We start from the raw sequence: 56,498 nt of genomic DNA on the forward strand, positions 1-56,498 counted from the left end.
CGCTCCCACAGTTGATTCCTGGTGTTCACAAAATAGTGGATTCACAGCACAACCCATGTGGGAGCGAGCCTGCTCGCGATGAGGCCGTCACATTCAACATCAACGTTGACTGTCACACCGCCATCGCGAGCAGGCTCGCTCCCACAGGTTTTGCACACTGTCCGAGTAAGCGGTGGGTTCAGTAGCCGCGGTTGAAGTCGACTTCCCCGCGCAACGCCTCGCCCGCCTGATACGCCCGCAAGTTTTCGACAAACAGCTTGACCATCATTGATGGCGAGGTCGGTGCCGAGCTGTGGCCGGTCAGCAGCAGGCCCCAGGCGGTCCAGAATGGATGACGCTGCGGCAGCGGCTCCTGACGGCAAACGTCGATGACCGCGCCCGCCAGATGCCCTTCTTTCAAGGCTTCCACCAGATCCGCGTCGACCACGGCCACGCCGCGCCCGACATTGATGAACAACCCGGTCGGCTTGAACTGCTTGAACAGCGCCGCGTCGTACAAGTCGTGGGTATTGGGGGTGTTGGGCAGCAGATTGATGACGAAATCCACTTCACCGACCAGCCGTGGCAAGTCCGCCAGCACGCCGACTTCAACAAACGGCGCCTGCTCGCGGGCTTCGCTGGCGATACCGTACAGCTCAACACCAAATGGCACGAGGAACTTTGCCACGGTCTGACCGATGTCACCGGTGCCGACGATCAACACCTTGCGTCCCGCCAGGCTCTGGCCCTGACGACTGTCCCACTTGCGCTCGACCTGGCTGACCAACCGCGCCAGCACTTCGCGCTCGTGGCCAAGCATGTAGGTCAGGACGTATTCGGCCATGACCTGACCAAAAATCCCCACCGCACGCGTCAGCCGGTAATCGCGGCGCAAACCGTCGGCCAGCAGCGGCGTGATGCCGGCCCAGGTCGATTGCAGCCATTGTGGCTGGTGGCCCTGGCGCAACAGGTTCGCCAACAGGTCAGGCTGACCCAGCCAGATCGGGCAGTCGGCCGCCTGGCTGGCCAGTTCGGCGGAGTCGCCGCTGGTCAGCACTTCCAGATCAGGCGCAGCCTGGCGCAACAGTTGGGCGTACACGGGGTGGTCGTGTTCAGCAATCAGAACGCGCATGGTTCAAACCTTTCGAAAACAGAGCAAACGGCCGCCGACGGAGTTTCGCTCCGTCGCCCTGGCCATCGCCAAAATCATTCCAGTGTTTCACACAGACTCTGAACAGAGCCTGTCTGCCGATCACATCGGGTCGTTGCGTCGCAGCAATTCTTCCGGCAAGTGTTCGATGTATTCGTCTTCGGCCGGTGGCATTTGCAGGTGGTAGCCCTGCTTCTCAAGGTTTTCCAGGACCAAGGTGATGTCCTCGCGCGACAGTTTGCGATCGGGGGTCAGCACCAGATCGAAAGCGTGATGAGGTTTGCCGAAGGCGGCCATCAGACTTTCCGGGACGCGCTCCAGTGCATCGCTTTTGAGCACATAGAGGTACATCTCGTTTTTCTTCAGGCTTCGATAGATGGAGCAAATACGTTTCAAGGCTGTTCTCCGGCGGTGGCCAGGCTGTCGAGCAGCGCCTGGCCCATCAATTCGCGGCGCCAGCCACGCAGCGAATCAGGCAATTGGTAAGGACCGTTGGGGTAGCCACTCTTGAGCAGCGCTTCCAGGGTTTTCTTGCGCAGCATCAGTTCCGGCGCAATGTTCAGGCGCTCGGCTTCGGCCTGGCCGATCGCACGCAGCTGTTTGACCAGATTGGCGGCGTCCACCGGCAATGGCTCCGGCACGGCGGGCGGCCATTGATCTGGCGACACACTGCCAGAGCGCTTGATCAGATCAAGCAGAAATTCGCCGTCCTGACGCACGGTACGCGGGTGCATGTCTTCGATTTTCGCCAACGCGCCGAGGTTGTCCGGTTGCGTGCGTGCCAACGGCCACAGCGAGTGCTCACGGACGATGCGATTGCGCGGCAGGTCGCGGGCGCGGGCTTCACGCTCACGCCAGGCGCAGAGTTCACGCAACACGGCGAGTTGGGCGCGGGAGAGCTTCCAGGCCAGCTTGGCTTCGCGATAGACCTCGTAGGGATCGATCTCGCGGCGCAGGTTGGCCACCAGCTCGGCGCCGTCTTCCAGGACCCAGGCGTACTTGTCGTCGGACAGCTTCGGACGCAGCTGTATGAAAACTTCCGCCAGGTGCAAGGCATCTTCGGCGGCGTAGCTGATCTGGGTGTCGGACAGCGGACGTTGCAGCCAGTCGGAACGGGTTTCGCCCTTGGGCAGGTCAATGCCGAGCACTTCCTGCACCAACCGCGAATAACCCATCGAGAAGCCGAGGTTCAGGTAAGCGGCGGCCAGTTGCGTATCGAACAGCGGCGCCGGCAGGCTGCCGGTCAGACGCAGCAATACTTCGAGGTCTTCGCTGCACGCATGGACGACTTTGACCACGGCCGGGTTTTCCAGCAACGCGGCCAGAGGCTGCCAGTTGTCGATGGTCAGTGGGTCAATCAGGTAAGCGCGTACGCCATCACCGATCTGCAGCAAGCCTGCGATCGGGTAAAAGGTGTCGACCCGCATGAATTCGGTGTCGAGGGCAACGAATGGCAGCTGCTGCCACTCGGCGCAAAACTGACCGAGGCTATCGTTGTCGCGAATCCAGTGAATATCGATGGCCACACGGCTCTCCCTTGAAGAATGGCGCGCAGTATATATCGCCCCCGGCGATTTCCGCGCATCCACTGAACAAGAGCTTTAGCGAAAATGCCTGCCAGACGGCAAGAAATGTCTGACAAGCGGAGGTTAACCGACCTTACGCAGCACATAGACCCGCATCCGAGCACAACCGGGCAAGAAGTCCTGATGACTGAGCAAACTGAAACCCGCCTGCCTGAATTCGGCTTCGACTTCGGCCTTGCCGGCCAGCTGCCGGGGGGGAGCGCCCGTTGTGCCTGGGCGGCGCAGCTTGAAATGTGCATCGACTCGTACCGCCACAATCACCGTATCGCGACTCACACGATGGAACTCCGCCAGCAGGGCCAACCGATGCTCCGGGCTGTCGATATGCTGAAACAGTTGCATGCAAAAAATGCTGTCGACCGCGTTCGCCGACAAGCCGAGGGTGAAGGCTGAACTCTGGAACGTTTTGATTCGCTTGAGCAGACTCTGCGAATGATGTGTCTGGGCGTGGTTGAGCATGTCCTGCGACGGGTCGGACGCGAGGATCACCCGGTTCGCGTGCTCGGCCAACACCGGCCAGTAACGCCCGGCACCGCACGCCACATCCAGCATCAGGCCCGGTTCGCCGGCGACCTTGAGCGCGTTGCGCACCAGTTGCTCGTCGCGCCAGAACGCCATGCGCCCCGCCAGGCCACGCGGTCGCGGCTGAAGGCAGACGCGGGCGTGTTCCTGATCGTAGCGCCGGGCGAACTCAAGCTCGATGGCGGAAGGGGGCTGCGCGGACATGTGCAATGACTCTTGTAAGGAAATAGACCGGCCACAGATTAACGACCGGTCCGTGAAAAAAAGGTCGACACACTTACTCTTTGGCCAACACTCCGTCGATCACGGCGCCACGGCAACCCGCGAACATATCCAGGCCCTGGTCGTAGACTTTGCTGTTGACCTCCAGCAGACCGAGCATCGAATGGAACAAGTTGTCCTGGCTCAGCGGCTTGTCGCGGCTCAGTTGCAGGCAATGGGTGTCCACGGAGAACGACTTTTGGTAACTGTCGGAGAACCACGCCAGCATGGCCACGCGTTTCTGCTGTTCCGGCGCCAGCATGTAAGGCGTGCCATGGAGGAACAAGTTGTACTCGCCCAGCGACTCGCCGTGGTCCGACAGGTAAACCATCGCGGTATCGACTTTGTCCTGGTTGCTGCGCAACGTATCAATCAACGTCGACAGCACGTGGTCGGTGTACACCAGCGTGTTGTCGTAGCCATTGACGATACTTTCGCGGCTGCAATTGTTCAGTGCGTTGCTTTCACAGACGGGAGTGAAGCGTTCGTACTCTTTCGGGTAACGCTTGAAGTATTCCGGGCCATGGCTGCCCATCTGGTGCAGGACCAGCACGGTGTCCTTGTCCAGCGTGTCGATGAAGTGCTGCAGACCTTGCAGGAGAATTTCGTCGCGGCATTCACTGTTGGCGCACAACACCGGGTCCTTGAGGTTGCTGACGTCATCGAGGGTGACCCGATCGCACGTGCCTTTACAGCCCGATTGATTGTCACGCCAGATCACGTCGAGACCGGCGCGCTTGAGCACGTCCAGCAAGCCCTCTTCATTCTTCGCGGTGCTGGCGTTGTAATTCTTGCGGCCCATGTTCGAGAACATGCACGGCACGGACACGGCTGTTTCCGTGCCGCAGGAATGCACGTCGGTGAAAGCGATCAGGCCGGGTTCCTTGTCCAGTTTGGGGGTGGTGTCGCGGTCGTAACCGAGGATGCCGAAGTTCTCGGCCCGGGCACTTTCGCCGACGACCAGCACTGTCAGGGATTTACGGCCGTGGGTTTGCCAGGCGGGATTTCGCTGGGCATCTTCACCGACCTTGACGAAGGGTTGCCGGGCAGAGACTACTTGCTCGCGCAGAAAGCCGAACGAAGCACCGATGTAGTTACTCGGCACCACCATCAGGCGCAATTCATGGTGATTGCGAAACAACGAAGACAACCCTTGATAGTTCACCAGCGCGACACCACCGATCACCGTAACTGAAGCAACACTCACCAGCGCCTTACTTACCAACTCACGGTGCCAGCGGCGGTAATCAACCGGAACTTTCCACAACAACCATGAAGGAAAAACACCGAGCAGAAGAATATAGATCAGCAACTTCAGTGAGAGTAAGTCACGCACTTCCGTCGCGTTGGTTTGCGCGAAGTTGCGCAACATGCCGGTGTCAATCAGCACACCGTATTGACTCATGAAGTACGCCACGCCCGCGCTGACCATAAACATCAGCATCAGGACCGGCTTCATTACGTAGCGGAACGCCAGAAAGGTCAGCACAATATTGAAGGCCGCCAGAATCATCACGCCAAAGGCGACAAGCATGACGATGCCTTTACCGTCCGCGGCGGTGATGTCAAACAAGCGCTGCCAGAGCACTGGATTAAAGCCAATCAGCAGAAAGGCGCTGGCAATCAGTGTCACCCACTCCGGGCGCACGGGTTTGAACTTCAACATAGTGATGGGCTATTCCTGAAAAGAAGTGTTCATGGCAAATGTGAAAATTTCATTTACCGTGACAGCACTAACTTTAGGCAGCCAACCATCAATTTTTTGTGAAAAAGAAGCCAACGATTAGTTGGCTCCTGTTATCCACTCGGTACTTTTACTTATTTGAGAATGGTTCAGCTTTTGTTCAGGCCTGATGCAAATACCAACGCCAGTCCTGCTCGCCAACTTCGCCCATGAATTGCCGATACTCGGCGCGCTTCACCGCCAGGTACACGCCGAGGAATTCCGCGCCGAACGCTTCACGCGCCCAGGTCGAACCTTCCAGCGCCCGCAAGGTGGTCAGCCAATCGGTTGGCAACAACTCCGTGGCCTGGGCGTAACCATTGCCTTCCACGGGCGCGCCTGGGTCGAGCTGCTCACGAATGCCGCGATGGATGCCGGCCAGAATTGCTGCGGCGGCCAGATACGGGTTGGCGTCGGCGCCGCAGATGCGGTGCTCGATGTGCCGCGAGAACGCCGGGCCACCGGGTACGCGCAAACTCACGGTGCGGTTGTCCACTCCCCAAGTCGCTGCCAGCGGCGCATAGCTGTTGGTCTGGAATCGACGGTAGGAGTTGGCGTTCGGGCAGAACAGCAGCAGTGAATCGAGCAAGGTGCTAAGCATGCCGCCGACCGCCTGTTTGAGCAGCGGCGTGCCGTCCGCGGACTCGCTGGCGAACAGGTTGTTGCCGTCCTTGTCCGCCAGGCTGACGTGCATGTGCATGCCGGTGCCCGCCAGGTCATCGAACGGTTTGGCCATAAAGCAGGCGGCCATCCCGTGTTTATGCGCGACACCCTTGACCAGCCGCTTGTAACGCACCGCTTCGTCCATCGCCTGTAGGGCATCGGTGCGGTGTTCGAGGGTGATTTCCACTTGCCCCGGCGCGTATTCGGAAATCGCCGTGCGCGCCGGAATGCCCTGCAGTTTGCAGGCACTGTAGAGATCCGCCAGAAACGGCTCGATCTGCTCCAGCTCACGCAAGCCGTAGACCTGCGTCGAGCGCGGGCGCCCGCCATCGACGTCCCGCGCCGGTTGCGGCCGACCGTTGCTGTCGCGTTGTTGATCGAGCAAATAGAACTCCAGCTCCGCCGCCATCACCGGGTAATAACCGTCGGCCTGCAAGCCTTCGATCACCTTCGCCAGCAGATGCCGCGGATCAGCAATCGTCGCCGGCATCCCCTCCTTAGGGTGCATGCTGACCTGTACCGCCGCCGTCGGAATCAACCGCCACGGCATGCGCGTCAAACTGCCGCTGATCGGGTACGCCCGGCAATCGATGTCGCCGACGTCCCAGACCAGGCCTGAGTTTTCCACGTCATCGCCGTTGATGGTCAGGCCGAGAATGGTACTCGGCAACGGCCGTCCGCTTTCGTACACCGCCAGCAGTTCATCACGATGCAGCAACTTGCCCCGTGGCACGCCGTTGTTGTCGAGGATGAACAGTTCGAACATCTCGATATCCGGGTTCTGTTCGAGAAAGGTCAAAGCTTCTTGCTTCGTGGCGAAGGAGGTCGTGGCACAACTCATGGGGAATTCTCTTGTTTCCGCGTCAGGCAAACGCGCAGGCGCTGCCGGTTTGATCCCGGCGCACAGCGCGGGACCTGTCAGAAGGGTCAACGGGAAAGGCAGGCATCCGGCGGGCGTGCGTGACGGCAGTGCCATAACGCCCAGAAGGCTAATTCAGAGGGAAGTGCGACGGGACAACCGTCCATAGAGATAACCGCAGAAAACAGATGAGCAGCAGCGTCACACGGGCGCTCAGGTCGTTAAATCGGGATTTGAAGAACTTTGGGTGTGGGCTGGCTAAACAATCATTCTCCCAAACACCGCCGATCCCTGTGGGAGCGAGCCTGCTCGCGATAGCGGTGTGTCAGTCAGCACATGCATCGACTGAAACACCGCTATCACGAGCAGGCTCGCTCCAACAGGGGATCCACGGTGTGGCACCGGTATTTAATTTTTAAATACCGCTGCGCACAATCTGATTTGCGGCCTCCCGCCCTCGCGCGCCTAATCGGCTCCTGATTTTTCAAGGCCCGATTGATGGAAAACGTTCGCGCAACTACCCGCCCTGCCCTCTGGCTGATGGTCAGCATCCTCCTCGTCGCCCTGAACCTGCGTCCGTCGATGGCGGCCGTCGGGCCTTTGCTGTCGGCCATTCGCGAGGACATCCCGTTGAGTTTCAGCCTGGCCTCGCTGCTGACCATGCTGCCGGTCATGGCCATGGGGCTGGCGATGTTCTTCGGCTTGAGCGTCAGCCAACGCCTTGGCGAACAACGCACGGTGGTGATTTCACTGTCGATCATTGGTCTGGCCACGGTCTCGCGGCTGTTCGTGGACTCGGCCGCCGAACTGATCCTCAGCGCCATGCTGGCCGGCATCGGTATTGCGCTGATCCAGGCATTGATGCCGGCGCTGATCAAATCCAGGTTCAGCGACAACGTTGCCGTGTGCATGGGGCTCTACGTGACGTCGATCATGGGCGGTGCGGCGATAGCGGCCTCGTTTGCGCCCCTGGTGATGGCCCGTACCGGCAGTTGGCGCGCGGGCCTGGCAATCTGGGCCGCGCTGGCCCTGGTGGCATTGCTGTTCTGGGGCCTGGGGCGTGCGGGGACATCGGCGCCAACGGTACTCGCACCACGCAACACATCGTTCCTCACTCATTCCCGCGCCTGGTTACTCGCCGTCTTCTTCGGTTTGGGCACTGCGTCCTACACCTGTGTGCTGGCCTGGCTGGCGCCGTACTACGTGGAAAAGGGCTGGAACGAACAAAACGCCGGTTTGCTGCTGGGCTTCTTGACGGCCATGGAAGTGCTGTCCGGGCTGGTGACCCCCGCCATCGCCAACCGCAGCCGTGACCGACGCCTGGTGCTGGTGGTGTTGCTGGCGCTGATCATGGCCGGTTTCTGTGGGCTGATCCTCAGCCCGCAACACTTCAGCCTGCTGTGGCCGTGCCTGTTGGGGCTGGGCATCGGCGGTCTGTTCCCGATGAGCCTGATTGTGTCGCTGGATCATCTCGACAACCCGCAACGCGCCGGCGGGCTGACGGCCTTCGTACAAGGCATCGGCTACCTGATCGCCGGTCTTTCGCCGCTGATGGCCGGGATGGTCAGAGATCGGTCGGGCAGCTTCGAATCGGCCTGGTGGTGCCTGACCGGTGTCATGGCGCTGATGATCCTGATCGCCCTGCGTTTCAATCCGCGGCATTACGCCCGGCAATTTCCTGGCGCTACCTGAGCACGTTGTCCAACACCTTGTCGCACGGTGCCTGCCACCGCTCATGGGTAAAGGCCTTCGGCCATGTTTTGTGGGATTAAATTCATAAGTCGTGTTCGTTACATTTTCTGTCCCACAAGTGACTGTGAAACGTCCTACAGGGCATTCTCCTGGCACCATCGTTCCGTTAGGATCGTTCGCACACGTTTGCGCACAGTCAGCGCAAGGAGCACAGCGAGACAGAACGGATGCTGAACAGTAACTTGCTTAGAAAGCTCGATATGCAAGACCTCATGGTGTTTGTCGCCGTGTATGAGCAAAGCAGCGTCACCGGTGTGTCGGAGGCGCTGTGCGTCAGCCAGTCCACCGTGAGTTACTGCCTGAAGAAACTGCGCACCAGTTTTGAAGACGAGTTATTCATTAATACCCGCACGGGTATGCGCCCCACTTACAAAGCCAGCACCATGTACACCCACGTGCTGAAGATCCTCGAAAGCATCAACCTCTGCCATGCCGGCGCCCAGGCGTTCGACCCGACCTTGCAACCGGTCACGTTCAACATCTGCGCACCGGAATACTTCGAGCAGTTGATCCTGCCGCGCCTGTTGAAAAGCTTTGATTTCGCCGACCTGCCGGTGATGGTCAACATGCACAAGTTCGAAACCGACATCCCCGCCGAAGACCTGCGCGATGGCAGCCTCGACCTGGTGATTTGTTTTGGCCCCCATCTTCATCGCAGCCACAGCGACCTCAAATCCCGGTTGTTGCTCGAAGATGATCTGGTCTGCGTCTTCGACAAACGCGCCACGCCACTGGAACCCCGTTTAAGCCTGAAGGCGTTTGTCGAACGCCGGCATGTGTTTCCGACACCGTGGACCTCCACCACCAACATGGTCGATGGCTGGCTGGCGCGACAGGCGCACAAACGGCAGATTATCGCGCGCTCCAACAGCTACAGCGCGGCGCTGAAAATGATCACCGGCACTGACTTCATTCTGACGTTGCCCCGCCGTATCCAGCAATTGCTGGCCAACGAGGCGATCTTCAATCACTGCGAAGCGCCCAATGGCTTGCCGGGTTTCACCCTGGACATGCAGTGGAGTCAAAGTGTCGATCAGGACAGCGCCAACACGTGGCTGCGCGAGCAGGTGATCAAAGCCTGCGCCGAGCAGGAAATGGCCTGAAACTCAGTGGCCGATGGCCGTTTTGGTGTAGGACTCCCGGTCGATGTCGAGGATCTCCACGCACAACTGGACTTCAACCCCCGACGGCCATTCACACAGCTCCTGCACCACGGTCAGCAGGCTCTCGGATAACTGTTTTTTGATCTGCGGCGAGCGACCGCTCAGCAGCGCCAGCTTCACATGCACAAACGCCCGTTCCCCCATCGCCGTGCCGATCTTGAACGTCTCGACCTTCACCGCACGGCTCTTGATATCGAACTCCGCAGCAAACTGACCGGAAGCCACCAAGGCATTATTGAGCCGAATCAACGCCATGTCGGCGTTAAGCTCAGGCAGGTTGGCGGTGTATTCCATGTGCAGGTGGGGCATGGTCTGGCTCCTGGTAGTGTGCAGAAAGGACCTACATATAACACAGCGTCGTCCGACTCATTTGGACAGCGGCGATTCAAGGCGCTCACTCATGAACGCCTCCAGCCGCGCGCGCAACCAGCGTTCGGCCGGATCGGTATCGACATGGCTGAGCCAGACCATGGACAAGTCCAGTGTCGGGGTCTTGAACGGAAAGGCTTCCTTGAATAACTGACCCGAGGCGGCCATCGCCTCGGCGGCGTAATCCGGCAGGCTGGCGATCAGGTCGGTCCCGGCGAGCAAGGCCGGCAACGAACTGTACTGCGGCACCGACAGCACGACTTGGCGCGTGCGGCCGATCTCCGCCAGCCATTCATCAGCGTAGCCACTGACATTGGCGGTGTGCGACACCAGCACGTGCGGTCGTGCGCAATATTCATCGAGGGTCAGCGGGGTGTCCGAGGCATCGGCGCGCAAAATGCTCGGCTGGATGTGCCGCAACAACTTGCGTTTGGCATTGGCTGGCAGGCCGCGGGTCTGGCTGATGCCGACCGTGATATCACCGGAGGCCAGCAAGTCGGGAATGCGCCAGTAATCGACATGCTGAACCACGAACACCACCTTCGGCGCTTCCTGGCGCAAGGTGCGCAGCAGCGGCGGCAACAGGCCGAACTCGACGTCATCCGACAGCCCGATGCGAAAGGTCATGGTGCTGCTGGCCGGATCAAAATCGTGGGTCAGGCTAAGGGCCACTGACAATGAGTCCAGCGCTGGCGACAGGTGAAGGATGATTTCCTCGGCCCGCGCGGTCGGCTCCATGCGATGGCCGACGCGAATGAACAGTGGATCGTTGAACATCGTCCGCAAGCGGTTAAGCGCGGCACTGATGGTCGGCTGGCCGAGAAACAGCTTCTCCGCCACACGCGTGACGTTGCGCTCAAGCATCAACGTTTCGAACACCACCATCAGGTTGATGTCAGCCTTGCGCAGTTCGTTGCGATTCATTCCTTGCCCCCGTTCCCCAACACTGCGGGCAGTTTAGAAAGGCGCGACGGGGGCGTCTACGTGCGTTGGCTTTCAATTGACCGTCAAGGTCTTCAATCCGAGCGCGAGTTTTCGCTCGTCCTGTCCTATCCCGAATTGTTTCGGGCTGACGGCGTCGGCAAACTGCAATTGCAGACTCAACACGCCCTGACTCGATACCCGTTGTTGCATCTCGGCGGTGAGGCGCACATCGATAATGTTGCCATCGGCCTGCTCAAGTTGGGCATTCAATGCCGGCAGGCCGTTGATATTGATGACAACCCCCTGTCTCGCATGACCTGGAGGTAAAAACGCCGTGGTCTCCAGATGCAAGGAATGCACGGGCGCCGGAGCCCGGAACATGACTTCAGCGCTGGCACCTTCGGACCAGGTACCCCAAAGTTCGGAATCGGACCACCCCTTGGCCAGCAGCGCCCTGCCCTTGCTGCCGTAGCTGAATGGCGTTTTTTGTCCGGGTTCAACGGACGGAACCAGCTCCACCGGGTTAATTTGCGGGGCCGCCTGCAGGCACTCACTGCACTGTTTCCAGCCCGGAGCCAACACAGTGAAGCCATCAATCCGGGTGAACAGATCCTTTGAGGTATCGACGTTCATTACGGCCTGGAGCAGCGCACGCTCATCCAGCAAATACAAAGTGTCGGCATCATACTTCCCGGAGGCCATTACATCAGCCGTCTCCCGGTCGGCGCGTTTCCAATTGGCAGTGTCCATTCGCCCAAGGTAAACCGCATTCGTTGCCATGCCATGGGCGCCGGCAAAATCAGCCACCGCCATCCAGTGCGGGGAGAGATTCTGCGGAACAATCCAGCGAATGTTCCGGTAATGGGCCGCGGCACTTTCCCAGAATGGATCGACCATGGGCGATGCCCACTTCGTAGCGGGTTCAATCATCAATTGCTTGCGAACCACCATCCAGCCGGCGTGAGTGTCCAGCACCTGAATCAGTAGCGCCAGTGACAGCAAGCTCACAGCGGTGCGGGGTGTATTGGCGCGAATCACGAGGAAAAGGATGGCGAAGATAATCGCGTAGTACACCGGCCAAAACATCCGGCCCGAGGCGCGGAAGATGTTGACGATGGAAATCACCACCGGCGGCAGCGGATAGGTGAACTCCAGCAAGCCCATGGCCACATGGTTTGATATCGCGAAAACAGTCAGCCCCACCAGCGCCAACAGTATAAAGGGGCGCCGCCCCAGTTGTTGCCTGAAGCCGGTATGACCTTGAAGTAAACCGACCACGGCACAGATGCCCAGCGTGATCAGCCCAAGTCCGAGAAAGACAAACCCTTCGCCGTCACCGAACCCTTGAACACCGGGCAGATCCTTCAGTAAATAGGACCAGTTCCCTGAGTCGAACAGTGACAGCAGGTTCATGGCGTACATGCCAAAACCATCGGATATCGCGCTGTCGCCGCCCACCGAAAAATACCCCGCCTGCCAACAGCAAAAACTGACCAACGAAAACAGCGTAATGAATTCGATTAACGCCGACCGTAGCGTCAGTTCTTTCCTGGACCAACCGGTAGCGAGATTGGCCATCCAGATCACTGCAACCATCGCCAAAAAGTAAGCATGAACCAACGCGGCCGCCGCCAGCAACGCCCCCCAGCACAGACGTCGACGCTGCAGTTGCGGATGCAGCCCCAGGTACAACGAGGCCAAAACAAGAAAATGACCACCCAGGGACAAATGAAAGGGCATGCGCATGAGCATCGGCGGAACGAAAAGGAATAACGCCGTACTCACGGCCCGTACACCGACGTGCGAAGAAATTAGCCCGACCAGTTTCCAGGCGAACCACGCCTGCAGGACGAAGCAGGTCAGGAGCCAGAGACCAAAATACTGAAAAGGCATCGGCAACAGCGAGGCGAACGGTTTGAACAGGAAGGCCAGCAGCGGATTGGAATCAGAGAAAATGATGCCATTGCTCAACTCCAGCCCATAGGACGGATTGAGCCCGAGGGGAAACGTCCACGGCGACTGCCGAAAAAACACCGATCCCAGATAGTGCGTTGCCGGGTCCCCGTTGCCCAGCCACGCGATGTTCTGCGGGTTTAGCGCTCTTGGCCCAACGACGATGAAAAAGGCCAGAACACCGATCAACAGGGGCACCAGGTCGAGCGGCAGGCGTTTAGCGAAATCCTTCATCGATACGTCCAGAAGTTATGCAATACAAAGGTGAAGGCCGGAAGAGTCAGCGCCACTGCGCCAATCCCCAGCAAATAATGCAGCCCGGCCATTTGCGCAGCCCAGGCCACCAGCATCGCCAGCAGGAATCCGGCAGCGGAAACCATCATGAAGCGCAGCAGCGTTTTGCCGTGCAAACGGGCGGAAAAGCTCCACGTGGTATTGATCAGGTAAGACACCACGGTCGCCACGGCAAACGCCGCGCCGTTGGCCAAGGGCGGCAACGGCAGCACGTAATGGATGAACAACACGGCCACCAGCGCATGCAGGGCCGTGACGAACAGCCCGGTCACGGCAAAACGCAGGCCTCGCTGGATCAGGGCGGATTTTTCGGCTGACGTCACGGCTTCTGCGCCAGGACAAACACGGTCAATCCGGCCAGACGATTCGCGCCCATGAAGGGCAGTTCGACGCGGCACAGCGTCTTCAAAACCGTATTCACCAGTGGATGGTGCTGCTTGAGTTGCGAGCGTGGTGGCGACGGTTGTGCGCCCTTGGGCAACAAGCGCAGGGTCGCAGCAATCGGGAACACCAGGCCGAAGTAGTAAGCCCCCTGTTTCACGTTCAAACCGGCGTCCCGGGCCACCGTTTCCAGCTGCGCCAAGGTGTAGCGGCGCTTGTGCTCCAGGAAGTCATCGTGCCCGCTCCAGAGAAACTGGAACGCTGGCACCGTCATCAGGAAACGGCTGCCGGAGGGGACTTTATCGACGTAAGCCTTGAGCAACCCGACGTCGTCATCGACATGTTCCAGCACATCCATCAGCAGCACCAGATCGGCATCCACCGAGTCGATGCCGCGACGGTAATGCACCGGTTTACCGGCGGTGGTGGCGTCCGAATCCTGGTCGTAACTGATGTCGACGCACCAGGCTTCACGGGCCGCCGAATGCCTCAGCAAATGGTGGGAAAAGAATCCGGAGCCCGCGCCTACGTCGAGAATCCTTGTGACCGGCGTGTTACCCAGCATTCGCGTGGTGGCCGCCGCTTTGGAGGCGTAATACCAGTGCTGGTCGATGCTCGAACCGAGGATGTCGGTTTCCTTGAGATCCATGGTTCAGTCCTTGGGGTCGTAGACACGCCGCACCAGATACACCGGGCGGCGTTTTGACTCGATATACGTGCGGCCCAGGTATTCACCCAGCACGCCGATGCCGATCAATTGCAGGCCGCCCAGAAACGTGACGGCGACCATCAGCGACGCATAACCCGGCAAATCGACACCGGAAATCAAGGTTCGCAAGATGATGAAAATGGCAAACGAGAACGAGATCAGCGAGACGAACAGCCCCAGATACGTCCAGATGCGCAGCGGTTCGGTGCTGAAACTGGTGATGCCTTCCAGCGCGAAGTTCCACAACCGCCAGCCGTTGAACTTGCTCGCCCCCGCCACCCGTTCAAGGCGCTCGTAGTTCACATGCGTCGTGCGAAACCCGACCCAGGCAAACAGGCCTTTCATGAAGCGCCGGGACTCGGGCAGGGTTTGCAGGGCGTCCACCACACAACGGTCCATCAGCCGAAAATCGCCGACGTTTTCCGGCAGATGTTGCTCAGCGATTTTGTTGTGCAGGCGATAAAACCAGTTGGCCGAGGTTTGCTTGGCCCAGGAGTCGGTCTTACGACTCACACGATGACCCAGCACCACTTCATAGCCTTCACGCCAAAGGGCGATCATCTCGAGGATCACTTCAGGCGGGTCCTGCAAATCGACGTCGATTGGCACCACCACCTGGCCGGTGGCGGTCTGCAAGCCGGCGGTCAGGGCCGCTTCCTTGCCGAAATTGCGGCTCAGATCGACGATGCGCAGGCGCGAATCGGTCTGTTGGCGCTCCAGCAGCAGGTCGAGCGTGGTGTCGGTGCTGCCGTCGTTGACGAACACCATTTCCAGACCGATCAGCGTTTCATCCTTGAAGACGTCAGTGATCCGCGCGATGAACAAATCAATGGTCGCCGCCTCATTGAAAACCGGGATCACGAGCGAAAGCTGCACATGCCCGGTCAGTTGCGTTCCGTGCTGATGAGTCAATTGATTGCTCTTTTTTTATAGTGATTTTTCTACAATCCGAGGTCGTCGACAGCTGCTCGACGCCATGAGCCGTGTCGTATTAAGCAGGACCGAGGGAGGTGATGCAAGGGCGAAACTGCGGGGGTTTTGGCCATCCACACCGACCCGGCAGCGCGGGCTGAAATATTTTCAAATGCCTGGAAACAAATGCCTGATGGCCAAAAAACCCAGCTCCGCTAGGCTTGCCCCCGATGCGACACACAGGTTGTCGCGATGACCCATCGCATGGAGCGAGCAGAATGTATTTCGAGATTTACAGGCAATCCAAAGGCACGCCGAGCACCGGCAAAGGACAATGGCGCTGGCGCTTGAGGGCGGGGAACCACGAGACGATCGCCAGTGGCGAGTCGTATGTGAACAAGGCGGATTGCCTGCATGCCATCGGGTTGATCAAAGGGGTTGAGGGTGAAACGCCGGTGAAGGAAATTTAAACCCGATCACCTCTGCCGAACCTGTTCAGTGATCGGGAACAGCTTCGGCATATTTCGTTTTTCGGGGTTGAACTCGCTGGCCCCTTCGCGAGCAGGCTCGCTCCCACAGGAGATCTGTGGCGTACACAAACCCTCTGTAAGAGCGAGCCTGCTCGCGATGGGGCCGGAAAACACATCCTCAAGCCCCCGCCAAAAGCCCCTTTCAACCAGGCAACGGATACAACGCCTCATCAAACTGCGACAAGCGCGGAAACTGCATCGGCCGGTCATCACTCAGATGCTCCAGACGCTGCTGATAACCCTGCAGGAAATCTTTGCGTGCTTCGTCACTGATGTACGGCACATGCCAGGCCACGAACGGCTCCAGCACGTCAAACCCGACATAGGCCAGCGTGCCACGCAGGATCGGCCGCAACATATCCTCCAGCGGACCATGAATCGCGCCATCACCGAACATATGCTCACGGCCGCCCAGGGTGACGGTAACCAGCGCCTTCTTGCCGCTCAATCCGCCCTGGTCGTAAAAACGTTTGCCGCCGTAGCAAATACCCGACACCAACACCCGATCAATCCAGCCCTTGAGCATCGCCGGGGCGGAGAACCAGAAAATCGGGAAGTTCAGGATCAGCAAGTCAGCCCACAGCAGTTTGTCGAGTTCTTGCTGGATGTCCGGCGCCAGCGACTGGCGCTTCACCCCAAGGCGTTGCTCCAGCGCGTACACCAGGTACTCGGGGTTCTCCCGCGAGGAAAAGTCATCGGCACTGGCCACCGGGTTCCAGTTCATCGCGTACAGGTCGCTGACCCGGACCTCATGCCCCTGAGCCTCAAGCGTCGTCACCGCCTGGTCACGCAGGGCGGCGGTAAAGGATTTCGGCTCCGGGTGAGCGTGGACAATCAAGACTTTCATGGCAATTTCCTAAACGTTTACAGGTTTTATGGGTGGGCGATAACCGTGCGCAGATCGTTTGAATCGTCAACGGTCACACCTGGATCGCCTTCACTTCCACAAATTCATTGAGCCCTTCTTCTCCCCACTCCCGGCCATTGCCTGACTGTTTGTAGCCGCCGAACGGCGCCTGATAATTGAACGCCGCGCCGTTGAGAAAGCATTGCCCGGCACGCAACTGACGCCCGAGTTGCAAGGCGCGTTCGGTGCTGCCGGCCCAGACACCGCTGGACAAGCCAAACGGCGAATCGTTGGCGATCTGAATCCCTTGCGCTTCATCGGTGTAGGGAATCAGGCACAGCACCGGCCCGAAGATTTCTTCCTGGGCGATGCGCATGCGGTTATCGACATCGGCGAACAGCGTTGGACTGACGTAGTAACCGCGTTCAAACGCTTGCGCTGTTTCGCCGCCGAAAACCAGCCGCGCGCCTTCTTGTTGTCCGGCCTGAATGTAGTCATGCACGGTGCGACGCTGCGCCGCCGAGCACATCGGCCCGAGGAAACTCTGCGGGTCCAGCGGATCGCCCATGCGCAGGCTTTGGGTTTCGGCAATCGCCAGTTCCACGGCCTCGGCGTAACGACTGGCCGGCAGCAACATTCGGGTCAACGCAGTGCAGGTCTGCCCCGAGTTGATCATCACGTCCTGCACGCCGTAGCGCACGGCGGCAGCCAGATCGGCATCCTCGGCAATCAACAGCGGCGACTTGCCGCCCAGTTCCAGGCACACGCGCTTCACCGAAGGCGCCGCCGCTTGTGCCACGCGAACCCCGGCGCCGGTGGAGCCGGTGAACGACACCATGTCCACGTCCGGGTGCTTGGCCAGCGCTTCGCCGACTTTCGATCCTGGTCCGCTGACCAGATTGAATACGCCGGCCGGCAAGCCGATCGCTTCGATCATCTGCGCCAGCAAAAAGGCATGCAACGGCGTTTCCTGACTCGGCTTGACCACCACAGTGCAACCGGCGGCCAGCGCCGGGGCGAGCTTGCCGATCAGTTGATGCAGCGGGTAGTTCCACGGATTGATGAAGGCGCACACACCGACCGCCTCGCGGATGACCAGCGAATTACCGACCTCGCGCACTTCATCCATCAAGCCGGCGAGTTCGACGTATTGCTCCAGGCCGATGATGGGCCCGTCGACCTGCACCGAACGGCACCATTGCACCGGCATCCCCAACTCGGTGGTGATGACCGCAGCCATTTCATCGGCCCGGGCACTTAACTGGTCGGCGAGGGCACGCAGGTAACCGGCGCGAACACTCGACGGCGTCCGCGACCATGGACCGAAGGCCCGGCGCGCCGCAGCCACCGCGTTGTCGACATCGCGCTCATCGCCCAGCGGCACCGAACCTGCGACCTCTTCAGTGGCCGGATTGATGACCTCGGCGATGCCCTGCCCCGACGGGGTCTGCCAGCGGCCATCGATAAACAGCGTCTTGTGGTTATGCATAGACATGGGCTTCCATCAGTTCAGTGGCGCAACGGGTGATTCGCTGGCAGGCGTCACGCAAGGGTTCTGCGCCCAGCACCAGGCCAAGGCGAATATGCCCGGCTGCGCTCGGACCGAAGGCTTCACCGGCCAGCACCGACACGCCATGACGGTCGAGCAAGCGGTCGGCAAACGCTTGGGCGCTGAGCCCGGTGTCGCGGATATCGACCATCACGAACATTCCGCCATCGGGTTTCAAGGCCCGCACGCCGGGGCAGTCGGCCAGGCATTCGCAGACCAGATCGCGGCGTTGGCGATAGGCTTCGCGCATCGTGTCCAGTTCCGGCAAGTTGCTTTCCAGCGCGACGACGGCGGCGTCCTGCACGAAGTCCGGCAAACCGTAGAGCATGCACAGCGCGAGGTTTTCCAGGTGCTCGGCCAGCGCCGGTGGCGCGATTGACCAGCCGATGCGCCAGCCGGTCATGGCGTGGGATTTCGACAGGCTATTGAGTGTCGCGGTGCGCTCGGCCATGCCCGGCAAACTCGCCGGACTGATGTGTTCGCCGTCGAACAGCAACTCGCTGTAGACCTCATCGGAAATCAGCCACAGGTCGTGGGTGATGCATAAATCTGCAAGCGCCTGCCAGGTGCTGCGCGACAAACTGGCGCCGGACGGGTTGTGTGGACTGTTCAGTGCCAGCGCGCGGGTACGCGGCGTGATGCGGGTGGCGACGTCTTCGGGCAACACCCGAAACCCGTTTTCGGAACGCACCGGCACCGGAATCACCACCGCACCGCAGGCACCGAACACGGCTTCATAAGTGACGTACATCGGCTCGGCGACGAGCACTTCGTCGCCCGGATTCAGTACGCACTGCGCCACGCAGAACAACGCGCATTGCGCCCCGGCGAGCACGGTGACCTGCTCCGCCGAAACGTGCTGGCCACTGCGTTTGGCGTAATGCCGGGCGATGCTTTCACGCAGTGCGCGTTTGCCACGCACGTCGGCGTAGTGGGTGTTGCCGGACAACAGGCTGTCGATGGCCGCCTGCACAATCGGCACCGGGGTGTCGAAATCCGGGTCGCCGACTGACAGCAGCAGAATGTCTTCGCCCTGCTCTTTCAGCGCCAAAGCGCGGTAGTGGATGTCCCAGGCGGCAGCGCCGTCACCGGCGATGCGTTGAGTCAGATCGGAAAAGCGCATGGCGGTATCCTTTTTACAAAATTGGAGTCACTGCGCGCACGCGTGCTTGAGTTCGATCAGGGTCACGCCGTTGCGCTTGAAGCCGTGGCGCAAGTCGGTTTGCAACTCGGCCAGGCTTTGCGGCTCGCTGACCGTGCAACCGAACGCACGGGCAAGGGCGGCAAAGTCCGGGTTGCGCGGCAGAACGCCAATCGGCTCGATATCCAGCCCGATCATGTCGTCGCGGATCTGTCCCAGCGCGTCGTTGTTCCAGAGCAACACCACCAGCGGACTGTCCAGCTCTTCGACGGCGGTGGCCAGTTCCTGCGCGGTGTAGAGAAAACCGCCGTCGCCAACCAGCACCAGACCCGGCCGCTGCGGCGCGCCGAACTTGGCGCCGATGCCCGCCGGCAAGCCATAACCCAGCGTGCCGTAGCCGGTCGGATGCAACCAGCTGCGTGGTGCCAGGCTGTTGAAGGCGTAGTTGCCGGTGTAGGCCAGTTGGGTCATGTCGGTGCTGATGAAGGCATCGTCCGGCAGCTCCGCAGCGATACGTTCGAGTATCGCTTGATGGATCGACTGCAAGGGGCCGTGGCTGTTTTGCACCGCTTCACGCAGCGCTGCGACGGACGCGATCGCTGCACTGGCATCGCGATTGGCGGGCGACAGACGTTCCAGCAACGCGGCGAGGGTGTGTTGCGCATCGCCTGGCAGCGCCACCGCGCACGGGTAGAAATCGTTGAACTTGCGCGGGTCGATGTCCACGCGCAGCAGCTCGGCATTCAGCGGCAGACGCTCGCGCCAGAAATCGGTGTCGGCCATTTCGGTGCCAACGGCCAGCACTACGTCCGCCTCGGCGATGAGTTGCCAGCCCGGCTCGACGCACAGGGTCGAGCCGGCATTGAGGGGTGCATCCGGCGGCAACAGGCCTTTGCCGGCCACGCTGGTAAACAGCGGCGCGGCGAGTCGGGTGCTGAGTTCATGCACTTGCTGCTGCGCATTCAATGCGCCACCGCCGGCGATGATCATCGGCCGTTTGGCGCTTTGCAGTTTGGCCACGGCCAGATCCAGCGCCGTAGCGGCCGGCACGCCACGGCTCGGGCGACGCACCACTTCATTGCTCCAGTCGCGGCTGACCTTTGCCGACAGCACGTCGAGCGGCACGGAAATGTGCACCGGGCGCGGACGTTCACTGTCAAACACCGCGTAGGCACGGGCGATCAGTTCAGGCAGGTCCTCGGCGCTAAGGGCTACCGCCGAAAACGCCGTGATCGGCGCGGTAATTGCGCGCTGGTCCTGGGTTTCGTGCAGGCACCCCCAACCTTTACCAAGGCTGGCGGTGTGGTTGACGCTGGATATCACCAGCATCGGAATCGAGTCGGCATAGGCCTGGCCGATGCCGGTCGCGGCATTGGTCACGCCCGGCCCGGTGATGATGAAGCACACACCCGGTTTTCCGCTGACTCGGGCGTAGCCGTCGGCCATGAAACTGGCGCCTTGCTCATGGCGCGTCAGCACATGGCGAATGCCGCTGCCGGGCAGGCCACGGTACAACTCCAGCGTGTGTACGCCGGGGATGCCGAACACGGTGTCGACGCCGTAGTTGGCCAGCAGGCGGACCAGGGCCTGGCCGCCGGTCAATGTTGTGCTTTGCATATTCACGTCCTCACTCGTGGCCGAGGCGAATCAACGCATCGACCGCAGTCGTGCCATCGGCACCGACCAACAATGGGTTCACATCAAGTTCCAGTAACTGCCCGGCGTTCTCGCAGGCGTAATCGGCCACCGCTCGAATCGCCGCCACCAGCGCGTCCAGATCCGCCGCGTCGCGACCGCGAAAACCCTGCAGCAACGCCGCGCTGCGCAGGCTCAATAACGCTTGGCGAATGGCGCCATCGGTGGTGGGCAGCAACAGGCTGCGACTGTCCTTGAGCAACTCCACCAGAATTCCGCCCGCGCCGATGACCAGGGCCAGGCCGAAGTCGTTTTCGCGTTTGATGCCGACGATCAGCTCGGCCAACGGCGGCTTGGCCATGGGCTCCAGCAGCACCTGATCGAACGGCACGTGCGGCGCGTAATCGACGAGGCTGGCGCGCATTTTTTCCAGGGCAGCGTTGAGAGCGGCGCCGTCCTTGAGGTTCAACGCCACGGCGCCGGCTTCGGTTTTGTGCGGCAGTTGGGAGCTGACCGCTTTCAATACCAACGGATAACCCAGCGCGTTGGCGTCGCTCAACGCCTCGTCCGGTGAGCTCAACACGCCGTTGGGCGTCTGCAGGCCGAAGGCGCGCAACGCTTTTTTCGAATCCCACTCATTAAGCAAGCGACCTTCGCCTTCCAGCGCCTGAGGGCAGTGCGGCACCAGCACTGATTCACCGAGCGCCAGCAGCGCCTGACGGTTGCGTTGATAGCCAGCAATCCGACCCCACGCGGCCAGCCCGTCTTCGACGCCTTGCAACGCCGCCACGCCTTGGGTATGCAGACGTTCGCGAGCGTGGGCCGGCAGCAATTCCGGGAAAGCCGAGGTGACAAAACCGGTCTTGCCGTGGCGGATCAGCGCTGCACAGAACAGCTCCAGCAGCAGGTCGCATTCCTTGCGTTCGCCGGTAAATTGCGCCGGGTAATCGAGCACCAGCATCGCCGCATCGGCTTCGGTGCGCAGGGCGCTGTCGAGCATGTGGTTCAAGGCTTCGCCGTCGCCCCAGATCGCCGTGGTGAAATCCAGCGGATTGACCAGATTGGCGTAGCTCGGCAGCACTTGCGCCAGCTCATCGCGCTGGCCTTCGTCGAGTTTCGGCAAGCTCAGCTCGTTGCGCTCGGCGTAGTCGGCAATCAGCCCGGCATCGCCTCCCGAACAGGCCAGTGCGATCAGGCTGTTGCCCGCCGGCAACTTGCCGCACGCCGCCGCTTTCAAGGTTTCGACAAAACTCACCGGGCCGCTGACGCGGATCACGCCGAGGCGCGCAAACAGACTGTCGTACAGCGCATCGGAACCGGACAGCGAGCTTGTGTGACTCAGCGCCAGCTCGGCACCGATCTGCGACACGCCGGTTTTCAAGGCGATGATCGGAATACCCTTCTCCAATGCCTTGTGCGCCGCGCGGGCGAAACCCGGGACGTTTTTCAGGCCTTCGAGGTGCAAGCCGATGGCGGTGACGCGCGGCTCATCGAGCAACACGTCCATCAATTCGGCGATGCCCAGTTGCGCCTGATTGCCGACCGACGCCATGTAAGCCACTGGTAGCGAGCGGTCACTCATGGACAGGTTGTAGGCAAAGTTACCGCTTTGGGTCAGGACGGCGACGCCCTTCTCCACCGGTTTTCCGCCATGGGCCACCGGCCACAGCGCGGAGCTGTGCAAGTAGTCGAGCAGGCCGTAACAGTTGGGGCCAAGCAAGGCCATGTGGCCGGCGGCTTTGAGCAATTGTTGCTGCAAGGCCTGGCCCTCGGCACCGGTTTCGGCGAACCCGGAGGCGTAGCAGATCGCCCCGCCTGCGCCCTTGGCGGCCAGTTCGGCAACGCAGGTCAGGGTCAGCTCGCGGTTGGTCGCGATGAACACCGCGTCCGGGCCGCACGGCAGATCGGCAATACGGCGCACACACGGCACGCCTTCAAGGCTGTCGTGCTGCGGATTGACCAGCCACATCTCGCCAAGGTAACCGCCGTCGGCGCAGCGCTTGAGCGCGCGGGCCATGCTGCGGCCACCGATAAACGCCAGGTGGCGCGGTGCGAGCATGCGTTTTAGGTTGTCACGAATCGTTTGCGACATAGCCATTCTCCCGACCGGTCAGCGCAACAGTGGCCGCAGCAATTCGCGGGAAATGATGTGGCGCTGGATCTCCGAGGTGCCTTCCCAGACGCGCTCGATCCGCGCGTTGCGCCAGATGCGTTCCACCGGGCATTCGTCCATCAGGCCCATGCCGCCAAAAATCTGCACCGCCTCATCGGCGACCTTGCCGAGCACTTCACTGGCAAACAACTTGGCCATGCCGGCCTCGCCGTCGGTCATGGTGCCCTGGTCCATTTTCCAGGCGGTGTGCAAGGTCAGCAGTTCAGCGGCGCGGATCTGCGTGACCATGTCGGCGAGCTTGAACGAGATGCCCTGGTAGGTGCCGATCGGCTGGCCGAACTGCTTGCGGTCGGCGGCCCATTGCAGCGACACGTCGAGCGCGCGTTGCGCCTGGCCGACGCAGTTGGCGGCGACCATCACCCGTCCGGCCGTGAGCCAGGCGTTGGCCACGTCCCAGCCCTTGCCCACTTCCCCCAGCACTTTATTGGCGGGGACGCGGCAGTCGTCGAAGAACATTTCAAAGGTGTGATAACCGCGGTTGCTCACGCACTTGGGCCCCCGGCGAATGGTCATGCCCGGCGTGTCGCGGTCGACCAGGAACGACGTCACGGCGTTGCGCTGTTTGCCGTTGTGTTCGTAGGTGTCGGTGACCGCGAAAACGATGGCGAAATCGGCGTGACCGGCGTGGCTGATGAAGTGCTTGCTGCCGTTGAGAATGAAGTCATCGCCGTCGCGCACGGCACGGGTCTTGATCGCGTTGGCGTCGGAACCGGCACCCGGCTCGGTCAGCGCGAAGCAATCGATTTTCTCGCCCTGGATGCACGGCAGCAGGTAGTCGTTGATCTGCTCGCCGGTGCAGGCCATGAGGATTTTCGACGGCCGCGCGACAAACACATGCAGCGCCCACGAAACCTTGGACAGTTCACGCTCGATCAGCGCCTGGGACAGGTAATCGAGGCCGCCACCGCCCACTTCTTCGGGCATGTTGAAGGCATAGAAACCTGCCGCAATCGCCTTGCCACGGATCTGTGCCGCCAGCTCCGGGGAGACTTCGTCGGCGCGGTCGACCGCTTCCTCATGAGGCAGCAGTTCCTTGGCGACAAAGCTGCGTACCGCGTCCACCAACATGTCTTGTTCTTGGGTCAGTTGGAAATTCATGGGGCTACCTGTTGTTCATGTGCTGAGTAGGTGTACGAGGCCAGTCATCGAGCCTATTGGCCGCTGAAGTGTGCCGGGCGTTTTTCGATGGCGGCGCGCAAGGCTTCGGCGCCGTCTTTGCTGCGACCGCAAAGCAGGCCGGCGGCGAGCTCGGCTTGCAGTTGCTCCGGCAGGCTGCGCTGGGCGCCTTCGCGCATGAGTTTTTTGGTCTGGGCGAAAGCGAACGTCGGGCCGTTGGCCAGGCGCGTGGCCAATTCGGTGGTCACGTCGTGCAGTTGTTCATCGGCGCAGACTTCGCCGACGAGACCGGCGGCCAAGGCACGGTCGGCGCCCCACAACTCGTCGAGGAACAGCAGGCGCTTGGCTTGTTCGGTGCCGATCAGGCGCGGCAGATGCCAGCTGGCACCGGCGTCCGGCGAGTAGGCCATGCTGGTGTAGCCGGCCTTGAAGCGCGCCGATTGCGCGGCGATGCGCAGGTCGCAGCACAGCGTCAGGTCCATCCCGGCGCCGACGGCGGTGCCGTTGATGGCGGCGATGGTCGGTTTTTCCAGGCTGTACAAACGGCTCATCAATGCATGGGCGGTTTCGGTCCAGCCGTAGCTTTCGAGGGCGCCACGGGCTTCGGCATCGGCCCACTCGGCGAGATCCGCGCCGGAACAGAAACTGCGGCCGCTGCCGGTCAGCACCACGACCCGAACGGAGGGATCGGCGTTGAACTCATCGAGCACGGCGTGCAGGTTTTTCAGGGTCGGAATGTCCAGCGCATTACGCTGATCGGGGCGATCGAGGGTGATCCAGGCCACGCCGGCTTTTACTTGGCACAGCAGAGAAATGTGAGTAGTCATGCGAATCCTCGAATTATTGTGTTTGGCGTGAGGTGGTGCGACTTAGGGCAATACTAAACGAGTGTTCAGCAAGACGGCAATTGGCTGAAGAACGGGCTGTAACAGCTGCTCTTACTTAGTAAGTAATTGATTTTGTTGGCTTAAGTTCTGACATCCAGCCATGCGACGACTGCGCTGTTACAACTTTGAACAACTGCCTACAGCGCGTAACCCACCAAAAACAACGATGGGAGCAAGCCGTGGCGAGGGGATTGATCCTCTCGCCACGGCTTGCTCCCATGGGGTTTTGTCTTGGTGTGTGCGGTTACGCCGTCGGCAAGCTCGGTGCCAGCACCGCCTGGCGCTTGCGTTGAGTCAGGAAGTACGCGGCGTAGCACACCGCGATAAACCCGAAGCCCCAATACAGCGAAGGGCGCTGCGTTTCATCCAATGCCAGGAACACGAACAGCGAACAGCACAACGCAATGCATGTCAGCGGCAACAGCGGGAACCACGGCGCGCGGTATTTCAAGTCGCTGAGCTTGCCGCCATCGCGCAGGTAAGCCTTGCGGAATTTGTACTGCGCCAGCGCGATCACGATCCAGGTCACCGTGCCCGACATGCCGCTCACCGCCATCAACACCATGAACAGCGTGTCCGCCGCGACGAAGCTGGTCATCAACGACACCAGCGCGAAGCACAAGGTGATGCTCAGCGCCCGCAACGGCACGCCGCGCTTGCTCAACGGCGACAGGCTTTTCGGCGCCATGCCGGTCTTGGACATCGCCCACAGAATGCGCGTAGAGGCATACAGGCCCGAGTTACCCACCGACAGAATCGCCGTAAGAATCACAAAGTTCATCAAGTCAGCCGCATAAGGAATGCCGACCATGTCGAACACTTGAACGAACGGACTTTCCATCAACCCGGCCTGCTGCCACGGCACGATTGCCGACAGCACCACGATCGCCAGCACATAGAAAATCAACACGCGAAACACCACGTTGCGCACGGCACGCGGGATGCTTTTTTCCGGCTGATCGGTTTCGCCGGCGGCCACGCCCATGATCTCGCAGCCCTGGAAGGCGTAGACCACAGTCATCATCACTGCGAACACCGCCGACAAACCGTTGGGGAACAGCGAGTCGCCGATCAGGTTGGTCATCATCGGTGCCGGTGCGCCGCTGGTCAGTGGGATCGCGCCGAAAATCACCAGCACGCCGACCACAATAAACCCGAGGATCGCCGCGACCTTGATCCCGGAAAACCAGTATTCCGCTTCACCAAAAGCGCGTGTGGCCAACGCATTCAGGCCGAACAGCACCACCACGAACAGCGCCGACCAGTACCAGATCGGAATGGTTGGAAACCAGCGTTCCATCAGCATGCCTGCCGCCGTGAACTCCAGGCCCACGGTGGTCGCCCAACTCATCCAGTACACCCAGCCGATCATGAAGCCGGTGGCCGGCCCGATGAACTTGGTCGCGTGGGTTTGAAACGAGCCGGACACCGGCATTTGCACGGACAATTCGCCCAGGCACACCATCACCAGGTACATCAGGAAACCGGCGACCAGGTAAGCGAGAATCGCCCCCACCGGCCCGCCCTGATTGATCGTCACTCCGGAGCCCATAAACAACCCCGTGCCGATCACGCCCCCCAGGGACAACATGAAAATGTGTCGGCTTTTTAAAGCACGGGTCAGGTGGATGCCATTACGTTCGATAGATTCGCTCATGTCCGCACCCCATCAGCAAGGTGCGCGTGGCGCGAGGAGGGATCAGCTTTACGGCGGTTCATTATTATTATCTCCAATAAGCTTCGAAGACCGCGCTGTGGCGGTTATCTCGATTATTGGAAGGCCATGTAAGCTCCCGTTGACCTTAACGCTCGAAGTTGTAAAAAGTCGTAACGAACTTGTATGTCAGGGGTGTAGCAGGTCGGTCAGCGTCTGTTGCGAATGCTGCAAGTGCGCGTGAACCTGCGGTGCCAATATCCGCAACCTTGATTCGTCGTTGACCAGCGCAGCCTCTTCCAGCGCGCGCAGCACAGTGGCCAATGCACGAAAGCCCAATGAGTCGCTGCTGCCGGCCAAGCGATGCGCCAAGTGAGCGACTTCGGTGCAATCGTCGGCCTCGATCGCTTCCGTGAGCGCTTCGCGATGCTGGCTGATCGAATCGCGCAACACCGCCAGCAATCCCTGGAGTTTCTGTTCACCGAGCAAGGTGCGGTGGGTGTCCAGCAGCGGCCAATCCATTGCCTCGTCAACAGGCTGCGGCGTGGGTATTGGTGAATGCCCGGCCAGGGCCTGACGCAGATTGTCGAGCTTCAGAGGTTTGGCGAGAATGCCGTCCATCCCGGCATCCAGATAACCGCGCACCAGCGCCGGTTGCACACTGGCGGTCAGGGCGAAGATTCGGCATTGGCGGTTCGGGCCTTCGGTGCCGCGAATCAATGTGCACAACTCGACGCCACTGATACCCGGCAGGTGCACGTCGAGCAGGATCAAATCGAACGTCTGCCCGGCGCATTGCATCAGCGCCTGCTCGCCGTCTTCGGCGAGCCAGACCTGATGCCCGTCCCGTTGCAGCAAGCCGCTGACCACTTCACGGTTCAGCGCCACGTCCTCGACCACCAGAATCTTCAGCGACCTGCCGGGTTCGCTGCTTGACGCCACCTCGGTGGTGCCGGTCGACGGTTGCAACGTCACTTCAAACCAGAAACAGCTGCCCTGCCCGACCTGGCTTTCAACACCGATCTGCCCGCCCAACTGCTCCACCAGATGTTTGCAAATGGCCAATCCGAGACCGGTTCCGCCGAAGCGTTGCGCCACCTCCTCGCTGGCCTGCGTGAAGCGCTCGAAAATCTTATCCTGCACCGCCGGCGCAATGCCGATGCCGTTGTCCGTCACGCTCAGGCGCAGCCGTTGCCCGGTCTGTTGCGGGTTGGGAGCCAGCAGCACGACCTCGACTCTGACCTCTCCACCTTCGGTGAACTTGATCGCGTTGGCCAGCAAGTTGCTCAATACCTGACGCAAGAATTGTTCGGCGCCGCGGTGGCGACCAGCGACTTGCGGATCCATCCGGCAGTGCAGCGTCGTGTTGTTGCTCAGCGCGCGCGGTTCAAGCAGCGTCAGCACCTCGTCGAGCAACCGCCGGAGGGAAAAGTCGACCGGTTCCGGGTGGCTGACGCCCTCCTCCAATCGAGCGAAATACAGCACTTCATTGAGAATCGACAACAACCCTTCGCCCGCCTTGTACAACGCATCCAGACGTTTGCCGTTGCGCTCATCCAAGTGGGCGTCACGCAGCAACTCGGCCATGCCAAGGATGCCGTTGAGCGGCGTGCGCAGTTCGTGGCTCATGGTCGCCAGGAACCGTGATTTCGCAAGGTTGGCCGCTTCGGCTTCATCCTTGGCACGCATCAGGCTGGCGGTGCGGCGCTCGACCCTTCGCAGCAGTTCATCGCGGTTGTCTTGCAGGGCCAGTCGATCGGTTTCCCGGCGGTCAATGTCACTGAGGATTGCCCGGCGCATGTCGTCCAGCGCATGGGCCACGGTGTCGATTTCGTCCTCGTCGGCGCCACGGCGCTTGTCCAGCTGCAAGGGGTCGTGCCAGTCACCGGCGGCAACGCGCCGGGCGAATTCGGCCATGACTTGCAGGTGACGCGTGACCAAGCGGTAAAACAGCCCCGACAGCGCCACCGCCAACCCGCATAGGAACACGCTCATCCATAACAGGCTGGTCAAACCGGTGGCATACAAACGCTGGTGCACGGCGCCCAGATCGGTGCTGACCTCCAACTGGCCCAGATGCCGCAACGGCCCGGACGGCGGTTGATAGTCCAATTGAAAACGCTCAATGCGCAACGGCCCGACCGGCTCCGCGTTGCCATGCAGCAGATCGAAATCAGGGCTGATCAGATGCACCCGTGCCACGTCGGAAAAATCCACCAGGCCGCGTAACTGCACATTCAATTGTTCCTGGTTCAAGTCCCAGAGACTGCGCTCCAGACTGGCCAGATACCCGGCGCGAATCAGCTCCATGCGCGAATCGATCTCGCGCATCTCGCGGCGGTATTCGAAGTACAACTGCACGGTGCTCGCCAGGACGGTGAAGCACAGGCTGAACAACAGAATGAACAACAGCAGACGCCGCAACAGCCCCCCGGGCCGTGCGCCGATCATTTCGAATTCGCCGGCAGGTTGATCATGTCGCGGTACGTGACTTCGCTTTCGTCGAGCAAACGCTCGACCTCCCCGGCATCGACCATGCGTTTGAGTTGCGCATCGATGTCCGGCATGCGGCTGGCCAGTGGTGAACGGCGTGATACCGCAATCCGCAGGTAGTCAACGCTCAAGGAGGTCGGCAAGGCGACGATGTCTTGTGCGCCCGGCAGGTTCTCGACGTAAAGCTCGCCGGTGCGTCGCTCCGAGGTGATGAAGTCGATGCGCCCGCGAATCAGTTTTCCGAAGTTCTGGCGGCTGTCAGAGACCCACTCGATGTTTTGGTGCTGTGCGACCAAGCGGTCGAATTCCACGCCATAACTTTCACCGAACAGCAGCCCGCCACGGTAATGGGCCAGGTCCTCCAGACGCTCGAATTTCACCGGACGCTGGCGGTTGATGAACAGTGCGACCTCTTCACGCAACACCGGCACCGTGGAAAACATCATGCTCTGCTCGCGTTGTGCGGTGTTGTAGGCCAACACCACATCGACCCGGCCTTCAGCGGCGTCGAGCAGGCAGCGCTTCCAGTTGCCGAGCACGATGATGTCGACTTCATAGCCGAGTTTCTCGAAGAGGTTTTTCACCACGCTCGGGGCCAGGCCGCGCACCTGCTTGCCGTCACTCCAGGAGATCGGCGGGTAGACCGGATAGTCGCAATAGCGAATCTTTTCCGCCGCCATTGTGCTGTGGGCGACCAACCCCAGCAGCAGCGCAAACAGCCGCCACATAAGAGTCAGGCCGCTACGCTGGCGGTGAACAGGTAACCGGCACCGTGGATGGTAATGATCAACTGCGGCTCGGCCGGGTCGTCGTGCAACTTGCGCCGCAAACGTCCGACCAACACGTCGATAGAACGATCATTGGGCACCCACTCGCGGTTGCGGATCTGGTCCATCAACTGATCGCGGCTCAACGTGTGGCCGCTGTTGCGCAGGAACACGCTGAGCAGCTGGTATTCGCCGTGGGTCAGCAGGGTTTCGCTGCCAGTGGCGTCGATCAGCCGTCGGCGATCGGTGTCCAGCGCCCAGTCGGCGAATTGCTTGACCGGTTTTGCAATGGCCGCCACCGGCTGGGGCGCCTGCGCGTGGCGAACCCGGCGTATCAGGTTTTTCGCCCGGGACACCAGCTCGCGTGGGTTGAGGGGTTTGATCACGTAGTCATCGGCGCCGCATTCGAGGCCGACGATGCGATCGATTTCATCGTTGCGCCCGGTGATCAGAATGATCCCGACTTCCGATCGGACCCGCAGCTCCCGGGTCAGGGTCAGCCCGTCCTTGCCCGGCAAGCGGATATCGAGCATCACCAGATCCACCGTCTGGCTCGCCAGAAAGGTTTCGGCCAGCTCCGCGGTGGCGGCGCAATGCACGTCATAACCTTCCTGGGACAGGTAGGCATGCAGCAGTTCGCGAATCAGCGGATCGTCATCGACGATCAGTACCCGAGGAGTCATCGCTAGGTGTCCCGCGTATGCCCGAAGGCGTGTTTCTTATTAGAGTGTTTTGTTGCCTTGGCGCCAGAGAGTATCGGCAGCTGAACGACCGATCAACAGCCCGTCGTCTGAACGCAAAACCGTTGACGACCGCCGGCCTGCAAGCCGTCGACCCAGGCTTCGCAAATCTGAATGCCTTGCTCCGGGGTAAAGGTGCCTGGGTTGAGCCCCGACTCCAGCCACAAACCATCAAGCAACGCGCTAAGGCTGATGGCGGCCAGGTCGGCATCGAAGTGTTCCCAGCCCTCCTCCTGCGCCAATTCGGTCAGGACTTTACGCAAGATGCCGCGATACTCTCCGTAGGAATGCTCGTGCGCGAGGTTGATTGATTCCGCCGTGCGTACAGCCCCCCAGAATGCCAGCCAGGCATCAATCAATTGCGGGTCGAGTAATTCGGCTGAAAACGAGCCGCGAAAAAACGCCGACAAGCGTTCCCGGGCGCTGGGTGCCGCGTGTTCCATGGCTTCGCGCAGCAACCCCATGACCCTGCCAGTAATCGCCCGGTAGGCCTCGGCCACCAATTCGTCCTTGCCGGAATAATGATGGCTGATCAACCCGACCGAGACGCCGGCCTCGGCGGAAATCTTGCGGATCGATGCGCCCTGAAAGCCGTGGCGCTTGAGGCAAACCAGCGTGGCTTCGATCAGGTTGGCCTTGCGCAACTCCGGCTCCATGCGGGAAAAACGGGCTTCCTGACTCATGCGCGACACTCTCCGTGGATCAATCATTAGGGCGCGGCGGTGAACGCCGCGGGCTGAACGACTGTACAGCAAGAGCGTGGCAAGTCTCCAGTCAGTCGCGATAACCCGGCGCCACCCGCTCAAGCAATCGCAACAGCGCGGCCCAGGCCAACTGCATGGCATCCGGGTCGCTCAACTCCCCTTCGTCCAACGGCCGGCCAGGATCATTGAACTGACGTTCGGTGTGTTCGCACACCTCGCTCGGCGGCAAGACCAACTCACCGGCAGCCTGCGCAGCGAGCTGGATTTCACAGGCTTTTTCCAGGTAGTACATGCGCAAGAAGGCTTGGCTCACAGTCTGGCCAACGGTCAGCAAACCGTGATTACGCAGCATCAGCACCGGCTTGTCGCCAAGGTCCTGCACCAGGCGCTGCTGTTCGCTCATGTCCAGCGCCACGCCTTCATAGTCGTGATAGGCCACCCGCCCGTAGAACTCCATGGAGATCTGATTCACCGGCAACAACCCGCACTTCAACGCCGCGACCGCGCAGCCGGATCGGGTGTGGGTGTGCAGCACGCACTGCGCATCGTCACGGGCACCATGAATGGCGCTGTGAATCACAAAACCTGCCGGATTCACGGGATACGGCGACGGCTCCACGGCCCGGCCATCAAGGCCGATCTTCACCAGATTCGACGCGGTGATCTCATCGAACATCAGCCCGTATGGATTGATCAGGAAGTGATGCTCAGGCCCCGGCAGTCGCACCGAGATGTGGGTAAAGATCAGATCGGTCATGCGAAAGTGCGCGATCAATCGATAACAGGCGGCCAGTTCCTCGCGCAGATGCTGTTCCGTCGTGCTGCGCAGCGGGAGGGCGATCTCGTTCATTGTTGCGGTTCTCCAGGGTGATCGACTGCGCAAAACAGTAAGGCCGGACGCGGTGAAACGTCCAGCCGCCAGCGGCTATTTGCTGGCCCAGGCATTAAAACGCTCTTCGAGTTCTTCGCCGTGATCGACCCAGAACGCCACGTCCATCGACAGCGCGCCTTTCAGGTTTTGCGGCGCCGTGGGTACCCATTGCGCGAGTTTGCCGTCGAGTCTGGCTGCCGCTTGCGTATTGGTCGGGCCGTAAGGGATCTGCTCGACATACTTGACCTGCGCGTCCGGCTGATTGGCGAACGCGATAAAGCGCTTGGCCTGATCGACATGTTTCGAGCCTTTGATGATCGCCCAGTAATCCATGCCATACAGACTGCCCGGCCACACCAGCCCCAGGTGACTGCCGTTTTGCGCGGCTGCGGCCACACGTCCGCTGTACGTCGAGGTCATCACCACATCCCCGGCCGTCAGCCATTGCGCCGGTTGCGCGCCGGCTTCCCACCACTGGATGTAGGGTTTGAGCTCGGTGAGCTTGGCGAAGGCCCGGTCGACACCTTGCGGCGTGTTCAACACTGAATAAACGTCTTCGACTTTCACGCCGTCGGCCAGCAACGCGAACTCCAGGTTATACACAGCACGCTTGCGCAGCCCGCGTTTGCCGGGGGTTTTCTGCACATCCCAGAAGTCGGCCCACGACGTCGGAGCCTGCGCCAGCTTCTGCGTGTCGTAGGCAATCGCCACGCTCCACACCAGCGCTGCCGAACCGCACGGCTGCGCGGCGTCGGGAATCAATTGTTCGACGCGACCGAGGGTTTTCCAGTCGAGTTTTTCATACATTCCTTCATCGCAACCGCGCATCAGGTCGGGGCCTTCTATCTGCACCACGTCCCAATCGGCGTTGCCGGTGTCGACCATCACTTTGATCCGGGCCATCTCACCGTTGTATTCGCTTTGAATCAGCTTGCTGCGATCCGCAATGCTGAACGGCTGGAAGAACGCCACATCCTGGGCTTTCTGGCCGGCGCCGCCGTAACCCACCACCACCATGTCCGGTGCTGCCTGAGCGCTGCCAAGGCTGACGGCCAAGGACAGCATCAAGGGATAAAAACCGTGCTTGAGCGTATTCGATTTCATCAGTGGTTCCTCTTGCAGGTGTCACTCGACTCAACGTCGACGTGGCCCTTTTTTATTGTTGTGAGGTTCGCCCCAGGTGCGGGCGCCAAACGAATCTACTGCGAGGCACAGTAAAAAAACAAGTTGATTTTTTACTACAGGTAAATTTCTATAGGCAAATAATAACACCGAAAAGCCGGCCTTTCGGCTGCAGCCTGCCTGGAGTAACCGTCCCATGCCGACCTCGTCCCCCGCTTTTGCACACCTGTTCGAACCCTTGCAGCTGCGTGGCAAACGCCTGAAAAACCGCATCATGTCCAGCGGTCACGACACCTCGATGCCCACCGACAACCTGGTCAACGAGCAACTGATCGCTTACCACACCGCTCGGGCCGAAGGTGGCGTCGGCCTGATCGTGTTGCAAGTGGCCGGGGTGCATGACAGCGCGCGGTACACCTCCCATGTGCTGATGGCCACTGACGACGCTTGCATCGAGGGCTATCGGACGATCGCTGAACGTTGCCATGCGCACGGCACCGTGGTGCTGTCGCAGATCTTCCATCCAGGTCGGGAAATCATGGAGTCCAGCGATGGCTTGCTGGCCGTCGCCTACTCGCCGTCAGCGGTGCCCAACGAGCGTTTCCGGGTGATGCCGCGTGCGCTGGATCAAGCGATGATCGACGAGATCGTCGCCGGTTACGGCGCCGCTGCCCGACGTCTGTACCAGGCCGGAATCGACGGTGTGGAAGTGGTCGCCAGCCATGGCTACCTGCCGGCGCAATTCCTCAACCCCAGGGTCAACCATCGCACCGATGGCTATAACGGCGAGCTGGAACAGCGGTTGCGTTTCCTGCGTGAAGTGATCGCGGCGGTGCGCGCCAACACCGATGAACACTTCATCGTCGGCCTGCGCATTTCCGCCGATGAACGCGATCCCGAGGGGCTGACCGAGGACGAATCCCTGGCCGCCGTGCAATCCCTGCAACCGATTCTGGACTATGTGCACATCGTCGCCGGCACCTCGGCGTCTTTAGGCGGCGCCGTGCACATCGTGCCGCCGATGGCGATCGAAGCCGCGTACCTGGCCAAGGAAGCCGGAACGTTCAAGGCCGGGTTGTCGATTCCACTGTTCGTCACCGGCCGCATCAACCAGCCGCAAGAAGCCGAGCTGATTCTGGCTCGCGGCCAAGCCGACGTCTGTGGCATGACCCGCGCCCTGATCTGCGACCCGCAAATGCCCAACAAAACCGACACTGGCCATGTCGAAGACGTGCGCGCCTGCATCGCCTGCAACCAGGCCTGCATCGGCCACTTCCACAAAGGCCTGCCGATTTCCTGCATCCAGCACCCGGAAACCGGGCGTGAATTGATCTTCGGCCAGCGACAACCAGCGGCCCAACGCAAACGCATCATGATCGCCGGCGGCGGACCGGCCGGGATGAAAGCCGCCGCCGTGGCCGCCCAGCGCGGCCATGACGTGACCCTCTACGAAGCCAGCTCGCAACTCGGCGGCCAGGTCTTGCTGGCGCAACTGCTGCCCCGGCGTGCCGAATTCGGCGGCGCCAGCACCAACCTGCAACGCGAAATGGAACTGGCCGGGGTGCGCGTCGTGCGTAACACCCGCGTCGACCGGGCGCTGGTCGAACGCGAACGGCCGGACATGGTGATCGTTGCTACCGGCGCCGAACCGTATTGGCCGGACTTCGAGCGAGGCGGCGAGTTGCAGGTCGTAGACGCCTGGCAAGTGCTGCGCGAGGAGGTGCAAATCGGTCGTTCCGTGGTGGTCGTCGATTGGCGCGCCGACTGGATCGGCCCCGGCATCGCCGAACGTCTGGTACGCGCCGGGCACCAGGTGCAACTCGCCGTCAACGGCACCCATTGTGGGGAAAACCTGCCGCTGTACGTGCGCGATCAACTGGCCGGCGAACTGCACAAACTCGGCATCCCGATCACCCCCTACGCCCGCCTCTACGGCTGCGACGACAACACCGTCTACCTGCAACACACCGCCAGCGGCGAACCGATGCTCTTCGAAAACATCGACACACTGGTGCTCTGCCAGGGCCATCAACCCGTCGACACCCTCGGCGCCGAGCTGCAAGGTCTGGTGGAATTTCGTCGCATCGGCGACTGCCTCGCCCCGCGCACTGCCGAAGAAGCCATCTACGAAGGTTTGAAAGTCGCCTGGGCGCTTTGAGGCTGTTTTATACTCCGGGGCTTTTACACACCCCGGTTTGGAGCACGCCATGAGCAACAGCAGCAAGATGCCGCCTGCCAGCAGCGCGCCCACACAGGACAGCGCCACGGCAGAACCGCATTTTCTCGGCACACGGATTCGTGGGTTGCGTAAACGTCGGGGCATGACCCTGGCGGAACTGGCGCAGATGAGCGAGCTGACGGCGGGGTATATCAGCCAGCTGGAACGGAATCTGGCTTATCCGTCGATTCCTGCGCTGTTCAATATCGCCCGCAGTTTGGGTGTGACCATCCAATGGTTCTTTGCCAGCGAGGGCAATACCGCGCCTGAAGACAACGGCGTTGTGGTGCGCAAGAACACTCGGATGAGCGTGCATTATGAGGACGGGATTGTGGATCAGCTGCTGACGCCGCAGCCGAATCGGCAGTTGGAAATGCTGCACTCACGGTTTCCACCCGGGACTTACAGTCAGCAGAGTTACAGCCATGAAGGGGAAGAGGCTGGGTATTTGCTTTCGGGGAGTTTTGAGCTGTGGGTGGGGGAGCGTTATTTCCAGCTGAATGAAGGGGACAGTTTCAGCTTTTCGAGCCAGGAGCCGCATCGGTATGGCAATCCTGGTGAGGTGGACGCCGTGGTGATCTGGGTGATTACGCCGCCTTCGTTTTGAGGGCATAGCGACCTCAGAGCGGAGACAAAATCAGGGTGTCGGCAAATTGCACGAAAAAACCGGCGTTTAGCCGGTTTTTCTTTTTACTCGCTCATTTACAACCAACCGAACCCTTTTCCCATCATGGCTGCCAAGCCCAGCGCCGTGGTGATCAACGCGCCGAACAGTAAACGAAAATCCGTTCGAGCGTCTTTGCGGTGCTCCCGAAAATCCGTTCTAGCCTCTTGACGGTGCTCACGAAACTCCACGCGAAGGTCACCAATGTCACGTCGGACGTATTCGATATGCGTCTCAAGTTTAGATACTCGCGGTTCCAATGGGTTTTCTCCTGGAGGACCTGATGGTCTTCGTCCATTCTCGTCAGTGCCACTTCTTTTGTTGCTCGGGAAGCGGTCGGGGTAATGCTCATCAAGGTTTACCAGCACAAAAGGTTCACTCATCGCAGACCTCCAGCGCTACGGTTTTGCTGCTGTCTTCGACAACGATATCTGCCAGCACATTGAGCGAATGCAGGCGAATAAATCCGCAGTACTTGCAATTAAGCATCACCGCCGGCGTGCCGGAGCGGAAATACTCTTTGCCACACGCCCAAGGCAACCCTACACCCGTCGCCCCGGCCTGGAGTGGTAACTCCCACTCATCATGCTCACAGAACGGGCACCCGGTATTCTTTATTCGCGCTTTGAAAATGTTGGCCAACCGCCCGGTATCCAGATGAAGATCCCCAGGCATTGGCTTGCCTCGTGACACCCCGGTCTGATCATTACTCTGAAAACCATCTTCACTGCTGCTGTACATCGCTACCTCCTCCTTGAGGGAATAAATCATCGATTAACCGATCAACCAGAAGATGGTGCGTAACGTCCAGCCACCTGCTCGACCGCGAAGTCATTACGGATGCCTTCGCTGAAAAACGAATATACCTTCGATCAATCTCGGACGTATCCGCGTGCGAAGTAGGACGATTCTCTCGTTTGTGTCAGCCCGGAATTACGCCTGTGAGATCCGTCCACGGGCTCTTGCGAAAGCTGCCAGCGCAAGGTCACAGGTTTCTCTGATGAGTGGGGTCTTCGGTTGTAAAGGTCAGTGGCCGTTCCGGCATTGCACCGGCATCGTCTTCAGGTTCTGCTTGAGGTCTGGAAATAATCGGGGCCACCAGTCGCAACACACCCCTCTCAATCAATGAGAGAAGTCCAAAAGTAATGAAGCCAAAAATCAGCCCGACAACCAAAATGCTCAATGGATGAATTTGCACGGCGTCGGAGCTGTCCAGCATGTAGAGAAAAGCCTGAACAGCGACGGCCACACAGGCCGCCAGGGCTGCAATCAGCTTGATAATCAACCAAAGCCGCCGCCATCTATTCATGCTCTTCCCCGCTATCCGGTGATTTCGCTCTTTATTGCATGATAGCTAATGGGCGGGATGCGCCTTTTTTTCTCGCTTGGTCGGGCTTCGCTTCTTTGTCAGAGTGGGGTCGGTACCAGAATATCCGGGTGACTCTCGCTGAAGTTGTAGGCAAACTCCGAGAGTTGCGTAAGGAAGCGCGTTACTGTGCATTTCAGCAAGCTACCGCCTTGTTGCCCCTATCTTTGTCGGGATACTCTCCAGACGTCGCTGCACATTCAGCGATCGGGCGTGAGACCCCGGGGACAATCAAGGCGCAAAGCGCCACAGAACCTATGCGGCGTTTTTTTTCGTCAGCGAATCGGTTTTATGGCGGCTGTGCGTGGGAGGCTTTCGGGCCTACCGGTTACCTTGATTGCCGGGTCTCACACCACGCACGGCTGCCACCCCGCTTTTGAGACAGCGAAGTGGCAGTTCTTCTAATCAAGGGAACTGATAATGAACAAACTAAATCCGTTCGAAATAAAGCCTCTCACGCACCTGCCTTCTGCGCGGTGCTGTTCGTCACCTATTCACCTTTGCGTCTATGGAGGTGATCAATGAGCGAACCAACAGAAGCAAAAACCATCGGCTTCACCCCCATCTACTGCTCAGGAAAAGCGATGTTCCACGTCAGCGCTGGAGTGCCTGTGAGTGATGCATTGGCACAGGCCTCTGATTTTCTGTTCCTGGCCAAGGCGTTCACGGAAGACGCCGCCTACGTAAGAGACACCGACCGTCATGCCTGGGCCGCGCACTATTTAACGGCGATGGGCAAAGCGCTGCTTGATGATGTGGTTAAGGCGGTAACACCCAGACCTGATCGGAAGGACAAGAAAGCCGCAAAATAGCGGCTAGCCATCCTGAGTAATCACACCAATGTATCGGCGCGTTCACGGTTTAAAATGCCCTGACCGAGGCATTGGAAACAAAAAAGCCCCGTAACTTTTCAGCTACGGGGCTTTTTTTATGTAATGGCGGAGAGATAGACCGCCAAGCTATTGTCCCGTAACGTCCGAAAAAATACAGACCGTCTAGTTAAAACGTGGCCTACGGCCTAGTATACGTCCATTAATGTCCAAAGAGTTTCCGCTAAATCCCACTGCTAATGGGGGAACAAATGGGGGAACGGCACGTGGACTCAACAATTTCTGGTGAGTGAATACACGTGGGAAAACTAAACACAAAGCAGATCGAAAATTTGTCTGAGCCAGGTACTTACGAGGACGGCGATGGACTGCGCTTAGTAGTAAAGGCCAGCGGGAAGAAATCTTGGGTTCTACGGTTTCAGCTGGCCGGAAAACGCCGGGAGATGGGGTTGGGTGGATTCCCCGACGTGAAGCTAAAGGATGCACGTTCTGAGGCGGTTACTCAACGACAGCTCCTTCAAAAGAAGATAGACCCTCTCGCTGAGCGCGAGGCCACACGTTTGGCAGTGGCAAAAGCAGTGCTCGCCGAACAAGCCAAAGCCATCACTTTCAAATCCGTTGCCCTGGACTACATAGCGGCTCATCGCTCAGGCTGGAAAAACGCGAAGCACGCCCAACAATGGGAAAATACGTTAACGACCTACGCATACCCCGTACTGGAAAATTTAAACGCTAAGGAGGTGACCACTGAACATGTACTCAAAGTGCTCAACCCGATATGGCAGGTCAAACCAGAAACCGCGTCCCGTGTTCGCAACCGAATGGAAATGGTGCTCGATGCCGCAAAAGTGCGAGGTCTGCGCGAAGGGGAAAATCCAGCCAGGTGGCGTGGGCACCTCGACAAACTGCTGCCTCCACGCTCCAAGGTTAAAGCTGTAGTCCATCACCCAGCACTACCGTGGGTAGAGATGCCTGCGTTCATGAAAGAAATAAGAAAGCAAGACGACCTCAGCTACAAAGCCATGCAGCTGACCATTTTGACCGCGTGCAGAACAAACGAGGTTCTCGGAGCAACCTGGGATGAAATTGATTTAGAAAAGGGAGTCTGGAAAATACCGCCTCATCGGATGAAGGCGGCTAAAGAGCATCGCGTGCCTCTGAGTAAAGCTGCCTTGGATCTGCTCAATGGTTTAATCCGGCTTAGTGGTAATGCCCACGTGTTTCCGGGGGCCAGGGAAGGTAAACCTCTGTCCAATATGTCGATGCTGATGTCGCTTCGCCGCATGAACCGCACCGATTTAACCATGCACGGTTTTCGCTCCACGTTTCGCGATTGGGCAGCGGAATCGACTCAATACCCAAGAGAGGTCTGTGAGCTGGCCTTGGCACATGTGCGGCAAGACAAAGTGGAGGCGGCCTATTTTCGCGGAGACCTATTTGAGAAGCGGCAAGCCATGATGACTGACTGGGCTGTATATGTGACTCAGCCTTCTGATGAGTGAATTGCCTCTCCTGCATCGTTTATCGATGCAGGAGAGGTTCGTAACCGTGTTTCACTTTTCCCCGCAGAAGTCCCTACACGCTTTTGATGAGCAAGTCCCTGCGTCTCGGCGTTTGGCCGACTGAACAACATTCTTCCGCGGGTAAGTACCGAAATGAGCCTCTATGTGCTCGCCTACAAACTCAAACGAATGATGAGCATCTTTGGCATCGCAGGACTGCTTGAGGCGATCAGGGCCTAAATCCACGCTTGCTCGCCCATTAGTAGCCGTTCGGACCGCTGACGCGGCCCAAACGACATTACGAACGTCTATGTAGCTGACTTAGGTAGTTCTCGCGTCCGCCCGCTGATTCCACAGACACCCCACTGACTCTCAGTTTTCAACGTATTTAGCGCGTTTTCACACAGCCTGGGTCGTTCTCTGCCGCTCAAGGCCACGAGCGTGCGGGTCAAATCCATAGCAAATGGCTGGTCAGGTTGAACGCAATTAGGCGGTCAAGTCTGTGTAAATACCCAACGAAGCTCCGCCCACTTCCCCTCCAGCCACCCTGCCCTCTTCATTTTCAGCTTTTCATTGCCACATTTCGGGCATCGGTCAAACCAGTCCGCCGGCCCCAAGCAATCACTTTTTGGGGCCACGACTTTCTTCCAACCACATTCGCCACATTCAAAGGCGAACGGCTTCGGTTTTATCGGCATCTTCAGCTCCTCGGGTAATCCACTTCGTGCAAGAGCACCAGCTTTCTTTTCAGCTGCTCGACGTGTGCTTTTTCTGCTCTGAGGGCCGAGCGAAGCTCCTTGTTTTCCATTTCCCAGATCTGTGCCCAGCGAACCGAAGTGCGACAGGCAAGCATCATCCGCCACATGCCGCGCAATCTCAGAGACTGGAACACCAGCACCACCAGGATCAAACCCAGCAGCAACAGCGCGACCATCGACACCATGTCCAACGTATCCATATTCATTTCCTTGACGAGTTCGGACAACGCCGAAGACAGCGACAAGATATGTAGTGTTAAACGACAGGTCTAGAATGTAGACTTATACAGGTAAACAATTCGCGCAGATGGAGACGCCATGAAACGCATGCAGGATATCAAGCAGGTTCGCTGGGACCTGGCACTTCGCTATCGGTTGATCGAAACCGTTGCCTGGTGGGAAGGCCGCCTGACCACGGGGCACTTGATTCAGAGCTTCGGGATCAGTCGGCAGCAGGCGTCGAAGGACATCAATACCTACATCACGGAACATGCGCCAAAAAACCTTACATATGACAAGCATCTGAAGGGTTACGTACCCAGCAAACAGTTCAAGCCCCGCTTCATTGACGACAGTGCCAATGCCTATCTTCACCTGCTGAACCAGACACATTCCCGCGCACCGCATATAGAAGGCCTGGCCTTGGCGTATGCCCACACGATGGTGCTGGAGGTCCCGGACCGCACGATTCGACCTGAAGTGTTGCGGCCACTGCTCAAGGCCTGTCGCGACAGCGAGGTGATTGAAGTCGAGTACGTCTCCCTCGCCAACCCGGAGCCAGAAACCCGACTGATCGCACCTCACACCCTGATTTACACCGGCATGCGTTGGCATGTTCGGGCGTATTGCGAGAAAAATCGCGAGTACCGTGATTTTGTGTTGAGTCGCCTGCGCGGCCAACCGGAGTATGAGCGCAAGACCGAAAACCTCATCGACGCGGACCTGGACTGGAACACCGAAGTGGCGGTGATCATCGAACCCGACTCACGGCTTACACCGGCACAGAAGGCGATCATCGAAGTGGACTTCGGGATGGAGGCTGGCGTACTGGTCATTCCCACGCGCCGAGCGCTAGTCAAATACGTGCTGCAACGTTTTCAGATCGACCCGAAGAAGCATGACCCTAAAGCAGCCGCGCAACAGATCGTGGTGCAAAACCTGGATGAACTGAAACCCTGGCTATATGAATGATTCGGCGTCAGTCAGCTAACCGTAAATGATCACCATGGCCCGTCTGAACCAGCCGGGCTTTGGTCAATGTCGACTCATTCGATTGCTGAAAACGAAGACGCTCCACTGGCGTTCCAGCTCACGACGCATTCTGACCATCCCCGTCCCTATCCTGTTCTCTCTCAAGCGTCAGGACACTTCCAATGCGTACCGCCCTCATTCCATTCGCCCCCGACAACCAGCGTATCGACGACACCTGTCCACTCTCGCTGAAGTGGTGTTTCCAACTGCTGCTGGAGCTTGGCGGACACCGAAATCTTCTCGGTCGGCACGGCTTCAATGATGATGACCTTGCGCTCGGGATGGGCCTTGGGAAGTGGGTCGAGGCTGATGATTACAGTGCGGCCGATGCGCTGAAGGGATTGCGTCAGGGTGCGCGTAAGCTTCAGGCTGATCATCCGCAGGTCTCGTACCCCGACAGCCTGGGGAACAATCTCGCAGAGCTGGGGACACTGCTCAAGTTGAACGAGGCTGAGTTGCGCATACTGGGTTTCTGTGTGCTGATGCATTCCGATCCCGTGCTGAGCGAGGCCACCGATCAGTTGGGTACGCTGGGTTTGAAACGCGCGATGAAAGTGTTGTCGGTATTGCTTGGCCTGACACCAGCACAGGTAGAGGCCGGCGTTGGGCCTGAAAGCGCGTTGATACGGGCGGGTTTGCTGGCGATTGGCACCGGTCACCGGGTCGCCTTGGCACTCAGTTCCCTGCTGTATACCAGCCTCTCGAACTTGCCCGGATTGCTGCGCTACAGCCAGGGCACACCGCTTGACATATTTTCCTACGCGTTCCGTTTGAGCCCGCCAGGAAGCCTGACCCGTGAACATTACAACCATGTAAAAGGTCCTATGGATATCGCGCAGCGCTACCTTTCCAAGGCCTTGCGACAGGGCAAGGCCGGGGTCAACATTCTGCTTTACGGGCCGCCAGGCACTGGCAAGACGCAACTCACACGACTGCTGGCCCGCCACTTGGAAAGCGCGCTGTACGAAGTGGCCTGTACCGATCAGGAGGGCGATCCGGTGTTTGCCAATCAGCGCCTGTGTTCCTTGCGTGCAGCCAATAGCGTTCTGCATTCACAACGGGCGTTGCTGGTGCTCGATGAAATCGAAGACGTTTTCCAGGCTGCCCACGCCAACGTCAATGCGCGCTCACAGAAGGGCTGGATCAACCGCATGCTCGAAGAAAACGTGTTGCCGTGTTTCTGGCTGAGCAACAGCATCGAGACCATCGATCCCGCGCATATCCGCCGCTTCGACCTGGTGATTGAAGTCACTAACCCGCCGCTGGCACAGCGCAAACAGATGTTGCGCGAGTGTGTCGCCGGCAAGCTGAGCGACGAGTTGGTTGAACACCTCTCAGCCAATGAGCAGGTCACACCGGCGGTGCTGGAGCGCGCCGTGCGAGTGGGCCATAGCGTCTCCCAACGCGCAGGCAAAACCCTGGACAACACCATCCGCTGCATTATCGATGGCACCTTGAAAGCCCAGGGTTTTACCAAGCTGAACAACACCGGCAGCCATGACTTGCCCGCTTTCTATTCACCACGGTGGATCAACGCCGACTTGCCGCTTGCCGGCCTGGTCGATGGCCTGCGTGCTCATCCCCATGCACGGCTGTGCTTCTATGGCCCCCCCGGAACCGGCAAGACTGCCTTCGGCCGCTGGCTGGCGCGAGAGTTGGGTAAACCGTTGGTGGTCAAGCGCGTGTCCGACCTGGTGTCCCCCTACGTGGGTATGACCGAACAAAACCTGGCAAGCGCCTTTGAGCGTGCCCAACAGGAAGAGGCCGTGTTACTGCTCGATGAGGTCGACAGTTTTCTGCAGGACCGTCGCAATGCGCGGCAGAGCTGGGAGATCACAACGGTCAACGAGATGCTCACACAGATGGAAAGCTACCGTGGACTCTTCATCGCCTCCACCAACCTGATGAACGACCTGGACGAGGCCTCGCTGCGACGCTTCGACCTGAAGGTGCATTTTGGCTATCTGACGCCGGCACAGGCACAGGCATTGTTTGCTGCACACCTGAACGAATTGGGCCTTAAAGACCCGAAGCACATCGCATGGCAGCAACTGCGCGGTGAAGGGCAGTTGACGCCGGGTGATTTTGCCGCCGTGGCGCGACGCGCACGCTTCAATCCGTTCGCGAGCGCGGATGAGTTGGCGGCGGCCCTGTTGGCGGAATGTCGACTGAAGTCCAAGGGGCTGCAACGCCCCATCGGTTTCGTTCATTGAGCGGGGTGCAGCCGATTGAACCTATGCCACGAAAGCCTTCGCCACCAGCCGCGGCAGAACGTCTGCCGCCCTGCCCGTCAGGCTGAACTCGCGCCGCCCTTCTACAGGTTCAGGCTGCACATTAATGTGCAGCACCTGCGCGCCATGCTGCAAGGCGATTCGCGGGATCTCGGCCGCAGGCTGGACCAGGCCGGACGTACCGATCGAAAGTAAAACATCACAGTCCTGCGCTGCCGAAACTGCCTTGCGCCACACGTCATTGGGCAACGATTCGCCAAACCAGACGACACCAGGTCGCACTTTGCCGTTGCAATGCCGGCAGCGCGGCGGCTCGATGCAACGCCCGTCTTGCGGCTCATCGAGTTGATCCGCACTTAATGCGTACGGCCGCGCACAGGCAAAGCAGCGCGGTGAACTCAAACTTCCGTGCAGGTGCAAGACATCGTGGCATCCCGCACGCTCAAGCAAGTCATCGACGTTCTGGGTAACCACGGTGAGCCTGGGCACCCGCAACGCCAATGCGGCGATGGCCCGGTGCGCTGCGTTCGGTTGTGCGCCAAGGACCTTGGCACGTCGCCACTCGTACCAACCCCATACGAGGGCGGGGTCATTGCGGAACGCTTGGGCTGTGGCCAGTGCAGCGGGGTCGAAGTTCTCCCACAGGCCGGTCAAGGCATCGCGAAATGTCGGGATGCCACTTTCTGCAGAAATGCCTGCGCCGCTAAACACCACGACGTGGCGTGCGCTACGCAACTGATCAACCTGGAATTCCATCACGACCTCTTGCATGTTGTCAGCGTGGCCTCAGTACTGCTCAATTCAGTGAGCTACCGGGAAGCCGTCACCAACGGATAACGCACGTCGAAGCCCACCATGAACAATGCCCGCTCCAGATCCAGCAGTCTCACTTCACGCCCCTGCGCGGCGAGCACCCGGATCACCGCGTGGAGGATGCGACTGGTCACCCGCACAAGTCCGGCCCAGATTTCGGCAGGATTGGGCCCCTTGATGCTGCTTCTGTAAAGATTGATAAATTCGAAACCTTCTTGCGAAGGGTCGCGTGTTTCGACGTTATTGTTGGGCGTTTTTTGATTGGGCCCCCAGCGAAACGCCAGGTCTGGCGGTACAACGCTCCCCCCGATGCCTTCGAGCCATTTACGCACCAACAACCCCAGCGCAGCCCCTACCCGTCCATCATAGATGATGATGCCGTCCGGGGCGGCAGCGGCGTAAATCTTGGTCATTGCGGAGTTCATCAGCAGGTTAGTGCCATCGAAAGCCGTGAGCGATTCGTTGCTTGCGGGTCGAAGCAATTTCACCGCCTGCAAGATCGAATGGCACAGGGTCTGGTCGGCGAACCGGGTCTCGACCCACAGCAAAGAGGCGTCGCCCGGCTTATTGGCGACACCTCCCCATTTGAATATCTGCAGGCAGGCCTCTCGCGCGGCAAAGCAATCGTTCGCAGCAAGTGCCGTGCGAAGCCGCGCCGCAATGCTGGAAAAGTCATCAGGTGCTTTCTTTTCCGGCCAGGAATAATGCTTGGCGGCCTCGGCCAGGGTTAGGCACCACCACTCCTTGTTTTGGGGCCGGGTCAGCTCCTTCCATGGCGTCCATGAGTGATGCCTGGTGATTGAATAACGATGCTCGAATGAACCCGGACCGCCTGACCATAGTGTTGCCAAATGATCGGCAAACGCCTGTTGAACCGGGCTGAGACATCCTGCCTTCAACTCTTCAACAACCCGTTGATTCGGTTCGACAACCGCCGCTACGGCCACGGACCGCGTCGTCAACCAGACCGCAGTGGGCTGTTTCGAGCGGATCCCCACAACTCCCAATTGCTCAAGAATCGGAAGCACGTAGGTGATATTTCGCGGACCGTAGGTTCCACTGGAAAGTTCTCGGGCGACCTTGCAAAGCGGCCCGGCTTTTTTATGGTCATTATCGGATTCGATCACACACGGATTACCGGCGTGGTGGTCGTTGACGTGCAGATATTCCAGCACGGCTTCGAAGGCGGCTTTCGGGATCGCAAGCGTCGTCTTGCCCACCGCTACCTTGACCCGCTCGGGCGTCACACTGTCTACACCGAATTCAGAACGTCGCGACGGTGTTTGAAGCGTTCCCAATGCCCCCATCATTGGCCACAAAGATGAGATTTTTTGAGCTGCCACTTGCGTCATGCTGACTTCCTTGCTGAACACGAGAATAAGATTGCCGGCGGACACTACCCCTCCCCCTGCGTCCTGCGCAAGATTTCAACCTCCGCTTCCATCGACTTGTAATGCCGGTAAATCTCATACCCTTTCTTGGCGATGACTACGACGCCTACAGCGGCCAGAAAATTTTTCAACATGGTCACACCCTCAGTTGTTGGAAGGTTTGATCATGATCAGGGGCCGCGACAAATTGAGTCGCGCCGAGCAAAAGTGGCGTTGATGCACCCACCCCACTCAAGCTTTTCCCGGCGATGCCGATAGACGGCAATGGACCATGCTCCACTGGCATGAAGCCCCACACCAACAAGGACGTTGCGTATGCCTCTTGTAACCCGCTTCACGGTTCTCCCCGGACCGACCTCTCGACCAACACTTTCTACAGACATTGGGCAATTTCAATGCAGCTTCGCTGAACTGACGGCGCCTGTCGGCTGCGATTTATCCCCCCATCGGAACATCGGGCACGACACAAAATGTCGCGGGTACGCCTGACACTCAGCCCCACCAGGCTGACTCCATCACACAAGGAACAGTAATGAACGCGCCCCAAGACCTTAACCGCCTGTATTCCGACGTTTCCGACAGTATCGCCGGCGCCATGGCCGACATTCTGGATTTGAATGTCGAGCACAAAGACGGCAAGCGCGAAGTCGGCAACATGACCGAGAAGCTTCGCGCCATCCAGGCTCAGTTCGATGGCGAACTTGATCAGCTGAAGACGCATGCCGAGTGGGACATGTTCACCATGGCGTTTTTCGGCGAAACCAACGCGGGCAAGAGCACGATCATCGAGTCGTTGCGCATTCTGTTCAAGGAAGAGTCCCGGCAAGCATTGCTGGAACAAAATGCTCACGACCTGGTGAAGTACGAAAAAGCGCTGGCCGAGCATATCGAACGATTGCGTGAAGGCCTGAATGCGGTTTACGAGGAACATGCCGCGCAAATCTCTGACATCCGCCAGGGCACGCGCCGTCTTTGCGAGATTCTGCAGGAAGAGACAGCTGCCAGAAACCGCATCGCTGAAGCCGAAGCGCAGGCCCGAACGGCACTGGCAGAGCAAGAGGCCAATGCCCGATTGAAGGCCGAACAGGAAGTCGCCGCACAACGGCTAAAAGCCGAGCAGGACATAGCTGCGCAACGTTTGAAGGCGGAACAGGAAGAAGCCGCGCAACGCCTACAACTGGCCCAAGACCAATCCAACGCCAAAATCAGGACAAAACTGATTGCTTTTGCCTGTGGCGGAATGGTGCTGGGGGCAGCCGCATCGGCGCTGCTGTTGAAACTGGCAGGAGTCTGAGATGAGCAACTTTGAGCTCGACGAACTGTTCGATCAAGCGACCGCGGTGCCTGAAGACGCGCCGGTCGCTAACCCCTTTGCTCACATCAAGACCCAATCGGCCGCCATGGATGACGTGCTGAATCAGCGACTGGCCGATGTATTTTCCGGCGCTCTGGCACTTGACCGAAAAAAAGCCCTGGCCTTGCGTATCGACGGGCGGATCATCGGCACCGGCGAAGCGGATTTCACCAAAGGCAATACGTTCTACACGCTCAACTACAAGGGCAAACGCTTCCAGTTGATCGATGTACCCGGCATTGAAGGTGACGAGGGCAAGTATTCGCACATGGTCCGTGAAGCGGTGGCCAAGGCGCACCTGGTGTTCTACGTCAACGGCACCAACAAGAAGCCTGAAAAAGCCACCGCAGAGAAAATCCGCTCCTATTTGCGTCTCGGCACCCAAGTGTGTCCCTTGGTGAACGTGCGCGGCAACGCCGATGCCTACGAGTTCGAGGAGGACCGGCAAGCCCTCGAAAGCGGTGCATTGCAGCAGACCGTGGGCGTGCTCGAGTCTGTGCTGGGCGCCAAGGCCATGCAGTCTGGCCACTGCGTGCAGGGGTTGCTGGCTTTCTCGGCGCTGGCCGCTGCACCAGGGACGGAACGTACGACCATCCACCCTTCCCGGGATCGCGACCTGGTCATTCAGCAACGGAATTACCGCAAGTATTTCGCCTCGCCGAAGGCCATGTACGAGTTCAGCCAGATCAAGTCAGTCGCCCAGGTGCTTCACGGAAAACTGGGCACCTTCAAAGAAGACATGATCGAGAGCAACAAGACCAAAGTTCATGAGTTGCTGGTGGAAAACCTCGCCATCCTGCAAGAACTCCACACCAGCCATGAAACGTTCGTGGCCAGGACAGAACCAGAGTTCGACAAATGCCGCATTGCCGTCAAAGACGGCTTGGCCAAGTTCGAACAGTCCGTCACGAAGGGCCGAAAAATCCTGTGGGACCGACTCTTCACTGACATGAGTGCGACTGCCGACGACATCGTCGAGGAACACTTCGGCGAAAACGAATTGGTCGCCAGCAAGATCCAGCGCGCCTTTCGCGAGCGCCAGGAACAGCTGAAAGAAGAATTGCAGACTCAGTTCGAAAAGTATCTGGCGGAGTTGCAAAACGATCTGGTGCAGGCCATGCAGCGGCTGCTGGAGGACGTTTCGAGGGTTGAGTTCGAGCAGGCAATCGCTTACGCAGGCGCGGACCTTAACGCGAGCTACAAGACACCGGAGCTGGGCCTTGGACTGGATTTCAAAGATTACGGCTGGATGCTGTTCAACGTAGGGTCCTATGCCCTCGCGGGCGCCGGGATCGGCACCGCATTCCCTGTCGTCGGCAACCTTATTGGCGCAGCTGTCGGCGCTGCGGTGGGGCTCTTGATCAACCTCATGAACTTCCTCCTCAGCAAGGAAAAACGCATTCGCAAAGCCCAGGCTCAAGTCCAGGACAAGATCGCCGAAGCACGCGCCAATGCCGCCGACTCCCTGCGTGATGAGCTGAAGGCTTTGCTCACACCTGTTCGCAGTCAAATCGAGGCAAAAGTCCTCGGACAAGTCAACGACATCCATGCATCCCTGATTCGCCCGCTGCACATCATCAAGCAGCAGATGGCATTGATGCAGCGCACCAAAGATCAACTGGAGAAAATGCCCCATGGAACAATTCACGCAATTTAATGTTGATAAGCAAACAGCGATCAAAGGCCTGGATCAGCTTCGAGTCATCCTGAAAGAGTTGGGCGAGCTAGGCAGTGACGTCAGTGCCGAAATGGAAAAGATCGATTCAGCCGTCAAGGCAATCGAATCCGACGTTTTGCGCATTGCACTGCTAGGCGCCTTCTCCGACGGCAAGACCAGCGTGATCGCCGCATGGCTGGGTAAAGTCATGGCCGATATGAAGATCGACATGGACGAATCCTCCGATCGCCTGGCGATCTACACGCCAGAGGGGCTGCCGGGCAAGTGTGAAATCGTCGATACCCCCGGCCTTTTCGGTGACAAGGAAAAGACCGTCGATGGCGAACAGGTGGTTTATGAAGACCTGACCAAACGCTACATCTCCGAAGCGCATCTGATCCTGTACGTCGTGGATGCCACCAACCCGCTCAAGGAAAGCCACAGCGCTATCGCCAAGTGGGTGCTGCGCGACTTGAACAAGCTGTCTTCGACGGTCTTCGTCATCAATAAAATGGACGAAGTGACCGACCTGACCGAACAGGTGCTGTTCGATGATCAGGCCACCATCAAAAAGGACAACCTGAAAGCCAAGTTGCAGCGAGTAGCCAACTTGACCTCGGAAGAACAGGCACGCCTGAACATCGTCTGCCTGGCCTCCAACCCCGGTGGTCGGGGTCTGGAGTTCTGGTTCGGCAAGCCCGAGCACTACGAAAGCCGCTCGCGGATCAACGACCTGAAGGCCATGACCAGCCGCATCCTGCAAGACAACGTACCTGCGGCACTGATGGCCAAGACGGGCATGGACGTTGTGCGCGATGTCGTCGGCCAGCATGTGGCACGGGCCGAAGAGCAATTGGGCAGACTGGATGCCTTTGCGCAGCAGAACGCCGAGGAGTCCGTGCGGATCAACCAGGATATTTCCAAGGGCCGTCGCGAGGTGAAACGCCTTGCCGGGGAGCTTTTCGATGAGCTGAACAATCTTGAAAAAGACTTGCTTGGCAAGCTTCGCCCGCTGTCGCTGGAAAATATTCGTGACTTTCTCGAGGATGAAATCGGCTACACCGAAGAAGGTGTCGGCTACAAACTCAACCTTAAAATCAAGGCCGCCATCGACCGCTCGTTCGATCAATCCTCCAAGGTCACCAACCGCATTTCCCAGGACATCGGCCGTCAGCTCAACTCAAGCGAAAGCTTCCTCAATGCCATGAGCGAGGGCGCACTCAAGTCCATGGGTGGCGCCGCTAAAGGTATTGCCAACCTGAGCCCGGACATCATCAAGAGTGCAGTGTTTGCTGCGAGAGATGCACTGGGGGCCGTGACCGGAGTGGTTTTCAAGTTCAAACCGTGGCAGGCAACCAAAATTGCTGGCGCCATTTCCAAGTGGGCTGGCCCTGCAGGCGCTGCCTTCACCCTGACCTCGGACCTTCTGGGTGCCTACAAGGCTCACGAACTCGAGCAGGAATTGAAGACTGCCAAAGAATCCATCACCACGATCATCAAGAGTTCGTTCAAGGACATCTACGACCTTATTGGCGATGACGAAAAGCTGCTGGACTTCTTTGCACCGCAGCTCAAAGAGTTTGAGAAGATCGTCGCAGCCGTTGATGAGCGCTCGAAATTCATTCGCAGCAACCAGGAAAAGCTGATTCAAGTACGCGAAAAACTGAACGCGCTGGGGCTGCCAGGCAGCACAGAGCCTTCAATGCGAGCGTTGACCGCTTAACCAGGGCTTTAACGCCGCCAGGAGCAGCACGCTGGCGGCTACCCTTTCCTCAATGCAACCCGTCATTGCCCAGCTTCACCCGCGCATAAAAAATGATTGCGACTGCCGGAATCAATGCCGAGTAACCGGGCTTCAATGCTGTCTTGACGTTGGTAATCACTCGTCCGACCGTCGTCGCCGCCAACAGTTTTGGCACCATCGCCAGCAGGTTAGGCGACACGAAGCTGCCAACGGTTGCCATTGTAATCTGCGAACTGACTGAGCCAGATGCCTGCGCACCCATCGAGGCTGATGACTTGAAGCAGGCACTCAACGTTAACCGTCCCGCCAAAGCATCGACGTGCCTGAAATAGTGCTCTGCCGACAGGGTTTTCAGGTCCGTTTCAGTTGATTTGCTGAGTTCATGCCCTTCTGGAAACGCGTTATGGAAGAACCTGCGGACCAATGCGCCCTCAAGCTCCAGGATGGTCGTGCACTTATGCAACTCGTCTTCATCCAATTCAAAATGCGATGCCAGCATTTCAAGCACTTCGGCGTAAGGCAAACCTCGGCGTCGCGTCATGTTGGCCAGGCAATGGCCGCCCAACAGTTGAAATTCCCGGGTGAAGGCGTAGTGCTTTTCGTTTGAGTCCTGGTTGTCGTCAAGGGACGTCCAGCTGCTGTTCTTGAGGTGCTTGATCGCTTCCTCCAATAACGTTGGGTGCGACGGTTCAAGGTGTTCAAACAGGTCGTAGAGCAGATAATCCGTACGCACGTGATCATCCTGCAGATCGCCTTCCTTGTTCAGAAGAACCGGATAATGCTGCCCCTGGAAACCGGCAAAGACAGTGACCGTCAAAACCTTGTGCAGGTTCGGCCAGTAGTCTTGATGGCCGAAACCGGTCATCGAAACATTCTCGAAATTCGTCACTTCGTGGCGCCCCAGGCAAGTTTCGTCTGCGTTCATCAGCAGCATCCTGTCGGACCTGGAGTAGGCATTGATCAACCGTCCTTTGATACAGGCCTTGAGTCCTGGCACTTCGTCAGCCTTCACTTCGACAGCAGCGGCCATCAGCAGTACATCGCCGATGGTGAGGCTATAGCCGTCGGGTTGGCGAACCAGTTTCCTCAAGGCACTGACCAGCACTCGGCCGCCCAATGAGTGGCCGATCAGATTGATTTCGGCCACCTCGGGATGATTCGCCTTCAAGTAATCGTGCAACTCACTGAGCAGGACATCACCCATTTCCGTTGCCCGGCGACGACTGAGGGCAAAATGCGCCACGCGGTCCGCTACAAATGCAGCGGCCGTTGCATAGGGATACAGGCGGCCGGCGGCGACAACGAGCTGCTTGGTGGTGTTGGGCACCTGCAAGTAATGGCCCGAGCGCCAGAAGCCAAGAATGTTGATGCCATTGTGCAGCGTGGAGGGAATCTGCCTGGACAACAATCGGCGATCCTTCAGATCGTGCCCGGCGGAATACCCGTGAACGAACACGTTCGCCACTGTGCTGGCACTGTGCGGCAGGGTCAAGAACCTGAAGTGTTTTACCAAAAGTGAAGCTCCGTTCTAACCAGGATTTTTCAGTGCCATGGGCACACTTCGAAACAAGCCCTTTGCCTATTCGCCTGTGGATCCCGATCTTAAAAAAGTGATAGCTTATCGCCATTCCGCGACACAATGTACTCCCGTAAACTCCTCCCCCGGTTGCTTTTTCACCCTCCCCCCCCGCACAAGGAAAATACCGTGCCGTCAGCCAAATCTCATTCCACGGTCAGTCGTCAATGGGAACTGCTCAAGCTCCTGCCCAAACGCGATTCAGGCATCACCGTGACGGAACTGCTGGCGCGGCTTGACACGTGTGGCTACCAGACCAGCCGGCGTACGGTCGAACGCGACCTGGTTGATTTGTCCCTGGTGTTTCCATTGCAGTGCAGCGAAGACGGTTCACCGCAGGCCTGGCACTGGACGCCGGGGGTGAATGTCGAGTTGCAAGGCATTACCTTGACCGAAGCCTTGAGCCTGGCGCTGGTTGAAGATGCCATTCGCCCGTTATTGCCCGCCAGCATGTTGAGCGTGCTGGAACCGCGCTTCGTGCATGCCCGGCGCAAGCTCAAAGGCCTGGAAGACGATAACCCGGCAGCTCGCTGGCTGGAAAAGGTTGCCGCCGTGCGACCGGACCTGAATCTCCAGGCACCGGACATCGATCCGCACCGGCTGGAGTCATTGCAGAAGGCATTGATCAATGAAAGTCAGGTGCAGTGCCAGTATTACTCCGCACACACCGACAAGTTGAGCGAGATGACGCTCAATCCCCTGGCAATCGTGCAGCGCGGGCTGGTGACCTATTTGATTGCCACGGCGCATCCGTACACCGATATACGCCAGTTTGCAGTGCACCGTTTCCGCACGGTCGAGCAGCTCGACAGACCTGCCGAGGGCGTGCAGGGATTCGACTTGCACGCCTACCTGGCCAGCGACGCGTTGCAGTTCGGAACGCCGGAGAAAATTCAGTTTCAGGCATGGGTGAGTGAGCGCCAGGCACGCTTGATCCGCGAGACACCGCTGAGCCCGGACATGACCCTGGAACAACTCGAAGATGGCTATCGGGTGCGCTCGACGCTGAGCAACACCTGGCAACTGCACTGGTGGATTCTGTCCCAGGGCGACGCCATGGTGGTCGAACAGCCGGCCGAACTTCGCGCTCAGATTGGCGAGACGCTGCAGCGTGCGGCCGCTGCCTATCAACCACTTGATGAGGTCGCGGGAACAGTGGTTTCGCGGGTTAACGAGCAGGCGGCGGCACAATCCGCCGCGTCTGTCGCGTAGGACCCTGGCTAAGCCACCGGTTGGGGCTGGTCACACAGTGGATACCGCCCCACGCAGACAACCTCGTCGATTGGGCCCGCTCTGCCAGTGAAAGGTGCCATTTGAAATGGGGCGGCGAACTACTGCTCCTGGACCACCACGTCTCGTTCTTCCAGCATGCGCACGAACATCGTCAGGATTTGCGATACCATTCGCGGAGGCGTTTTTACACACTCTGGGCCAAAAGAAGACGTTAGCAAACGCCCTGCATCACCCCAAACCGGCCGATCGCGGCGTCGATGAAAACCGAGTCGATTCATCTAGCCTTGATCGGCAGTTCTAATAATCGCCGTCTGGGTCCCTGCAAGCCGCTTTCCTGCATGCACATGTACGATGCCATTCCAGTCGACGCGCAAGTATCTCTTCGAAAGGACGGTGCATTAGTGTTTGAGATCCGTTTGCGTGGCTCTTCAGTGAGATAAGTACGTTGGTGACATCATGAGGGCTTGGATAGAAGCTTGATGCGAATCTATTTTTTGGAGTGGGGAGCCTATATGTCTATGCGCGTTTTGGCGACTAATGTAATTGCCCCTCAGATCGAGGGCGGCCAATGCTAACGGCAATCCTGCACGGGAAGGCAGGTCGCGTTGAGATTGATGGACACCAGCTAAGTTGGCGCACCTTGTTTCGCAAACGTGAAGATCTACTGACGAGCGTGTTGTTCGGGCGCATGCCCTATTTGTCTAGCTGTGTCCATGATGCGTTTCTACGCGTCCTGCTCGGCAACGAATGCGCGGTCGATCTTGGACAGTTGAGCGATATCCAGTTCTGGCCAAGGTTGAGTGAAAGTGAAGGTCGCAGATATGTCGAACCAGATGTACTGATCGAGTATCCCCATCATCGCCTGCTGATCGAAGTGAAGCCGCCATTTGGTGGTATGCAAACCTCTAGGCAATGGCGAGCGGAGGTCCAAGCCCTTCACAGACAAAACGATGAGCCAAAACAAATCATTTTACTTGCCTTAGGCCGCAATCATCCCAAATGGCGGAGCTCGGCAGATAAGCTCGAAAGAGAATTTTCGTCGATAGCCCTCCGTGTGATTTGTCTGGATTGGCCAGAACTTCTGAGAAGGCTTGGGCTCATCCGAGATCTGGCGGACAGTCGGGATGAGCGCGTCTTCCAAGACTGGTTCGAAGCGTTTCGATTGTTCGGCATGGTGAGCGATACCATGCCTTTCAGCGACCTGCTACCGCTGTGTAAAACACCCGACGGTTTCCGCAAACAGCTTGAGCTTGTTCAAGACTGGACGACCCTTGCAAAAATACCAACGCGAAGCGCCAGCACCCAAGATTGGGCCGCCCTGCTGCCGATTGCGCAAACATTAGAAAAGGAAGAGCTAGTACAGTGGACATGACTCGCGAACAAGCCGCTTCTCTCGTAAATCAGGTACAGAACTCTCATCGCTTACTCGCAGGGTTCTACAAGCGGCTCTTACCTGCTCTGGATGAAATGGCTGCCAAATTCGGAGCCGGCTTCTGGTTCTGGGACCCAATCAATTTTGACCGTCCATGCCGGTCTGCCACCAAACCTTCCAGCAAGTGGGCGTGGGATTACTTGCCTCTGCTCAATGCTCAATTCGTGTATGCGCGAACTGATGAAGAACAGCAGGCCGTTATCCAATTTCAGTTGCATACGGACCCATCAGTTCTCAAACGGAATCGTCAAGGTAAGGGGCAGCCTGATCCGCTGAACCTACCTGATGCGACAGCAGTCATTCGCATCTATGCCTATTGGTTGAATGAAAGTTCGGTTCTGAATATCAAGCAGCAGTGGGAGGAGGCCGAATATCCCAAGGGGGATGCGTTTTCGATTTCGACGCTGACTAAAGAGTTGAAAGGAACGTGGTGGGAGGTTGATCTGGCTGACTTTGTGGTTGCGCCGCAGGGTACGGAAGAGGCCATTGGCAGGTTCATTTCATTGCCCGCTTCCGACATATGACGATAGTCCGGAGCCTCTTGTCGTCCGCGACTGCTAGTGCGGCCCGGCCGAGTTGCCCCCCCCCCCCGCGCCGGAGTCAGAGTCAGAGTCAGAGTCCAAAGGATATACCCGATAGATTGTCGGTTCAGGGTCTAAAAGGAATCGGTTCAGGGTCGCTCTCGGCCAATTCTATCAACGCTGACCGGCATCTATGCCTCATTGGCTGGCTTTCGCGAAAGGCTATTTTGGGTCGATTACAGCCCTTGGCGACAGGTAGATATCGGCCAGATCCGGACACTGAGCTGACTGCAACGAGAAATGGGAACAATCTCCCCAATATGCTGGAGCAGCTACAGCAAGCGGATGGGCGTCTGGTTTCGCTCTACTCAAGACAGCACCACCAGGATTGTGCATACGGTACTTCGTACCCAGTCTCAGGATACTTTTTTCGAGAACAAACAAAACCCCTACCTGCATACGCAGATAGGGGTTTCGGAATTTAATCTTGACGATGACCTACTCTCACATGGGGAAACCCCACACTAC

48 protein-coding genes are annotated in these 56,498 nt (G+C 59.0%); 15 read left to right on the forward strand and 33 right to left on the reverse strand.

The window, feature by feature from the left end; all coding sequences use genetic code 11:
* Positions 1-178: 178 nt before the first annotated feature.
* The 6 genes from FHL16_RS29005 to FHL16_RS29030 all read right to left on the reverse strand — a co-directional run bounded on the left by FHL16_RS29005 (position 179) and on the right by FHL16_RS29030 (position 6,725).
* Positions 179-1,111: a D-2-hydroxyacid dehydrogenase gene (locus FHL16_RS29005; protein WP_077750022.1), complete on the reverse strand. Its 933-nt coding sequence runs from the start codon at positions 1,109-1,111 to the stop codon at positions 179-181.
* 120 nt (positions 1,112-1,231) lie between these two features.
* Entirely contained in the window at positions 1,232-1,525 is a 294-nt protein-coding gene (locus tag FHL16_RS29010) for a YcgL domain-containing protein (RefSeq protein WP_077750023.1), read from the reverse strand.
* Entirely contained in the window at positions 1,522-2,655 is a 1,134-nt protein-coding gene (rnd, locus tag FHL16_RS29015; protein WP_010462151.1) for a ribonuclease D, read from the reverse strand. Before rnd ends, FHL16_RS29010 begins: the two co-directional genes overlap by 4 nt.
* Positions 2,656-2,778: 123 nt before the next feature.
* The gene (locus FHL16_RS29020; protein ID WP_077750024.1) at positions 2,779-3,441 is read right to left on the reverse strand and encodes a class I SAM-dependent methyltransferase; all 663 of its coding nucleotides are present in this window, start codon (positions 3,439-3,441) and stop codon (positions 2,779-2,781) included.
* Positions 3,442-3,514: 73 nt separating this feature from the next.
* Positions 3,515-5,164: a phosphoethanolamine transferase gene (locus FHL16_RS29025; protein ID WP_077750026.1), complete on the reverse strand. Its 1,650-nt coding sequence runs from the start codon at positions 5,162-5,164 to the stop codon at positions 3,515-3,517.
* 178 nt (positions 5,165-5,342) lie between these two features.
* Positions 5,343-6,725, reverse strand: a complete 1,383-nt coding sequence (locus FHL16_RS29030) for a glutamine synthetase family protein (RefSeq protein ID WP_077750027.1) — start codon at positions 6,723-6,725, stop codon at positions 5,343-5,345.
* A 516-nt stretch (positions 6,726-7,241) separates the two neighbouring features.
* On the opposite strand from FHL16_RS29030, the gene FHL16_RS29040 reads away from it, so the two are divergent.
* Positions 7,242-8,435: a cyanate transporter gene (locus FHL16_RS29040; RefSeq protein ID WP_077750028.1), complete on the forward strand. Its 1,194-nt coding sequence runs from the start codon at positions 7,242-7,244 to the stop codon at positions 8,433-8,435.
* A gap of 227 nt (positions 8,436-8,662) precedes the next feature.
* Positions 8,663-9,598 (forward strand): LysR family transcriptional regulator, encoded by a 936-nt coding sequence (locus FHL16_RS29045; protein WP_077750029.1) that lies wholly within the window; start codon positions 8,663-8,665, stop codon positions 9,596-9,598.
* A gap of 3 nt (positions 9,599-9,601) precedes the next feature.
* Here FHL16_RS29045 and FHL16_RS29050 read toward each other — a convergent pair whose 3' ends face one another.
* From FHL16_RS29050 to FHL16_RS29075, 6 genes are all read right to left on the reverse strand, one after another.
* A complete protein-coding gene (locus FHL16_RS29050) occupies positions 9,602-9,967 on the reverse strand; it encodes a 5-carboxymethyl-2-hydroxymuconate Delta-isomerase (RefSeq protein ID WP_077750031.1) in 366 nt (121 codons plus the stop codon).
* 57 nt (positions 9,968-10,024) lie between these two features.
* Positions 10,025-10,951 (reverse strand): LysR substrate-binding domain-containing protein, encoded by a 927-nt coding sequence (locus FHL16_RS29055; protein WP_077750032.1) that lies wholly within the window; start codon positions 10,949-10,951, stop codon positions 10,025-10,027.
* Between the two features lie 72 nt (positions 10,952-11,023).
* Positions 11,024-13,138, reverse strand: a complete 2,115-nt coding sequence (locus FHL16_RS29060; RefSeq protein WP_077750034.1) for a DUF6311 domain-containing protein — start codon at positions 13,136-13,138, stop codon at positions 11,024-11,026.
* Positions 13,135-13,521, reverse strand: coding sequence for a GtrA family protein (locus tag FHL16_RS29065; RefSeq protein WP_010462169.1), 387 nt, complete (start codon positions 13,519-13,521; stop codon positions 13,135-13,137). The genes FHL16_RS29060 and FHL16_RS29065 overlap by 4 nt, the downstream gene beginning before the upstream one ends.
* On the reverse strand, positions 13,518-14,228 hold the full coding sequence (locus tag FHL16_RS29070; RefSeq protein ID WP_077750035.1) for a class I SAM-dependent methyltransferase: 711 nt from the start codon (positions 14,226-14,228) through the stop codon (positions 13,518-13,520). Before FHL16_RS29070 ends, FHL16_RS29065 begins: the two co-directional genes overlap by 4 nt.
* A gap of 3 nt (positions 14,229-14,231) precedes the next feature.
* Positions 14,232-15,200, reverse strand: coding sequence for a glycosyltransferase family 2 protein (locus FHL16_RS29075; RefSeq protein ID WP_010462173.1), 969 nt, complete (start codon positions 15,198-15,200; stop codon positions 14,232-14,234).
* Between the two features lie 278 nt (positions 15,201-15,478).
* Between FHL16_RS29075 and FHL16_RS29080 the strand changes: the two genes are divergently transcribed.
* On the forward strand, positions 15,479-15,670 hold the full coding sequence (locus FHL16_RS29080; protein ID WP_010462174.1) for a YegP family protein: 192 nt from the start codon (positions 15,479-15,481) through the stop codon (positions 15,668-15,670).
* A gap of 202 nt (positions 15,671-15,872) precedes the next feature.
* On the opposite strand, the gene FHL16_RS29090 is transcribed toward FHL16_RS29080, so the two are convergent.
* From FHL16_RS29090 to FHL16_RS29155, 14 genes are all read right to left on the reverse strand, one after another.
* Positions 15,873-16,577, reverse strand: coding sequence for an NAD(P)H-dependent oxidoreductase (locus FHL16_RS29090; protein WP_077750037.1), 705 nt, complete (start codon positions 16,575-16,577; stop codon positions 15,873-15,875).
* A gap of 73 nt (positions 16,578-16,650) precedes the next feature.
* A complete protein-coding gene (locus FHL16_RS29095) occupies positions 16,651-18,066 on the reverse strand; it encodes an aldehyde dehydrogenase family protein (protein ID WP_010462179.1) in 1,416 nt (471 codons plus the stop codon).
* On the reverse strand, positions 18,059-19,249 hold the full coding sequence (locus tag FHL16_RS29100; protein ID WP_010462180.1) for a pyridoxal phosphate-dependent aminotransferase: 1,191 nt from the start codon (positions 19,247-19,249) through the stop codon (positions 18,059-18,061). The genes FHL16_RS29095 and FHL16_RS29100 overlap by 8 nt, the downstream gene beginning before the upstream one ends.
* Positions 19,250-19,276: 27 nt before the next feature.
* On the reverse strand, positions 19,277-20,884 hold the full coding sequence (locus tag FHL16_RS29105; RefSeq protein WP_077750038.1) for a 5-guanidino-2-oxopentanoate decarboxylase: 1,608 nt from the start codon (positions 20,882-20,884) through the stop codon (positions 19,277-19,279).
* A 10-nt stretch (positions 20,885-20,894) separates the two neighbouring features.
* Positions 20,895-22,994 carry an acetate--CoA ligase family protein gene (locus FHL16_RS29110; RefSeq protein WP_077750039.1) on the reverse strand — a complete coding sequence of 700 codons (2,100 nt, stop codon included), beginning with the start codon at positions 22,992-22,994 and terminating at the stop codon, positions 20,895-20,897.
* Positions 22,995-23,012: 18 nt separating this feature from the next.
* Positions 23,013-24,173 carry an acyl-CoA dehydrogenase family protein gene (locus tag FHL16_RS29115; RefSeq protein WP_010462188.1) on the reverse strand — a complete coding sequence of 387 codons (1,161 nt, stop codon included), beginning with the start codon at positions 24,171-24,173 and terminating at the stop codon, positions 23,013-23,015.
* 53 nt (positions 24,174-24,226) lie between these two features.
* Positions 24,227-25,018: an enoyl-CoA hydratase/isomerase family protein gene (locus FHL16_RS29120; protein WP_077750041.1), complete on the reverse strand. Its 792-nt coding sequence runs from the start codon at positions 25,016-25,018 to the stop codon at positions 24,227-24,229.
* 304 nt (positions 25,019-25,322) lie between these two features.
* Complete coding sequence (locus FHL16_RS29125; protein WP_010462192.1) at positions 25,323-26,735, reverse strand: amino acid permease; 1,413 nt, start codon at positions 26,733-26,735, stop codon at positions 25,323-25,325.
* 186 nt (positions 26,736-26,921) lie between these two features.
* Entirely contained in the window at positions 26,922-29,183 is a 2,262-nt protein-coding gene (locus FHL16_RS29130) for an ATP-binding protein (RefSeq protein ID WP_077750042.1), read from the reverse strand.
* On the reverse strand, positions 29,180-29,953 hold the full coding sequence (locus tag FHL16_RS29135) for a substrate-binding periplasmic protein (protein ID WP_077750044.1): 774 nt from the start codon (positions 29,951-29,953) through the stop codon (positions 29,180-29,182). Before FHL16_RS29135 ends, FHL16_RS29130 begins: the two co-directional genes overlap by 4 nt.
* A 5-nt stretch (positions 29,954-29,958) precedes the next feature.
* The gene (locus tag FHL16_RS29140) at positions 29,959-30,675 is read right to left on the reverse strand and encodes a response regulator (protein ID WP_010462198.1); all 717 of its coding nucleotides are present in this window, start codon (positions 30,673-30,675) and stop codon (positions 29,959-29,961) included.
* A 92-nt stretch (positions 30,676-30,767) separates the two neighbouring features.
* Positions 30,768-31,415, reverse strand: coding sequence for a TetR family transcriptional regulator C-terminal domain-containing protein (locus FHL16_RS29145; protein WP_077750046.1), 648 nt, complete (start codon positions 31,413-31,415; stop codon positions 30,768-30,770).
* Between the two features lie 91 nt (positions 31,416-31,506).
* Positions 31,507-32,286, reverse strand: coding sequence for a class II aldolase/adducin family protein (locus FHL16_RS29150; RefSeq protein WP_077750047.1), 780 nt, complete (start codon positions 32,284-32,286; stop codon positions 31,507-31,509).
* A 75-nt stretch (positions 32,287-32,361) separates the two neighbouring features.
* On the reverse strand, positions 32,362-33,411 hold the full coding sequence (locus FHL16_RS29155; RefSeq protein ID WP_077750049.1) for an ABC transporter substrate-binding protein: 1,050 nt from the start codon (positions 33,409-33,411) through the stop codon (positions 32,362-32,364).
* A gap of 214 nt (positions 33,412-33,625) precedes the next feature.
* Between FHL16_RS29155 and FHL16_RS29160 the strand changes: the two genes are divergently transcribed.
* Positions 33,626-35,587, forward strand: coding sequence for an oxidoreductase (locus FHL16_RS29160; protein WP_077750050.1), 1,962 nt, complete (start codon positions 33,626-33,628; stop codon positions 35,585-35,587).
* Between the two features lie 67 nt (positions 35,588-35,654).
* Complete coding sequence (locus tag FHL16_RS29165) at positions 35,655-36,254, forward strand: cupin domain-containing protein (RefSeq protein ID WP_077750072.1); 600 nt, start codon at positions 35,655-35,657, stop codon at positions 36,252-36,254.
* A gap of 95 nt (positions 36,255-36,349) precedes the next feature.
* Here FHL16_RS29165 and FHL16_RS34275 read toward each other — a convergent pair whose 3' ends face one another.
* From FHL16_RS34275 to FHL16_RS29180, 3 genes are all read right to left on the reverse strand, one after another.
* Positions 36,350-36,694 carry a hypothetical protein gene (locus FHL16_RS34275; protein ID WP_197678981.1) on the reverse strand — a complete coding sequence of 115 codons (345 nt, stop codon included), beginning with the start codon at positions 36,692-36,694 and terminating at the stop codon, positions 36,350-36,352.
* Positions 36,687-37,052, reverse strand: coding sequence for a hypothetical protein (locus FHL16_RS29175; RefSeq protein WP_077750054.1), 366 nt, complete (start codon positions 37,050-37,052; stop codon positions 36,687-36,689). Before FHL16_RS29175 ends, FHL16_RS34275 begins: the two co-directional genes overlap by 8 nt.
* A 244-nt stretch (positions 37,053-37,296) precedes the next feature.
* On the reverse strand, positions 37,297-37,620 hold the full coding sequence (locus FHL16_RS29180; RefSeq protein ID WP_077750055.1) for a hypothetical protein: 324 nt from the start codon (positions 37,618-37,620) through the stop codon (positions 37,297-37,299).
* 578 nt (positions 37,621-38,198) lie between these two features.
* Here FHL16_RS29180 and FHL16_RS29185 point away from each other — a divergent pair.
* A complete protein-coding gene (locus FHL16_RS29185) occupies positions 38,199-38,489 on the forward strand; it encodes a DUF3077 domain-containing protein (RefSeq protein WP_077750056.1) in 291 nt (96 codons plus the stop codon).
* A 317-nt stretch (positions 38,490-38,806) separates the two neighbouring features.
* Positions 38,807-40,009: a tyrosine-type recombinase/integrase gene (locus FHL16_RS29190; RefSeq protein WP_077750057.1), complete on the forward strand. Its 1,203-nt coding sequence runs from the start codon at positions 38,807-38,809 to the stop codon at positions 40,007-40,009.
* Positions 40,010-40,709: 700 nt separating this feature from the next.
* Here the strand turns inward: FHL16_RS29190 and FHL16_RS29200 are convergent.
* The gene (locus FHL16_RS29200; protein WP_077750061.1) at positions 40,710-40,967 is read right to left on the reverse strand and encodes a hypothetical protein; all 258 of its coding nucleotides are present in this window, start codon (positions 40,965-40,967) and stop codon (positions 40,710-40,712) included.
* Between the two features lie 118 nt (positions 40,968-41,085).
* Between FHL16_RS29200 and FHL16_RS29205 the strand changes: the two genes are divergently transcribed.
* A complete protein-coding gene (locus tag FHL16_RS29205) occupies positions 41,086-41,958 on the forward strand; it encodes a helix-turn-helix transcriptional regulator (protein ID WP_077750063.1) in 873 nt (290 codons plus the stop codon).
* Between the two features lie 182 nt (positions 41,959-42,140).
* On the forward strand, positions 42,141-44,231 hold the full coding sequence (locus FHL16_RS29210; RefSeq protein ID WP_077750064.1) for an AAA family ATPase: 2,091 nt from the start codon (positions 42,141-42,143) through the stop codon (positions 44,229-44,231).
* A gap of 21 nt (positions 44,232-44,252) precedes the next feature.
* Here the strand turns inward: FHL16_RS29210 and FHL16_RS29215 are convergent, their stop codons facing one another.
* Positions 44,253-45,005, reverse strand: coding sequence for an SIR2 family NAD-dependent protein deacylase (locus FHL16_RS29215; protein ID WP_077750073.1), 753 nt, complete (start codon positions 45,003-45,005; stop codon positions 44,253-44,255).
* Positions 45,006-45,058: 53 nt separating this feature from the next.
* Complete coding sequence (locus tag FHL16_RS29220) at positions 45,059-46,459, reverse strand: hypothetical protein (protein ID WP_177346262.1); 1,401 nt, start codon at positions 46,457-46,459, stop codon at positions 45,059-45,061.
* A gap of 526 nt (positions 46,460-46,985) precedes the next feature.
* On the opposite strand from FHL16_RS29220, the gene FHL16_RS29225 reads away from it, so the two are divergent.
* From FHL16_RS29225 to FHL16_RS29235, 3 genes are read left to right on the forward strand one after another with little or no spacing between them, the layout of a single operon-like run.
* Positions 46,986-47,747, forward strand: a complete 762-nt coding sequence (locus FHL16_RS29225; protein ID WP_077750065.1) for a hypothetical protein — start codon at positions 46,986-46,988, stop codon at positions 47,745-47,747.
* Position 47,748: 1 nt separating this feature from the next.
* Positions 47,749-49,464, forward strand: a complete 1,716-nt coding sequence (locus FHL16_RS29230) for a hypothetical protein (RefSeq protein ID WP_077750066.1) — start codon at positions 47,749-47,751, stop codon at positions 49,462-49,464.
* Positions 49,442-51,187: a LeoA/HP0731 family dynamin-like GTPase gene (locus FHL16_RS29235; protein ID WP_077750067.1), complete on the forward strand. Its 1,746-nt coding sequence runs from the start codon at positions 49,442-49,444 to the stop codon at positions 51,185-51,187. The genes FHL16_RS29230 and FHL16_RS29235 overlap by 23 nt, the downstream gene beginning before the upstream one ends.
* Before the next feature lie 49 nt (positions 51,188-51,236).
* Here the strand turns inward: FHL16_RS29235 and FHL16_RS29240 are convergent, their stop codons facing one another.
* On the reverse strand, positions 51,237-52,721 hold the full coding sequence (locus tag FHL16_RS29240; protein WP_077750068.1) for a DUF726 domain-containing protein: 1,485 nt from the start codon (positions 52,719-52,721) through the stop codon (positions 51,237-51,239).
* A 192-nt stretch (positions 52,722-52,913) separates the two neighbouring features.
* Between FHL16_RS29240 and FHL16_RS29245 the strand changes: the two genes are divergently transcribed.
* The 3 genes from FHL16_RS29245 (at position 52,914) to FHL16_RS29255 (ending at position 55,973) form a co-directional block, all read left to right on the forward strand.
* Positions 52,914-53,996, forward strand: coding sequence for a helix-turn-helix transcriptional regulator (locus tag FHL16_RS29245; RefSeq protein WP_077750069.1), 1,083 nt, complete (start codon positions 52,914-52,916; stop codon positions 53,994-53,996).
* A 589-nt stretch (positions 53,997-54,585) separates the two neighbouring features.
* The gene (locus FHL16_RS29250) at positions 54,586-55,389 is read left to right on the forward strand and encodes a hypothetical protein (protein WP_077750070.1); all 804 of its coding nucleotides are present in this window, start codon (positions 54,586-54,588) and stop codon (positions 55,387-55,389) included.
* Positions 55,380-55,973 (forward strand): hypothetical protein, encoded by a 594-nt coding sequence (locus FHL16_RS29255; protein WP_138739093.1) that lies wholly within the window; start codon positions 55,380-55,382, stop codon positions 55,971-55,973. The genes FHL16_RS29250 and FHL16_RS29255 overlap by 10 nt, the downstream gene beginning before the upstream one ends.
* Positions 55,974-56,498 lie beyond the last annotated feature (525 nt).

The sequence above is a fragment of the Pseudomonas sp. FSL W5-0299 genome (assembly GCF_005930655.1).
GTDB classification, from domain to species: Bacteria; Pseudomonadota; Gammaproteobacteria; order Pseudomonadales; family Pseudomonadaceae; genus Aquipseudomonas; species Aquipseudomonas mandelii.

Coding starts and splice junctions, on each gene's coding strand:
- FHL16_RS29005 (WP_077750022.1), bottom strand. CDS start 1,111: ATGCGCGTTCTGATTGCTGAACACGACCACCCCGTGTACGCCCAACTG.
- FHL16_RS29020 (WP_077750024.1), bottom strand. CDS start 3,441: ATGTCCGCGCAGCCCCCTTCCGCCATCGAGCTTGAGTTCGCCCGGCGC.
- FHL16_RS29025 (WP_077750026.1), bottom strand. CDS start 5,164: ATGTTGAAGTTCAAACCCGTGCGCCCGGAGTGGGTGACACTGATTGCC.
- FHL16_RS29030 (WP_077750027.1), bottom strand. CDS start 6,725: ATGAGTTGTGCCACGACCTCCTTCGCCACGAAGCAAGAAGCTTTGACC.
- FHL16_RS29040 (WP_077750028.1), top strand. CDS start 7,242: ATGGAAAACGTTCGCGCAACTACCCGCCCTGCCCTCTGGCTGATGGTC.
- FHL16_RS29045 (WP_077750029.1), top strand. CDS start 8,663: ATGCTGAACAGTAACTTGCTTAGAAAGCTCGATATGCAAGACCTCATG.
- FHL16_RS29050 (WP_077750031.1), bottom strand. CDS start 9,967: ATGCCCCACCTGCACATGGAATACACCGCCAACCTGCCTGAGCTTAAC.
- FHL16_RS29055 (WP_077750032.1), bottom strand. CDS start 10,951: ATGAATCGCAACGAACTGCGCAAGGCTGACATCAACCTGATGGTGGTG.
- FHL16_RS29060 (WP_077750034.1), bottom strand. CDS start 13,138: ATGAAGGATTTCGCTAAACGCCTGCCGCTCGACCTGGTGCCCCTGTTG.
- FHL16_RS29070 (WP_077750035.1), bottom strand. CDS start 14,228: ATGGATCTCAAGGAAACCGACATCCTCGGTTCGAGCATCGACCAGCAC.
- FHL16_RS29080 (WP_010462174.1), top strand. CDS start 15,479: ATGTATTTCGAGATTTACAGGCAATCCAAAGGCACGCCGAGCACCGGC.
- FHL16_RS29090 (WP_077750037.1), bottom strand. CDS start 16,577: ATGAAAGTCTTGATTGTCCACGCTCACCCGGAGCCGAAATCCTTTACC.
- FHL16_RS29095 (WP_010462179.1), bottom strand. CDS start 18,066: ATGCATAACCACAAGACGCTGTTTATCGATGGCCGCTGGCAGACCCCG.
- FHL16_RS29100 (WP_010462180.1), bottom strand. CDS start 19,249: ATGCGCTTTTCCGATCTGACTCAACGCATCGCCGGTGACGGCGCTGCC.
- FHL16_RS29105 (WP_077750038.1), bottom strand. CDS start 20,884: ATGCAAAGCACAACATTGACCGGCGGCCAGGCCCTGGTCCGCCTGCTG.
- FHL16_RS29110 (WP_077750039.1), bottom strand. CDS start 22,994: ATGTCGCAAACGATTCGTGACAACCTAAAACGCATGCTCGCACCGCGC.
- FHL16_RS29115 (WP_010462188.1), bottom strand. CDS start 24,173: ATGAATTTCCAACTGACCCAAGAACAAGACATGTTGGTGGACGCGGTA.
- FHL16_RS29120 (WP_077750041.1), bottom strand. CDS start 25,018: ATGACTACTCACATTTCTCTGCTGTGCCAAGTAAAAGCCGGCGTGGCC.
- FHL16_RS29125 (WP_010462192.1), bottom strand. CDS start 26,735: ATGAGCGAATCTATCGAACGTAATGGCATCCACCTGACCCGTGCTTTA.
- FHL16_RS29130 (WP_077750042.1), bottom strand. CDS start 29,183: ATGATCGGCGCACGGCCCGGGGGGCTGTTGCGGCGTCTGCTGTTGTTC.
- FHL16_RS29135 (WP_077750044.1), bottom strand. CDS start 29,953: ATGTGGCGGCTGTTTGCGCTGCTGCTGGGGTTGGTCGCCCACAGCACA.
- FHL16_RS29140 (WP_010462198.1), bottom strand. CDS start 30,675: ATGACTCCTCGGGTACTGATCGTCGATGACGATCCGCTGATTCGCGAA.
- FHL16_RS29145 (WP_077750046.1), bottom strand. CDS start 31,415: ATGAGTCAGGAAGCCCGTTTTTCCCGCATGGAGCCGGAGTTGCGCAAG.
- FHL16_RS29150 (WP_077750047.1), bottom strand. CDS start 32,286: ATGAACGAGATCGCCCTCCCGCTGCGCAGCACGACGGAACAGCATCTG.
- FHL16_RS29155 (WP_077750049.1), bottom strand. CDS start 33,411: ATGAAATCGAATACGCTCAAGCACGGTTTTTATCCCTTGATGCTGTCC.
- FHL16_RS29160 (WP_077750050.1), top strand. CDS start 33,626: ATGCCGACCTCGTCCCCCGCTTTTGCACACCTGTTCGAACCCTTGCAG.
- FHL16_RS29165 (WP_077750072.1), top strand. CDS start 35,655: ATGCCGCCTGCCAGCAGCGCGCCCACACAGGACAGCGCCACGGCAGAA.
- FHL16_RS34275 (WP_197678981.1), bottom strand. CDS start 36,694: ATGAGTGAACCTTTTGTGCTGGTAAACCTTGATGAGCATTACCCCGAC.
- FHL16_RS29175 (WP_077750054.1), bottom strand. CDS start 37,052: ATGTACAGCAGCAGTGAAGATGGTTTTCAGAGTAATGATCAGACCGGG.
- FHL16_RS29180 (WP_077750055.1), bottom strand. CDS start 37,620: ATGAATAGATGGCGGCGGCTTTGGTTGATTATCAAGCTGATTGCAGCC.
- FHL16_RS29185 (WP_077750056.1), top strand. CDS start 38,199: ATGAGCGAACCAACAGAAGCAAAAACCATCGGCTTCACCCCCATCTAC.
- FHL16_RS29200 (WP_077750061.1), bottom strand. CDS start 40,967: ATGGATACGTTGGACATGGTGTCGATGGTCGCGCTGTTGCTGCTGGGT.
- FHL16_RS29205 (WP_077750063.1), top strand. CDS start 41,086: ATGAAACGCATGCAGGATATCAAGCAGGTTCGCTGGGACCTGGCACTT.
- FHL16_RS29210 (WP_077750064.1), top strand. CDS start 42,141: ATGCGTACCGCCCTCATTCCATTCGCCCCCGACAACCAGCGTATCGAC.
- FHL16_RS29215 (WP_077750073.1), bottom strand. CDS start 45,005: ATGGAATTCCAGGTTGATCAGTTGCGTAGCGCACGCCACGTCGTGGTG.
- FHL16_RS29225 (WP_077750065.1), top strand. CDS start 46,986: ATGAACGCGCCCCAAGACCTTAACCGCCTGTATTCCGACGTTTCCGAC.
- FHL16_RS29230 (WP_077750066.1), top strand. CDS start 47,749: ATGAGCAACTTTGAGCTCGACGAACTGTTCGATCAAGCGACCGCGGTG.
- FHL16_RS29235 (WP_077750067.1), top strand. CDS start 49,442: ATGGAACAATTCACGCAATTTAATGTTGATAAGCAAACAGCGATCAAA.
- FHL16_RS29250 (WP_077750070.1), top strand. CDS start 54,586: ATGCTAACGGCAATCCTGCACGGGAAGGCAGGTCGCGTTGAGATTGAT.